This window comes from Streptomyces sp. NBC_00358 (assembly GCF_036099295.1).
Lineage (GTDB): Bacteria > Actinomycetota > Actinomycetes > Streptomycetales > Streptomycetaceae > Streptomyces.
On sequence record NZ_CP107976.1, the window covers coordinates 5,742,295 to 5,799,965 of the forward strand.

Here is a 57,671-nt window from a genome sequence, read left to right on the forward strand (position 1 = left end):
GGCAGCGGTTCATCGCGCACTTGGCACAGGGGCAGCAACTGCTGGGTGCCCTGCGGGAAGCCGGAACCGTCCATTGTTCGATCGGGGTGCATCGTGATGACCTCGATGAGGGGGCCGCGAGCGGTGGAGGGCCGCTCTTGTCGTTCCTCACCGTCTCCTGGCGCGCGACGGCGGTGGCACCGAGAGCCGTGACGGCTGCACGTGCGGTGAGCGGGGTCGACGCGGCGGGCGCCGAATACGTCGAACTGCCCGCCGGGCCGGTCACGTTCAGCGAATCCGTTCGCACCCCGAGAGCGGTTGACGGGCTCCCGCAGGTGCCCTTGGTCCAGTTCCGTGCCCACCTGCCGCATCCGGACTGCAAGCGACTCGCTGTGTTCACTCTGAGCACGACGGCTGTCGGACACCGTGACCAGTACCGCGCGATCCTCCACCGCATCGCGAGCCTGGCCACTTTCGAGAATCCGCTGGTCCCGACTTCTTCCGAGGCGCCCTGACCCGGGACGCCGGTGGTCCAACAGGGCGCGATCGACGCAAAGATGACGGCCGGTTCGGCGGAGCGCTCGGAGCCAGGGCTTTGCGGACGCCAACTCCGTGAACTGTCCCGCAGGCCAACTTCACCCAATCGAAGCTTATCGGGGACTAGTTGGCTGCGCTTTGGGCCCTTTGTCCACGCGCTGTTACTCGCTTGGCACCATTCGCGCTGGTGTCGTTACACGGGCCCCCGATAGCGTGTTGCTGCCCTTCTGCACCCCACGCCGCACAGGAGTCCGCCGTGAACCGCCGTCCCCGCCTGCTTGCCACAGCCACTGTCGGAGCGACAGCCGCGCTGCTTCTGACCGCGTGCGGCGGGGGTGGCGACGAGCCGAAGGGCCACGACAAGATCGCCGGTGCGGACACCGGGAGCGCGACATCGGCCGCACCCGGCCCGAGCGCGACGCAATCCACGGGGCGACCGAAGATCGAGCTGCCTTCGGATCTCACGTACACCTTTGAGTGGCCCAAAACGGGCGACAAGGACAAGGATGCGGTGCTGGCGGACAGCGAGCAGTTCATCAAGGCCGTGGATATGGCGATTGCTGAACAGGACCCGCTGCACAAGGCGTACCGCTTCTACTCCGAAGGTACGGCGGCAGCCGGGAGCCAGAAGTTCATCCAGGAGTTCGTGAACTATAAGGACCGCATCACCGGCGCGAAGCGCTACTACAAGTCCAACGTGAAGATCAATTCCGATGGAACCGCAGGATTTGTCTACTGTGAAGATCAGAACAAGGCCTACAACAAGAACTTGAAGACCGGAAAGACCGACGTTACTCCGAAGTCGAAGGACAACTACGTCCTCTATAGCAGCCTTCTTCGGGTCAACAAGCAGGGTATTTGGATCACGGAGAAGCTGACATCGCAGCGGGGGAGCACCGCATGCCAGTCCTGAGGTACAGAAAGACCGGAACGGTCGCCGTCGTGGCTTCCGCGGCCATCATGATGTGCTCGGCTCAGGCCTTTGCCGGGTACGGGCATGGTGGCAGCACAAATGGATCAAATACCCATGCATCCGGTAACTCGGACGGTAAGGGTAACGTGTCCGCGATCGCGGGCGCCGTCGTCTTCGACCGTTCGCAGAACGGTTCAGGTGGCTCTGTCGGCCCCGTGACAGCTGCGTCGGGTTCGTGGACTCCGCCTGCTTGTTATTACGCTCCGAAGTACACGCCGGCCAAGTTGCAGGAGTATTTGGAGCCGATCTGGAACGCCGAGTCGACCGGGCCCGAGTGGGACTTGGAGCAGCGGAACAAGTACGTGAACGGCGGCGAGTACAAGGATTTCAACAAGGCCAAGACCGGCAAGGGCTATTGGTGGGACTCGTATGTCACGGAGGGTCGTGAGGGTGACCCGGATGCGTTGAAGTGCGACAAGCCGATCTTCTGGGTGGACACGGGTGCTGCCCCGCCGGCGAATATTCCCGAGGCGATTACTCCGGAGATGCTGGCGCAGTTGGCGTATGCGGAGATTCGTGTGCCGTCGACGAAGGTGGAATTGGCTCCGGCGGGTACGACGAAGGTGAATCTGCCGACGTGGGCGTGGCTGGACACGGTGAAGTTCAAGCCGGTGTCGGTGACCGCGTCGGTGCCGTTGCTCGGTGTGCGGGCGACGACGACGGCGGAGCCGGTCTCGCTGAGGATCGAGCCCGGTACGGCGGACGCGGAGACGTATCCCGCCTCCGGGGTCTGCGAGATATCCGGCGATCACATCGGTGAGGCGTACGCGAAGGGCAAGGCGAAGGAGACGCCTCCCTGCGGGGTGAAGTACCTCCGCTCTTCCGGTGATGGTTCGTACACGTTGCGGGCGACGGTCACCTGGAAGATCCACTGGACGGGCACCGGTGTGGCCGACGCGCGCAACCTGCCGGACGGCACCTTCGGGGCCGGTCAGGACGTCGTCGTGCAGGAGATCCAGTCCATCAACCGCTGAGATCAGTCAACCGCTGAGTTCCGTGTGGACCGGGGGAGTGATCGACGGATGCGGCGGGTTGTTGGGCCCCGTCCTCGGATCGGTGGCCTGAAGGGCGATGGCGGCGTGGCGTCAGGTGCTTCGCCGCCCCGTCAGAGAACGGTCGAGCAGCCGTGAATCGGCTTGCTCCGCTGAGTGGTGGCGCCGGGGCGTGGGACATGCTGGGGCGGTTGCTGGTGTGAACGGGTTGGTTTCGTGGGGAGTTGGGGGCGGCGTGAGTAAACGGCAGATCCGTCAGATGTTCCGGTTGATGGCCGCGGGGGAGGCGGTGCAGCTCACGAGCCCCATGGCCTCGGTGAAGAAGCTCGCCCGACTCGCCTTCATCGCCCAGCAGTTCGGCTACGAGTACGCGGACGTTCGTCGGGGCGGCGGGCGCAACAACACCCTCACGATGCTCATCGTGCCGGACTCCGGCCCGCAGGCCCAGGCCCGTGCCGCGCAGAACTGGTCGCAGTATCCGCAGGCCGGCGACGGTGTTTCGTTGCCGCCCGTCGTCCCCGACGCGCTGGAACTCCTCAAGGCCCGCATCAACTTCGACCTCACCGGCAAGAACGCCGAGAAGCGGATGACGTACACGGCGCTCGGTCTCACCGGAGGGTGCGTCGTCCTCGGGGTACGGGCCGGCGGGGACTCTGCCGCCTTCACCGTGGCCGGAATCCTGTGGGCCGTACTGATGGCCGTCCTGGGAATCGGGCTCGTCGTCACGCGCAAGCGGAACGCCAAGTTCGCGGGGCTGTTGCGGGCGGCGGGATTCGCGCCTGTGACGGAGGAGGGCGGGCGGGTGCGGTATCTGCCGCCGACGGCGGGGTACGCCGGGCAGCCGGCCGGTCCCTACGGACCGTACGCTCCCTACACCCCGTACGGAGGTCAGACCCCGTACGCGCCCCCGGCCCCGCACCCCGGTCAGGATCCGCAAGCCCCGCACTCCGGCCGGCCCCCGTACGCCGGCCCGGTCCAAGCTCCTGGGCAGGCCTACGGCCGGCCGCAACCCCACTCCCCGGCCCCGGGTCCCTACGGCTCCGCACTTCCCGGCCCCTACAGTCAGCGGCCCCCGACGGCAGCCCCGGATGGCCCCGGCAATCCGTACGCCGCCCAGCCCGGTCCCGGAGAGCGACCCCCTTCCTTCGGCCCCGCCCCGAACGTGAGTGACCCCCAACTGCCGGAGCGGTGAGCCCCGGCTACGGTTCCCAGATCTCCGGCAGTCCGAATGCCGTGAAGACGGTGGGGAGTTGGAAGACGACCGTGTGGCTCACGGCGCCGCGGGCCGCCGTGAAGACCTGCAGGGTGTGGAGGCGGTGGACGTCGTCGCCGGGGGCGCGGACGTATGCCGCCAGCGCGGGTTGGCCGTTCGCCGAGGTGGGACGCATGCGCCAGTCCGTGCCGCGCATCGCGAAGACGCGGGCGATGAAGGCGACATAGGCGTCAGGGCCGACGTACCAGTTGAGGACAGGGGGCATCTCCAGGACGACGTCCTGGGTGAGCAGGGCGCGCAGGGCGTCGAGGTCGGCGTCCTCGAAGGCGCGCAGATAGCGGTCGATCACCGCGCGCTGGTCCTGGTCCGGCGGTTCCGTCACCTCGTCCTCCGTGAGGCCGGCCTCGACAAGCCGGGCGCGGGCCCGTTGGAGCGCGCTGTTCACCGAGGCGGTCGAGGTGCCGAGGGCCTCGGCCACCTCCGTCGCCGGCCAGGCCAGTACCTCGCGCAGGATCAGGACCGCCCGCTGACGCGGGGGCAGCAGCTGCATCGCGGCGATCAGGGCCAGGCGCAGGCTGCCCCGGGCGACGACCACGGCGGCGGGGTCCCGGGCCGCGGCCCCGGCGCCGGAGGAGAGCCCGGCCGTGCTCGGGTCCGGGAACGGTTCCAGCCACGGCACCTCCGCCCGCAGCGTCATCGGCGCGCCCGGATCCTCCAGCGCGCCCACCAGGCCCGACGGGAGGGGTCTGCGGGCGCGGCCCCGCAGCGCGGTCAGACACGCGTTGGTGGCGATGCGGTGGAGCCAGGTGCGCAGCGACGCGCGGTCGGCGTCGTAGCGGTCGTACGCGAGCCAGGCCCGGAGCATCGTCTCCTGCACCAGGTCCTCGGCCTCGTGCACCGAGCCGAGCATCCGGTAGCAGTGGGTCAGCAGCTCGCGGCGGTAGGGGGCCGCCCGCGCCTCGAAGCCCGCCCGCGCCTCGAAGCCCGCCTGCGCCTCGCCACTTGTGTGCGTATCGCCATCTGCGCGCGCCTCGACAACCGACCGCGCCTCGGAACCGGTTCGTTCCCCGGAACCGACCCCTTCCCCCGAGCGCTTCCGGGCGGTGCCCTCGTAGCCGTCACCGACGGTGTCGTCGAAACCGTCGTGGCCGTCGTCGTCCCGTGTGTCCATCGTCTGCTCCTCGGCTCCCCGCACGTCGGCGGCTCGGTTCCTCGCGGCCGCAGCCCCTCCGGCCCCTGTGGCACCTCCGGCCCCTGCCGCTCACCGGTATGTACCTCCGGGGCCGCCGAAACTCATCGTCCCGGCACCGATGACTTCCGGCGTCCGCGGAGGTACGTACCGGCGTCGAACCAATCCGAACGAATCCGAGGAGAAGGATCACCATGAACTCCACCGACGCCGGCCAGGGCATCCGTACCGTCCTCGACCGTCTCTACTCCGCCTGGGGGGACTACGACGCCGACGCCTTCGCCGCTCTCTACACCGAGGACGCGACCGTCGTGATGCCGGGCGTCTTCAACGACGGGCGGGAGGAGATCCGCGACTACATCGCGGCCGCGTTCGAGGGACCGCTGAAGGGTTCCCGGCCGCTCGACGAGCCCCGGCGGATCCGCTTCCCGCGTCCCGACACCGCCGTCGTCGTCAGCGAGGCCGGGATCCTGCTGGCCGGGGAGAGCGAGGTGCCCGCCGACCGGCACCACCGTGCGACCTGGGTGCTCGTCCGCGATCCCGCCGCCGGTACCTGGGCCATCACCTCGTACCACAACGCCGCCGTCTGACGGGCGAGGCGTCCGGCCCGGCCATCCGGGTGCTTGCGCCGTCCGACGGGTGAGGGGGCGTCCGGCCCCGGCCGGCCGCCCCTCACCCGGGCCCGCCCCGTCCTCACCGTCGGGTGCGGGACCGGGTGAGAGCAACGTTCCCTTCCGGTCACTCACAGCCACAGGGCCGGAAACGCGTCCTCCCTAGCTTCGGGAAACAGCAGCCCAGTAAGCCCGGAGAGCCAACGGAGGCGCGAGATGACTGCCCCAGCCACGAGTACGGCCCCTGCGCGGGGCGGTCGCTGGATCGAGGAGTGGGATCCGGAGGACGAGGCCTTCTGGGCGGAGAAGGGGGAGCGGGTCGCCCGGCGGAACCTGCTCTTCTCCGTGCTGTCCGAGCACATCGGGTTCTCCGTCTGGACCCTGTGGTCGGTGATGGTCCTGTTCATGGGACCGGAGTACGGGCTCACCCCGGCCGACAAGTTCCTGCTGACCTCGATGGTCACGTTGGTCGGCGCGGTCGTGCGGGTGCCCTACACCTTCGCGGTCGCGCTCTTCGGCGGCCGGAACTGGACCATCGTGTCCGCGAGTCTGCTGCTGGTGCCGACCGTCGCCGCGTTCGTGGTGATGGAGCCGGGGACCTCGTTCACGACCTTCCTCGTGGTGGGTCTGCTGGCCGGTATCGGCGGCGGCAACTTCGCCTCCAGCATGACCAACATCAACGCCTTCTTCCCGCTGCGGAAGAAGGGCTGGGCGCTCGGCCTCAACGCGGGCGGCGGCAACATCGGCGTCCCGGTCGTCCAGTTGGTGGCGCTCGCCGTCATCGGGGCGAGCGGCGGCCCGCGGGTGCTCCTAGGGATCTACATCCCTCTCATCGTGGTGGCCGCCGTCCTCGCCGCCCTCTTCATGGACAACATCGCCTCCGTGAAGAACGACACCGGCGCCGCCGTGGACGCCGCGAAGGACGCGCACACCTGGATCATGGCGTTCCTGTACGTCGGGACCTTCGGGTCGTTCATCGGCTACGCCTTCGCCTTCGGGCAGGTGCTGCAGGTCGAGTTCGGGCGTACGCCGCTCCAGGCCGCCTACCTCACCTTCATCGGCCCGCTGCTCGGTTCGCTGATCCGGCCCGTCGGAGGATGGCTCGCCGACCGCTACGGCGGCGCCAGGATCACGCTGTGGAACTTCGTCGCCATGGCCGCCGCGACCGGGATCCTCGTCGTCGTCGGCAGCAGCGAGAAGTCGCTGCCGCTGTTCGTCGGCGTCTTCGTGGTGCTCTTCGTGCTCAGCGGGCTCGGCAACGGGTCGACGTACAAGATGATCCCCGGCATCTTCCAGAAGAAGGCCCTGGACTCGGGGCTCGAAGGGGAAGCGGCCGCCCGCCACGGGCGCCGGCTCTCCGGTGCCGCCATGGGCCTCATCGGCGCGGTGGGCGCGCTCGGCGGGGTCGGCATCAACCTCGCCTTCCGGCAGTCGTTCCTCGACTCCGGTTCCGGGACAGGGGCGTTCGTCACCTTCCTGGTCTTCTACGCGGTCGCCTTCGGGGTCACCTGGGCCGTATACCTTCGCCGCCCGGCCGCCGCCGAGACCCGGGCCGGTGTCACCACCGAGGCGAAGCCCCAGCTCAACTACGCCGAGGTGTGACGTAACACGCTGGACATGGCGTTGATCCGAGCCTGTCACGGTCCGTTGACAGGCTCGGATCAGCCGCGGACGTACGACAGCAAAGACCCCGTACGACGACTCGACGAGCGCGAGACGAGAGCCATGTACGACGAACAGCAGCGACCCGACCACGGGCCTCTCTCCGGGTTCACCGTGGGGGTGACCGCCGCACGACGGGCCGACGAGCTCGGCGCGTTGCTCCAGCGGCGCGGGGCCACGGTCGTGCACGCGCCGGCCCTGCGGATCGTGCCGCTCGCCGACGACAGCGAACTGCTCACCGCCACCAAGGATCTGGTCGACGACGCTCCGGACGTCGTGGTGGCCACCACCGCCATCGGATTCCGCGGCTGGGTGGAGGCCGCCGACGGCTGGGGCCTCGGCGAGGAACTGCTCGCACGGCTGCGGGGCGTGGAGCTGCTCGCCCGCGGGCCCAAGGTGAAGGGTGCCATCCGGGCCCAGGGACTGACCGAGGAGTGGTCGCCGTCCTCCGAGTCGATGGCCGAGGTGCTCGACCGGCTGCTCGAAGAGGGCGTCGACGGCCGCCGTATCGCCGTACAACTGCACGGTGAACCGCTGCCGGGATTCGTGGAGTCGCTGCGGGCCGCCGGAGCCGAGGTCGTCCCGGTGCCCGTGTACCGGTGGATGCCGCCGGAGGACATCGGGCCGGTCGACCGGCTGCTCGACGCGGCCCTCACCCGCGGCCTGGACGCGCTCACCTTCACCAGCGCGCCCGCCGCCGCCTCCCTGCTCTCCCGGGCCGAGGACCGGGGCCTGCAGCCCGAACTCCTCGCCGCGCTGCACCACGACGTGCTGCCCGCCTGCGTCGGCCCGGTCACCGCGCTGCCGTTGCAGGCCCACGGCATCGACACGGTCCAGCCCGAACGCTTCCGGCTCGGCCCCCTCGTGCAGTTGCTCTGCAAGGAACTGCCGGGCCGGGCCAGGGCGTTGCCGATCGCCGGGCACCGGGTGGAGATCCGGGGGCACGCGGTGCTGGTGGACGGGTCGCTGCGGCCCGTGCCGCCGGCCGGGATGTCACTGCTGAGGGCCCTCGCCCGGCGGCCCGGCTGGGTGGTGGCGCGGGCAGAACTGCTGCGCGCGCTGCCGGGCTCCGGTCGCGACGAGCATGCGGTGGAGACCGCGATGGCCAGGCTGCGTACGGCACTTGGCGCGCCCAAGCTGATCCATACCGTGGTCAAGCGGGGATACCGGCTCGCGCTCGACCCGGCCGCGGACTCCAAGTACGCCGACGCCTGAGGCCGCCGGGACCGGCGCGGGACGGGCTGGGCGGGGCGCCGCTGCGAGCGTCGGCCGCACCGTCCCTGAATCCCCTTCCGAACTCCCGCCGGACGCGCCCGCGGTGCGTGTCCGGCGTACGTCCCGTAAGCGGCCGGTGCTGAGTCTTCCGGCGGGGCCCCGGGGCATGCACTGTAGGGGGTACGGCGGAAGGTGACCCCAAGGCGGTGACAGGCGCATGGCATCGGGCATGGCCACAGCCTCGTACGAGCTGCGGTTCGACTCCGGGCGGATCTGCCTGGACCTGACGGCGACCACCCATCCCGAGGAACGCCTCGACTCGGCAGCCCGGTTGAGTGCCTGGGTCCTCGCGTCCGGGCTGGTGCCCGCGGGCACCCCGCTGGCCGCCGTGGACACCTCCTGGCTGCTCGGCTTCCGGGAACTGCGCGGACATATCGCCCAGTTGGTGCGCGGCGAACTGGACGCGCGGCCCGCGGAAGGTGCTCTCGCCCGGGTGAACGCCGCAGCTCTCGCCGTGCCGCCCGCCCCCCGTGCCCTGCGCGCCGACGACGGCTCGTTGTGCCGTGGGCTGAGCAGCGCGCCATACTGTGCCGAACTGCTCTCCGTGGTGGCCCGGGACGTCCTCGACCTGCTCACCGACCCGGCGGCACGGGCGAGTCTGAGACAGTGTGAGGGTGACAACTGCCCGATCGTCTATCTCGACACCTCGCGCGGCCGGCGCCGACGTTGGTGCTCCAGCGAGGTGTGCGGCAATCGGGAGCGAGTGGCCCGGCACCGGCGGCGGGCGGCTCTGGCACGCGCCTGATCACACCCGTACGTGATCTTCCAGTGACCCGAGGTGATCGATACGCATTCTTTTCGCTGTCTACACATCTTCAACAGAAAAAACCCTGAACACTTTGAACACCCGCGTACCTACACACGTACCCGGTGATGAGCGACCGACTGGGGGATCCCCCGGACACCGGAGGTAGGCGTGCGCAAGGATTCAGCCGTGGCTGATGAACACAGGCCAAGGGCCCGACATCGCATGTCTCAGCAGTCCTCGTCGACCGAACCCGACGAGGAGCTGATGCGTGCGCTGTACCGGGAACACGCGGGGCCGTTGCTGGCCTACGTGCTGCGCCTGGTGGCCGGAGACCGGCAGCGCGCCGAGGACGTCGTACAGGAAACACTCATCCGTGCCTGGAAGAACGCCGGTCAGCTCAATCGAGCGACCGGTTCGGTACGCCCCTGGCTGGTGACGGTCGCCCGACGCATCGTCATCGACGGCCACCGCAGTCGGCAGGCCCGGCCGCAGGAGGTCGACCCGTCGCCGCTGGAGGTCATCCCCGCGGAGGACGAGATCGACAAGGCGTTGTGGCTGATGACACTGTCGGACGCGCTGGACGACCTGACCCCTGCTCACAGGGAAGTACTGGTCGAAACATACTTCAAAGGGCGTACCGTCAATGAGGCGGCCGAAACGCTCGGCATTCCCAGCGGCACAGTGCGCTCACGGGTTTTCTACGCCCTGCGGTCGATGAAGCTGGCGCTTGAGGAGCGGGGGGTGACGGCATGAACACGTACGGGGGTTACGGAACAGGTGGGCCGGGAGCCATGCAAGGTCCACGAGGACAGCAGGGGTCCGGGGACATCCACGAGACTGTCGGCGCCTACGCCCTCGGCATTCTCGACGACATCGAGGCGACCGCCTTCGAGGAGCATCTCGCGTCCTGCGAGTGGTGCGCCCAGCAGCTCGACGAGCTCGCCGGGATGGAACCGATGCTCGCCGCGCTCGCCGACCTGCCCGCCTCGCAGGGCAGCCCGGCCATCGCGGAGTCCCTCTCGGCGCGCCCGAGCCCACGGCTCGCGGAGCGGCTGGTCGACGAGGTCTCGGCGCGCCGCGTCCAGAAGCGCCGGCGCGGCATGTACCTGGTGGCGGCCGCGGCCGCGCTGATCATCGGTGGCCCGCTGACCGTCATGGCCGTCAACGGCGGCAGCGACACCGGCACGAACACGCCGCAGGCGATGGCCACCAGCCCGGCCAAGGCCGCCTTCCAGGTCATGACGGACAAGTCGGAGGCGACGGACCCGAAGACCAAGGTCAACGCCGTCGTCGCCATCGAGCCGAAGGACTGGGGCACCCACGCCGTCCTCCAGCTCAAGAACGTCAAGGGACCGCTCCGGTGCTCCCTGATCGCCGTCGGCAAGAACGGCGAACGTGAGACGGTGACCTCCTGGGCGGTTCCGAAGTGGGGTTACGGCGTCCCCAACGCCACCACCGAGGAGGCGAAGCAGCCCCTCTACGTGCACGGCGGCGCGGCCTTCACCCCGAACCAGATCGACCACTTCGAGGTCATGACCTTCGAGGGGAAGCGCCTGGTCGAGGTGAACGCGTGAGCGGACTCCGGGCGCGCACGTAGCCTCACGGGCCTCCCTTCGCGTACGGTTGACGGCTGCCCAGCACGTCAGAAGGGGGCCCGGTGGCCGCTCAGGCTCAGCAGGAAACCGCGCTCGGCTCGGTCCACTCATCCGTACCGGACGAATCCACCCAGGACGACTCCGTACGGGACCGTGAGATCAGCGTCGAACAGGAACATCTGGACCGGGTCTACCGGCGCCTCGAGGAGAAGATCCACGAGGCCGAGTTCCTCATGCACGACGCCGCCCAGCGCGGTCATGTCGGGACACCAGGGGCGCTCGCCGAGCGGGACGCCCAGGTGTTCCGCGCAGGAATCCACCTCAACCGTCTCAACAACGAGTTCGAGGACTTTCTCTTCGGCCGCATCGACCTGCTCCGCGGGAAGGACGGCACGAAGGGCGCCGACGGCGCCTACACGGCGGTGGAACCCGCCGAGGGCGTCGTACGCGAGGACAACACCGCCGACATCGCGGAGACGCTCCACATCGGCCGTATCGGCGTCCTGGACGCCGACTACGCGCCGCTGGTGATCGACTGGCGGGCGCCCGCCGCGGCCCCGTTCTACCGCTCCACCCCGGTCGACCCCGGCCGGGTCGTACGCCGCCGGGTCATCCGCTCCAAGGGCCGCAGGGTCCTCGGTGTGGAGGACGACCTGATGCGCCCGGAGGTGAAGGCCTCCCTCGACGGCCGGGAACTCCCCGTCATCGGTGACGGCGCGCTCATGGCCGCGCTCGGGCAGGCCCGCAGCCACACCATGCGCGACATCGTGGCCTCCATCCAGGCCGAGCAGGACATGGTGATCCGCGCGCCCGCCGCGTCCGTGACGTACGTCGAGGGCGGCCCGGGCACCGGCAAGACGGCGGTGGCCCTGCACCGGGCCGCCTACCTGCTCTACCAGGACCGCCGCCGGTACGCGGGCGGCATCCTGATCGTCTCCCCGACCCCGCTGCTCGTCGCCTACACCGAGGGCGTGCTGCCCTCGCTCGGCGAGGAGGGACAGGTCGCGATCCGCGCGATCGGCTCGCTCGTCGACGGTGTGGGCGCCACGCTGTACGACTCCCCGGCCGTGGCCCGTGCCAAGGGCTCGTACCGGATGCTGAAGGTGCTCCGGAAGGCGGCGCGCGGGGCGCTGGAGTCGCCCGGCCGGGCCGCCGGGGGTGCTTCCGGGCAGCTCGCCCTCGGGGAGCCGGAGACGGCCCCCGCCGGTCCTCCCACCCGGCTGCGGGTCGTCGCCTTCGGGCGCCGGCTGGAGCTGGAGTCCGCCGAACTGGACCGCATCAAGAACAACGCGCTCAGCGGGACCGCGCCGGTCAACCTGCTGAGGCCGCGCGCCCGCAAGCTGCTCCTCGACGCGCTGTGGTCGAAGTCGGGCGCCGGGACCCGGCACGCGGACCCGGAGCTGGCCGCCGAGCTGCGGTCGTCGTTCGACGAGGACGTCACCTCAGAGGACAGCTTCCTGGCCTTCCTGGAGGCCTGGTGGCCGGAGCTGACCCCGCGCGGGGTGCTGGCCGCCATGGCGGACGAGCGGCGGCTCGGGCGCTGGGCACGCCGCATCCTGAACCCCGGCGAGGTCCGCCGGGTGGCGCGCTCGCTGAAGCGGGACGGGTTCTCCGTGCACGACGTGGCGATGCTCGACGAGCTGGAGGCGATCGTGGGGGCGCCGGCCCGGCCCAGGAAGCGGCGCGAGCCGGACCCGCTGAGCCACCTGACCGGTCTTGAGGAGCTCATGCCCCACCGCGAGGAGACGCAGCGCGAACGCGCCGAGCGCCTCGCCCAGGAGCGGACCGAGTACGCGCACGTCATCGTCGACGAGGCGCAGGACCTCACGCCGATGCAGTGGCGGATGGTCGGCCGGCGCGGCCGGCACGCCACCTGGACGGTGGTGGGCGACCCGGCCCAGTCCTCCTGGTCCGACCCGGACGAGGCGGCGGAGGCCCGTGACGAGGCGCTCGGCACCCGGCCGCGGCGCCGCTTCACCCTCACCGTCAACTACCGCAACCCGGCCGAGATCGCGGAGCTGGCCGCCAAGGTCCTCGCCCTCGCCATGCCGGGCTCCGAGTCGCCGTCCGCCGTACGGTCCACGGGCGTCGAGCCCCGGTTCGCGGTCGTACGGGACTCCCTCGCGCAGACCGTGCGCGCCGAGGCCGCCCATCTCCTGGACCGGGTCGACGGCACCGTGGGCGTGGTCGTCGCCATGAACCGGCGCGAGGAGGCCGCCCGCTGGCTCGCCGGGCTCGGGGACCGCGTGGTGGCCCTCGGAAGCCTGGAGGCCAAGGGGCTGGAGTACGACGCCACGGTGGTCGTGTCGCCCGCGGAGATCGCGGACGAGTCGCCCGCCGGACTGCGGGTGCTGTACGTCGCGCTGACCCGGGCCACGCAGCAGCTCACCGTCGTCTCCAGCGACCGCGACGAGCCCGACCCGAACGGAGTGCCCGACCTCCTGAGGGACTGACGCCGTTCCCGCCCCCCCGTCCGGTCCAGAGGGGGGCGCCGGGGGTCCGGACTGCGGACCGCCGTCCCCGGCCCGCCCGCCGCCCCGTCCCGGCCGAAAAGAACTCCCGGGACGGGAATTGCCTTCCGGGAATCCTTTGTTACCTTTGACGTGACACCGGCCCGATCCAAGCCCCCGGGCCCAACCTTCGTCGCTACGAGCGACCACTTGCCGCGAGGCGAGCATGGCGGGTCGGTGTCACTTGAACGCAGTCCTTCACCGAGGACCCGAAGAGGCCCACGTCATCCGTGACGTGGGCCTCTTTCGTGATCCGCATCTCTCTCGTATGGTGGAATCCATCTTCCGAAAGCACCTGCCCCGGTGAACAAAACGTTCGCAATCCGGGGCGACTACCCCGTACCCAGGGGTAGGTGCGACGATCGGACGGCACAAAGCAGTGACACGGTGAAAGCAGAGGAAGTCGGCCATGGCAACGGCGCCCAGCGTCTCCTACTCGATGACGGTCCGGCTGGAGGTGCCCGCGAGCGGAACCGCGGTCTCCCAGCTCACCGGGGCCGTCGAGTCCAACGGAGGCTCGGTGACCGGCCTCGACGTGACCGCCTCCGGCCACGAGAAGCTTCGGATCGACGTCACCATCGCGGCGACCTCCACGGCGCACGCCGACGAGATCGTCGAGCAGCTCCGCGGCATCGAGGGCGTCACCCTCGGCAAGGTCTCGGACCGTACGTTCCTCATGCACCTCGGCGGCAAGATCGAGATGCAGTCCAAGCACCCGATCCGCAACCGTGACGACCTGTCCATGATCTACACCCCGGGTGTGGCCCGGGTGTGCATGGCGATCGCCGAGAACCCCGAGGACGCCCGCCGCCTCACGATCAAGCGCAACTCCGTTGCGGTCGTGACGGACGGCTCCGCCGTGCTGGGCCTCGGCAACATCGGCCCGATGGCCGCGCTGCCCGTCATGGAGGGCAAGGCGGCCCTCTTCAAGCGCTTCGCCGGCATCGACGCCTGGCCGCTGTGCCTGGACACCCAGGACACCGACGCGATCGTCGAGATCGTGAAGGCGATCGCCCCCGGCTTCGCGGGCATCAACCTGGAGGACATCTCCGCACCGCGCTGCTTCGAGATCGAGGCCCGGCTGCGCGAGGCCCTCGACATCCCCGTCTTCCACGACGACCAGCACGGCACGGCCATCGTCGTCCTCGCCGCCCTGACCAACGCGCTGCGCGTCGCCGGCAAGGCGATCGGCGACATCAGGGTCGTCATGTCGGGCGCCGGGGCGGCCGGTACGGCCATCCTCAAGCTGCTCATCGCCGCGGGTGTGAAGAACGCCGTCGTCGCCGACATCCACGGCGTCGTGCACGCGGACCGCGATGATCTCGTCGACGCCGCCACGGACTCGCCGCTGCGCTGGATCGCCGACAACACCAACCCCGAAGGCCTCACGGGCACGTTGAAGGAGGCGGTGCGCGACGCCGACGTGTTCATCGGTGTCTCCGCCCCGAACGTGATCGACGGCGACGACGTGGCCGCGATGGCCGAGAACGCCATCGTGTTCGCGCTCGCGAACCCGGACCCCGAGGTGGACCCCGCAATCGCCCGCCAGACCGCGGCAGTTGTGGCCACCGGCCGCTCGGACTTCCCCAACCAGATCAACAACGTCCTGGTGTTCCCGGGCGTCTTCCGTGGCCTGCTGGACGCCCAGTCGCGTACCGTCAACACGGAGATGATGCTGGCCGCCGCGACCGCGCTCGCGAGCGTGGTGACCGAGGACGAGCTCAACCCGAACTACATCATCCCCAGCGTCTTCAACGACAAGGTCGCGGGCGCGGTCGCCGGAGCCGTGCGTGACGCGGCGAAGGCGGCGGGGGCGACGGACGCGGCCAACGCGACGGCGTAGCACGGGCCGAGCGAGGCCTCGTGACCGCGTCGCGGCGGCCTTCGTCCCGTCTGTGACGGGCGCCACGACCGCCCGGAACCCGGCGCGTCGCGGAACGCGGGGCCAGTGGCCGCCTCTAGGGTGGCGGCCAGGCTCAGGCTTCGCAGGCCTCTTCGTGTGACCCCCAAGGGTGTTCGTGTGACTCCCAGGGGTGCCGGATTGGCTTTCCCGCCGCAGGTGGGGGCAGGATGCGTCTTCGGGCGCGACGGTCTGGCTACGGACCCGGGTCCGGGGGCCGACCGAGGACCCTGGCAGCATCGGCTTCACTGTGCCGGATATTGCGGCTCCGCCGCGTGGCACGCCTCAACAGCAAGAAGAACACGGGAGTAACGACATGAACCGCAGTGAGCTGGTGGCCGCGCTGGCCGACCGTGCCGAGGTGACCCGCAAGGACGCCGACGCCGTTCTGGCCGCTTTCGCCGAGACCGTCGGCGAGATCGTCGCCAAGGGCGACGAGAAGGTCACCATCCCCGGCTTCCTGACCTTCGAGCGCACCCACCGTGCCGCTCGCACCGCGCGCAACCCGCAGACCGGCGACCCGATCCAGATCCCCGCCGGCTACAGCGTGAAGGTCTCCGCGGGCTCGAAGCTCAAGGAAGCCGCCAAGGGCAAGTAAGGCCCGCCGGTACGTTCCCGCCGACGCGGGAGGCGTACAAGGCGCAGCAACGCCAATGGGGCGGCCCCTTTCAGGGGGGCCGCCCCATCGTCGTACGCACAGTTGTCGAGCTGTCGAGCTGTCTAGCCCAGTGCCTTGCCCGGCAGTTCGACCTTCGCGCCCAGCTCCACGAGCTTCTCCATGAAGTTCTCGTAGCCGCGGTTGATGAGTTCGATGCCGTGGACGCGGGACGTGCCCTGCGCCGCCAGCGCCGCGATCAGGTACGAGAAGCCGCCGCGCAGGTCGGGGATGACCAGGTCGGCCCCCTGGAGCTTCGTCGGGCCCGAAACGACCGCGGAGTGCAGGAAGTTGCGCTGCCCGAAGCGGCAGTTGGAGCCGCCGAGGCACTCACGGTAGAGCTGGATGTGCGCGCCCATCTGGTTCAGCGCGGACGTGAAGCCCAGACGGGACTCGTACACCGTCTCGTGGATGATCGACAGGCCGGTGGCCTGCGTCAGGGCCACGACCAGCGGCTGCTGCCAGTCCGTCTGGAAGCCGGGGTGGACGTCCGTCTCCAGGGCGATGGACTTGAGCTGCGAGCCCGGGTGCCAGAAGCGGATGCCCTCGTCGTCGATCTCGAAGGCACCGCCCACCTTGCGGTAGGTGTTCAGGAACGTCATCATCGAGCGCTGCTGGGCGCCGCGGACGTAGATGTTTCCCTCGGTCGCCAGCGCCGCGGAAGCCCACGAGGCGGCCTCCAGGCGGTCCGGGAGGGCCGCGTGGGTGTAACCGCCGAGCGAGTCCACACCGGTGATGCGGATCGTCCGGTCGGTGTCCATCGCGATGATGGCACCCATCTTCTGCAGGACGCAGATCAGGTCCTCGATCTCCGGCTCCACGGCCGCGTTCGAGAGCTCCGTGACACCCTCCGCGAGCACCGCGGTCAGCAGCACCTGCTCGGTCGCGCCCACGGACGGGTACGGAAGCTGGATCTTGGTGCCGCGCAGCCGCTGCGGGGCCTCGAGGTACTGGCCGTCCTCGCGCTTCTCGATCTTCGCGCCGAACTGCCGCAGCACCTCGAAGTGGAAGTCGATGGGCCGGCCGCCGATGTCGCAGCCGCCGAGGCCCGGGATGAAGGCGTGGCCGAGGCGGTGCAGCAGCGGGCCGCAGAAGAGGATCGGGATGCGCGACGAGCCCGCGTGGGCATCGATGTCGGCGACGTTCGCGCTCTCGACGTGCGAGGGATCGAGGATCAGCTCGCCGGGCTCCTCACCCGGACGGACGGTCACACCGTGCAACTGCAGCAGTCCGCGTACGACACGCACGTCGCGGATGTCGGGGACGTTGCGCAGCCGGCTCGGCCCGCTGCCCAGCAGGGCGGCGACCATGGCTTTCGGTACGAGGTTCTTCGCACCGCGGACACGGATCTCGCCCTCAAGCGGGGTTCCGCCATGGACAAGCAGGACATCGTCGTTGACGGTCATGTATCTCGCGTTCCGATGAGTTGGGCAGGTGTGGGTCGTCGGCCGGCCGGTCGTACGGGTGCCGAACAGCAAGGGTAATGGCCGCCCACCCCGGCGCAGTAAGCCCAATGAGGACTCAGCTCAGTCATAGCTTGGCCACAACACGAACCGTTCCGAATCGGGCACACGGGGTCACCGGTCCCGCCGTGCGCGGGCAACGCTTCGTTGCGCCCTGAGCTGCATTCACTCCCGTACACGTATTGGCTCCCCACATGGAGGGAATGTGCGGGATCATGTCTGGCATGACCGAGGTGTCCTCGCTCACAGGGCGACTGCTCGTGGCCACGCCCGCCCTGGCGGACCCGAACTTCGACCGCGCGGTGGTGCTGCTCCTCGACCACGACGAGGAGGGCTCCCTCGGCGTCGTCCTCAACCGGCCGACCCCGGTGGGCGTCGGCGACATCCTGGAGAACTGGGCCGGCCTGGCCGGGGAGCCGGGTGTCGTCTTCCAGGGAGGCCCCGTCTCGCTGGACTCGGCGCTGGGGGTGGCTGTCATCCCCGGAGGCACGGCCGGGGAGAGCGCGCCGCTCGGCTGGCGGCGGGTGCACGGCGCGATCGGTCTGGTGGACCTGGAGGCCCCGCCCGAGCTCCTCGCCTCGGCCCTCGGCTCCCTGCGCATCTTCGCCGGATACGCGGGCTGGGGACCGGGCCAGCTGGAGAACGAACTCGTCGAGGGCGCCTGGTACGTGGTCGAGTCCGAACCCGGAGACGTCTCCTCCCCGGCACCGGAACGCCTGTGGCGGGAGGTCCTGCGCCGCCAGCGCAGCGAGCTCGCGATGGTGGCGACGTACCCCGACGACCCCTCCCTCAACTGACCGGCGCACCGGCCCGCGCCACTTCCGCCACCGGCGCACGACCCTTCCCTCAACTGACGGGCATGAGCCCCAGTACCCTTGGGTTCATGAGCACTCTTGAGCCTGAGACCCAGCCCCAGCGAGGCACGGGGACGGGGACCCTCGTAGAGCCGACGCCGCAGGTGTCGCACGGCGACGGGGACCACGAGCGCTTCGCCCATTACGTCCAGAAGGACAAGATCATGGCGAGCGCGCTGGACGGCACGCCCGTCGTGGCGCTGTGCGGCAAGGTGTGGGTGCCGGGCCGCGACCCGAAGAAGTACCCCGTGTGTCCCATGTGCAAGGAGATCTTCGAGTCCATGGGCGCCGGTGGCGACCAGGGCAAGGGCGGCGACAAGAAGTAACGCCGACGCTCTCCCCGGCGCAGTACGCCGCGTGGACCGGACACGGCCGCGACGCCCCGGGCGAGGGGCGCCGCGGCCGTGTCGTGCGCGGGACGGGCTGTGTCGTACGGCGAGGGGCGGGGCGTGGAGCAGTTGCTGCGGGCACGGGAACTGGCCGAGGCCCGGAAGTTCCGTGAGAGCCGGGAGCTGATCGACCGGGCCGAGCCGAGCGGCGCGGAGGAACTGAGCCTCGCGGCGTCGGTGCTCGTGCGCCTGCGGGACCCGGAGGCCGCGTTGCGGCTGGCCGAGCGGGCGGTGCGGCTCGCGCCGGAGGACTGGCGGGGCTGGGTCACGATCTCCGACGCCGAGCTGATGCGCGGGCGGTACGACTCCGCGGTGGCCGCCGGTCGGACCGCCGTCCGGCTGGCACCGGACGAGCCGCAGCCGCACCGGGCGCTGGGCGGGGCCCTCGTCAAGATCTTCGGGCGCGGCCCCGAGGCCCGCGGGGAACTGAGGCGGGCACGGGAACTCGGCGGCCGCAAGGCGCTGCGCAAGCCGGCGCCACCGGCCCCGTGGGTGTTCGTGGCCTTCGCGGTCTTCCTCGTCTCCAGTGCCGTGACCCTGGTGGGGGACTGGCCGCCGGAGGTCGAGCACACCTGCGTGATCCTGCGCCCGCTCTCGATGGCCGCCCTCTTCCTGGCCCTCCGGGGGCCCTCGCGTGCCGGTCTCGACTGGCGGAGGCGTGCCGCCGAGATGCGCGCCGCGCACGAGGAGCTGTACGGGTCCGGGGGCCCCGAGGCCATTCGGCGGGCGGAGACGGTCCTCACGCCGTGGGGAGCCGCGACCGGCGTCTGCGGCATGCTGCTCGCGGCGCCCGGCTTCTCCGGTCACCCCTTGCCGCAGTGGGCCGCCGTGCTCGCCGCGCCGGTGCTCGGCTGTCTCCTTCTCCTCGGCGCCGGGCGCTGGGTGCACTGGTGGTACGGGGAGAGGTTCCTGCGGGAGGTGCTCCTGCCGAACCCCCTGGTGAAGGTGGACTGCGCGGCGGCGGGCGCCCTTCTCGGAGGCGCCGTCCTGCTGGCCCTCGGAGACGCGGCCGAGCCGCAGTGGAGGGTCCTGTTCGCCGGTGCCCTCGCGTGGTTCGTCCTGGCGCTGCTGGTGATTCCCCTCGTGGCGACGGTCCGGGCCGACGCGCGGACCCGTCGCGAGAAGGCCGTGCGGAAGACCGCTGATCCGGCGCGCGCGAAAGCCGCCCCGAGGCCCGGTGGCGATGCGGGTGGAGGAGCCGGTGGCGCTGGGGGTGGAGGAGCCGGCGGGGAGGCCGTCGACGGCTGAGCGTTGCACGCGGTGCGTCAACTGGTCACAGAGTGGTGTAGACCTCTTGTGGGCGGATCGAGTACTCCTTAGCCTCCGAGTGTTGTGCAGCACGAAACCGTCATTGCGGATGCTGCAACACGCCACCGCGCTGGAGGACGCTCGATGAAGCTCGCCGCCCCCGGATCCGGCACGGCCCGGACGGTGGCCGGCCCTCCGCCGGAGGCCGCCCGGCCCATCCCTACCGGCCGGGGGATTCGGGTTCACCCGGCTTCCGCCCCGAACGCTTTCGCCCTCCCCGGATTCCTTCCCGAACGTTTTCGGGCGGCGGGAATTCGGCCCCCACTTCCTCGACGGCCTTCTCGGGAAGGGTTCCTCCGCGGGCTCCTCGGCGGTCGTCCCGGAGCTCGTCGCGTTTCCCGCGGCGCGCGTGGCGGGGTGATTCCGCTTCCGATTCCGGACCGTCGCGCCGATCGCGTTCCCATGGGCCCGGACGGCGTTCGCCCGGACCCGGCCGATACCCGTCGAGGTGCCGGCGATCCCCCTTGTCCTCGTTCCGCGGAACTTCGGCGGCCCGGACCTGCCGGGCTCGCCGATCCCCCCTCAGGCGGCCTTCTCCGCGCGGTGGATGCTTTCCCGCTCGCCTTCCCCGGGACCGTGGCCGTCGGCGGGTATTCCTTCGTTCCGGCCCCGGAACGACTTCCCGTTCCCCGAGTCCGACCGGACGGTATGCGGCCGCCTCCATGGTGATGACGATTCAGGCGCCGGTCTTCCTCGTACTCGTGCACCAGCGACTCGTCTCCGGCCCCGGCGGCGGTAAAGGACTGAAGGACGGATGGACATGATGGATACGAGCCTGATTCCGGCGCCCCTGGTCGTCGAGGGCACCACGCACGGCCGGTTCGCGCTGGACGCGGACACCGTCCTGTGTGCCGGGCCCGGCACGGACACCGCCGAACGCTGGCTGCGCTCGACACTCGGCGCCGCACTCGGACTACCCCTGCGACCTGGGCCGCAGGACACTCCGGGCGCCGTACGGCTGCTCCTCGACGACACCCTGGAGCCGGAGGCGTACCGGCTCGGCGTCGGGGACGGCGGCGTCGAGATCCGCGGCGGCGACGCGGCCGGCGTCTTCTGGGGCGCCCAGACGCTGCGTCAACTGCTCGGCCCGGACGCTTTTCGCCGCGCCCCGATCCGCCCGGAGGCGGCGTACGAAATCGAGCACCGCACCATCGAGGACGCCCCCCGATTCCGCTGGCGCGGACTGATGCTCGATGTCTCCCGGCACTTCATGCCCAAGGAAGGCGTCCTGCGCTACCTCGACCTGCTGGCCGCGCACAAACTCAACGTCTTCCACTTCCACCTCACCGACGATCAGGGGTGGCGTGTTCAGATCAAGCGCTACCCGAGGCTGACGGAGGTCGGTTCCTGGCGGGCGCGCACCAAATTCGGCCACCGGGCCTCGCCGTTGTGGGAGGAGAAGCCGCACGGGGGCTTCTACACGCAGGACGACATCCGCGAGATCGTCGCGTACGCGGCCGAGCGGCATATCGCCGTCGTTCCCGAAATCGACATCCCCGGCCACTCGCAGGCCGCCATCGCCGCGTATCCGGAACTGGGCAACACCGACGTCATCGACACGACCTCCCTGACCGTCTGGGACAACTGGGGCGTCTCCAAAAACGTACTCGCCCCCACCGACAACACCCTGCGCTTCTACGAAGGGGTCTTCGAGGAACTCCTCGACCTGTTCCCGGCGGACCCCGCGCGCTTCCCGGAGTTCTCGGGCTTCTTCCACATCGGGGGCGACGAGTGCGCCAAGGACCAGTGGAAGGAGTCGGCCACGGCACAGGCGCGCATCAGGGAACTCGGGCTCGCCGACGAGGACGCGCTGCAGTCCTGGTTCATCCGGCACTTCGACAACTGGCTCTCCGCGCGCGGGCGTCGGCTGATCGGCTGGGACGAGATCCTGGAGGGCGGGCTCGCACCGGGCGCCGCGGTGTCCTCCTGGCGCGGCTACCAGGGCGGTGTCACGGCCGCGCGGGCGGGCCACGACGTCGTCATGTGTCCCGAGCAGCACGTCTACTTGGACTATCGCCAGGCCGCCGGCGAGGACGAACCGGTGCCGATCGCCTATGTGCGCACCCTGGAGGACGTCTACCGCTTCGAGCCGGTTCCGCCGCAGCTCACCGAGGCGGAGGCGCGCCATGTGCTGGGCACACAGGCCAACGTGTGGACCGAGGTGATGGAGGACCACACGCGAGTGGACTACCAGGCGTTCCCGAGGCTCGCCGCCTTCGCCGAGGTCGCCTGGAGCAGCCTGCCGAGCCCCGCGGAACGGGACTTCGCCGGTTTCGAGCGGCGGATGGGCGCCCACTACGAGCGGCTCGACGCCCTCGGTGTGGCCTACCGGGCTCCCGCGGGGCCGCGGCCGTGGCAGCGGCGCCCCGGTGTCCTCGGACGCCCGATCGAGGGGGCGCCCCCGAACGTGTGAGACGGCTCACGGCCCGTGTGCCCCGGGGCCGATGCCCTGGAACCGTGGCCCCGCAAGGAAAAAAGGCCCCCAAGGGTCACCGGAGGGTGACAATTCGCGCCGACCGGCGATGCCGTGCGAAAACCGGCCATCTCCCTGGTGAGAGGGGCGAATGCCTCCTAGCGGACCCCCGCGTCGAGGGCCGGGGAAGATGTGCCAGAGTTGCCACGTCCGCCCTGTCAGCACGTACCGTACGGCAGCACAGGTGGGACCAGGTGGGGCAGCGGGAAGGGGCAACCGGTTTGACCACGCACGCACTGCAGACGGCGCAGGCCGTGACGCTGCCCGTCTCGCTGGACGAGGCGGTGGCGGCGCTGTCCGCCATGCCCACGGCCGTTCCGGTGGCAGGCGGCACCGATCTCATGGCCGCGGTCAACTCCGGACAGCTGAGACCGGCCGCGCTCGTCGGCCTCGGCCGGATCAGCGAGATCCGCGGCTGGCAGTACCAGGACGGCCACGCGCTGCTCGGCGCCGGCCTCACGCACGCCCGCATGGGCCGCCCCGACTTCGCCGCCCTCATCCCGGCGCTCGCCGCCGCCGCGCGGGCCGCCGGACCGCCGCAGATCCGCAACGCGGGCACCCTCGGCGGCAACATCGCCTCGGCCGCCCCCACCGGGGACGCGCTGCCCGTACTGGCCGCCCTGGAAGCCACGCTGATCATCGCGGGGCCCGGCGGAACCCGCCGCGAGATCCCGGTGTCGCACCTGCTCGCGGGCGTCGACATGCTCCGCGGCGGAGAACTCATCGGCTACGTGCGCGTGCCGCTGCTGCACGCCCCGCAGGTCTTCCTGAAGGCCACCGGGCGCACCGGCCCGGGGCGCGCCATCGCCTCCGTCGCGGTCGTCCTCGACCCGGCCCGGCGCGGCGTCCGCTGCGCCGTCGGCGCCATAGCGCCGATGCCGCTGCGGCCCCTGGACGCCGAGGCGTGGGTGGCCCAGCTGATCGACTGGGACAACAGCCGCGCGATCGTCCCGGAGGCGCTGACCGCGTTCGGCGAGTACGTCGCCGCGGCCTGCATCCCGGACCCCGTCCCCGCCGAGGACGGATCCCTGACCCCGCTTCCGCCCGCCGTACTGCACCTGCGGCGCACCGTCGCCGCGCTGGCCCGACGAGCACTTGGGAGGGCACTGTCGTGACCGACGACCAGCACGAAGAGGGCGCTCCGCGCAGCGGCGGCCGCTGGGATCCGCTGCCCCAGGGCGACTACGACGACGGCGCCACCGCGTTCGTGAAGCTTCCCGAGGGCGGCATCGAGGCGCTCCTCGCCGCCCGGGAGCCGCTCGCCGCGCCCGGACACGGCTATGTGCCCCCGCAGATCGCCGTGACGCCCGCCCCGCCCGAGACGGCGGACCCGGCGTCCGGCGGAACATGGGCCGGCCAGGGCGGCACCGCCCCGTGGCCGGATCAGAACGCGGCGCGGCAGGGACAGGGCGCCCACGACGACCGCTTCTCGTACCACCCCGGGTCCACCGGGCAGTGGGAGTTCGACGATCCGACCCGTCACGGCGCCGCCGGGCAGGGCCAGGGGCACGACGCCGGGCACGACGTCACCGGGCAGTGGTCGATCCCGGTAGCCGTAGGCGATCTTCCGGACGAATCGGGTGAGTTCACCACCTCGGCGCTCGTCGAGCAGTGGGGCAGCACCCCGCCGGCCACGCTCCCGGGCGGCGCGTCCGCGCCCTGGGCCGAGATCGGGCAGCCGTGGACCGCCGACACCCACGAAACGACCGCTGAGGCCCTCGCGGAGCACGCCGGGCAGCCGCAGGCCGAATCGCCCGCACAGGCCGCCCAGCGGCCCGTACAGCCCGCCCATGAGGCACCTGAGCCCGCCGCCGGCCCCGGATCGGTGACCGGGGGGTCACCCGAGGTGCCCGAGCCGGACCCGGCGCACGAGGCTCCCGGGACGGATGACGGGACGCGGGACGCGGACCACCTGGCCCCGGCCGCCAACGACGAACACCCCCTCGCCTCGTACGTCCTGCGCGTCAACGGCGCCGACCGGCCGGTCACCGACGCCTGGATCGGCGAGTCGCTGCTCTACGTACTGCGCGAACGGCTCGGCCTCGCGGGCGCCAAGGACGGCTGCTCGCAGGGCGAGTGCGGCGCCTGCAACGTCCAGGTGGACGGCCGGCTCGTGGCGTCCTGTCTGGTCCCCGGCGTCACCGCCGCCGGCAGCGAGGTGCGCACCGTCGAGGGCCTGGCCGCCGACGGCCAGCCCTCCGACGTCCAGCGCGCGCTGGCCAAGTGCGGCGCCGTGCAGTGCGGATTCTGCGTCCCCGGCATGGCGATGACGCTGCACGACCTGCTGGAGGGCAACCCCGCGCCCAGCGAACTGGAGACCCGCCAGGCCCTGTGCGGCAACCTGTGCCGCTGCTCCGGCTACCGCGGCGTCCTGGACGCCGTGCGCGAGGTCGTCGCCGAACGCGAGGCGCACTCCGCCGCCGCGGCCGAGAGCGTCCCCGAGGCGGAAGAGGCCCGCATCCCGCACCAGGCGGGCCCCGGCGCCGGCGGTGTCCACCCGTCCGCGTACGAGGACAATGCCGCGTACGGCTCCCGGGCGCAGCACGACCCGTACGGCCAGGACGGAGGCCAGGCGTGACCAACCAAGCCGCGACCGCGACACCGGCGGCGCACGAGACGGGCCCCGAGCCCCTGCCGCACGGGCTCGGCGTCTCGCTGCCCGCCGCCGAGGACCGGGCCAAGACCGAGGGAACCTTCCCCTACGCCGCCGACCTGTGGGCCGAGGGCCTGCTGTGGGCCGCCGTGCTCCGCTCGCCGCACCCGCACGCGCGCATCGTGTCCATCGACACCAGCCACGCGCGCGAGATGCCCGGCGTACGCGCCGTCATCACCCACGAGGACGTGCCCGGCACCCCCCTGCACGGCCGCGGCAGGGCCGACCGACCGGTGTTCGCCTCCGAGGTCGTACGCCATCACGGAGAGCCCATCGCGGCCGTCGCCGCCGACCACCCGGACACCGCGCGGATGGCCGCCGCCGCCGTCATCGTCGAGTACGAGGTGCTCGAACCGGTCACGGACCCGGAGCACGCCTTCGAGGCCGAGCCGCTGCACCCCGACGGCAACCTGATCCGGCACATCCCGCTGCGTCACGGCGACCCGGACGCGGTCGGCGAGATCGTCGTCGAGGGCCTGTACCGCATCGGCCGCCAGGACCCCGCCCCCATCGGCGCCGAGGCCGGACTCGCCGTGCCCCGCCCCGACGGCGGCGTCGAGCTCTACATCGCCTCCACCGACCCGCACAGCGACCGGGACGCCGCCGCCGCCTGCTACGGCCTCGAACCCGCGCGCGTGAAGGTCGTCGTCACCGGCGTCCCCGGAGCCACCGCCGACCGCGAGGACCAGGGCTTCCAGGTCGCGATCGGCCTGCTCGCCCTGAAGACCGGCTGCCCGGTCAAACTCACCGCCACGCGCGAGGAGTCCTTCCTCGGCCACGCCCACCGGCACCCGACCCTGCTGCGCTACCGGCACCACGCCGACGCCGACGGCATGCTGGTCAAGGTCGAGGCACAGATCCTGCTCGACGCGGGCGCCTACGCCGACACCTCCGGGGAGTCCCTCGCCGCCGCGGTCTCCTTCGCCTGCGGCCCGTACGTCGTCCCGAACGCCTTCATCGAGGGCTGGGCCGTGCGCACCAACAACCCGCCTTCCGGGCATGTACGCGGCGAGGGCGCCCTCCAGGTCTGCGCCGCCTACGAGGCCCAGATGGACAAGCTGGCCAAGAAACTCGGGACGGACCCCGCGGAACTGCGCCTGCGCAACGCCATGGCCACCGGAGACGTCCTGCCGACCGGCCAGACGGTGACCTGCCCGGCGCCCGTCGCCGAGCTGCTCCAGGCCGTACGCGACTACCCACTGCCCGCCCTCCCCAAGGACACGCCCGAGGACGAGTGGCTGCTGCCCGGCGGCCCCGAGGGCGCGGGCGAGCCCGGTGCCGTACGCCGCGGTGTCGGCTACGCGCTCGGCATGGTGCACATGCTCGGCGCCGAGGGTGCCGACGAGGTCTCGACGGCCACCGTGAAGGTCCACGACGGCGTCGCCACGGTGCTCTGCGCGGCCGTGGAGACCGGCCAGGGCTTCACCACGCTGGCCCGGCAGATCGTCCAGGAGACGCTCGGCATCGACGAGGTGCACGTGGCCCCGGTCGACACCGACCAGCCCCCGGCGGGCCCGAGCTGCCGGGGCCGGCACACCTGGGTGTCCGGCGGAGCGGTGGAGCGCGCGGCCAAGATGGTCCGCACCCAGCTACTGCAGCCGCTGGCGCACAAGTTCGGCATGTCCACCGAACTGCTCCAGATCACCGACGGCAAGATCACCTCGTACGACGGTGTCCTGTCGACCACGGTCACCGAGGCGATGGACGGCAAGGAGCTGTGGGCGACCGCCCAGTGCCGCCCGCACCCGACCGAACCGCTGGACGAGGCCGGCCAGGGCGACGCCTTCGTGGGCCTCGCCTTCTGCGCCATCCGCGCGGTGGTGGACGTCGACATCGAACTGGGTTCGGTACGGGTCGTGGAGCTGGCTCTCGCCCAGGACGTCGGCCGGATCCTCAACCCGGCCCAGCTCACGGCCCGCATCGAGGCGGGCGTCACCCAGGGCGTCGGCGCCGCGCTGACCGAGAACCTCCGGACGGCCCGCGGCCTGGTCCGGCACCCCGACCTCACCGGCTACGCCCTGCCGACCGCCCTGGACGCGCCCGACATCCGCATCGTCAAGCTGGTCGAGGAGCGCGACGTCGTCGCCCCCTTCGGCGCCAAGGCGGCCAGCGCGGTGCCGGTCGTGACCTCGCCGGCGGCCATCGCGTCCGCCGTACGGGCGGCCACCGGCCGGCCCGTCAACCGACTCCCGATCCGCCCCCAGGCGGCCGTGGTGACGTCCTCGTGAGCGCCCCGGAGCCGGCGGCCGGCGAACCCGCGCGGGACGGCCTCGACCCAGCCGTCCCCGGCGCCGAGGCCGGGCAGCCGCGCTACGAACCCCCGCCCAGCGTGGGCAAGCTGCTGATCTGGGTGCTGCTGTTCGTACTGGCGGCCGTGGTCGTCGTCCTGGGCGGCGTCTACTTCACCTGACGAGGGCCGCGTCCACCTGACGAGGACCCGTCCGCCTGACGAGGGCTGCGTCCACCTGACGCGGGCCGCGCCCCTTCCCTGCCGTGCGCGACCCGCGCCCCGACGGTTCCTCCTTCGCGCGTGGCTTGTTCCCGCGCCTCTTCGGCGTTGTCAGTGGGGCGGCGTATCGTTCTGGAGCGATGGGGAACTGCCGTGGAACGACCGGCCGTTCCCCGCGGGGGAAGCACGGAGCGTTCACATGCGCGGGGGAGCCATGAGTACGACTGACACCGATGTCAAAGGCGCGATCACACTGACCGGCGACGAACTGGATCCGTTCGTCACGCACGCGGGCACCCGGGACCGGCTCACCGGCCCCGGACTGCCCCGGGACGGCGCGCTGCTCGGCTTCGACGCCCTGCGGGAGCACGGCCTGCGCACGGTCGCGGACCTGGCGGGCGGTGCCGACAAGCTCGCCGAGGAACTGCGCGACCAGCTCGTCATAGGGGCGCTGCGCAGCCTCGACCGGGACCTGGAGTCGATCCTGCTGGACGGGACGACGGGCGAGGTCTCGTCGGCCCGCGTCCCGCCGGACCCCGCCCGGCTGGACCTCGCGCCCCTGGCTCCCTCCCTGGACGCCCTGCTGAGTTTCGCGGCGGCCACCGAGGAGCTGACCGTGTCCCGGGGCGGGCCGGGCTCGTTCGGCCCGAAGGCGGTCGCCGAGGTGTCGGACCGGCTGAGTGCCGTCTTCGCCGACGGCGCGGGCGCGGACGTGCCCCCGTACTGGCGGATGGCCGCGCTGATCCGTCCGCTCGCCCGGATCGCCGGACCGGGCGACGGGCTGGTGCTCGGCCTGCCGGCGCGGCTGCTGGACGAGGAGTTCGGCGCGGGCGGGATCATGCGCTTCGAGGACGTCGACTTCCCGCCCGCGCTGACGCACGAGCCGACCCGCCGCTTCCTCCGGGAGTCAGGCCTGCCGGAGGACGGCTACCTCTTCCAGCTCGACACGGAGGTGCCGCTGCCGGCGCTCACCGAGTACTACGCGGACGAGCGCCCCGACGAGTTCGCCGCCGGCCTGCTCCCGGCCGCCGCCGACCGCCTGATACGCCTCGGCCAGCTCCTGGAGGACACGAGCCTGGTCGTGGACGGCACCACGGGCGCGGTGCTCGCCTGGAGCGAGCCGGACCTCACCCTGCGCCCCCTGAACGCGGACATCTCCACGCTGGCGTTCACCCTCTGGCTCGTCCACCGCGAGAAGACCGTGGACGCGGCCCACGGCCTCAGCGGCTCCTACGGCCAGCTCGCGGCCACCCTGACCGAGACCCTCGCCACCGTCGACCCCACCGCCTGCGACCGGACCCCGACCCTCCCGGGCGACGACGGCCGCCGCTACTGGCCGGAGATATTCGAGGACCGGTCGGGCGGCCTGCTGTACGTGTAGCGGGCCCGCGGACGGACACCCGGGGACCGACACCCGCGTCCGGACCGGCCGCACGCCAGGTCGAGATCGATGTCGACCACTGACGCACCCAGGTGCCGGGAGGGAATCCCGTCCCCCTGCCCGGATCGGTCCAGCTCTCCTGGCTTCAAATGCCTTCAAATGGCTTCAAGGGGCGGGAGTGCTCAATGAGTCGGGCGAGTTCGGTCAATTGCAGAATCACGACACAGGGCCACTCCGCGAGGAGTAAATCTAGTGGTGGCTGGAAACCGCGCGGCCCGCATGTCGAATTGGGGTTCTCATGTCATTCCCGTCTCAGCCCCCGTCTCAGCCACCGCCTCCGTCTCAGCCCGCGTCCTCGCCCCCGTCCTGGCCGCCCCCGAGTGCGCCTCGCGCCAAGAGGCGGCCCGAGCACTGGACGGCGATGGCCGCGCTCATCACCGCGGTCACGGGTGTGCTCACCTTCCTGGTGGGCTTCATCGCCCTGCCGGCGGCTGGGGTTCGTTCGCCCCTCGGCGCCGCGGCCACGGTGACCGCCACGACAACAGCCGCGGTCACCGCTACGGCAACGGTCACGGCTCCAGCGCCGCTCTCCTCCGCCGGGGAAAACGGGGGGACACCTTCACCCGGCAGTCCCACCGATTCCTACGCGGAGCACTGGTCGGGGCGCGTGAAGTTCAACGGCTGGTTCAATCTTGATTCGGTGCCCCCTTCGAGCGACGGGGGCGGTGACCTGAGAATGGACGGCATCACGGATACCGGGGCCGCGACATTCATCGATTTCAACATGGTGGAGATGCCGAAAGGCGAGACCCCGACCCCCGATTCGTGCGTACTGCTCGTGAAAACCCAGCCCGACCAAAATATCGATCTGCCCGTCGGGCGCACCATCTGTTTCGTCACCGACGAGGGACGGCCGGCCATGGCCACCGTGGTGTCACTCGACAAGGTCGACGTCAAGGCGACCCTCGACGTCACGGTGTGGGAGGTACCCGCGTAGACGCGGACCGGGACGGCCAACCGGAAGGGCGGCACCCCGGTGGGGTGCCGCCCTTCCGTTTCGCCTGGTCAGGCAGGCAGAGGCCGTGGCGGGAATTGAACCCGCGTAACTCGCTTTGCAGGCGAGTCCCTGAACCACTCGGGCACACGGCCAGTCTCAGGTGCGGCACGGCTCACTCGTTCCGAACCTGATGGGTCGACCGTAGGCGGGGTGCGGGAGCGGGCTCAAGGGTTCCGGGGCGGCCGCAACGCGACTGCCACACGCCGTTCACGAACCGCGGGGCGGCTGGTTCGGGGGAGTGGTCCTAGGGCCAAAGGACCGGTTGATCACCGCCTTCGGACAGGAGTCACGGCGGGCCGCGCACCTTACGCTGGCGGCCATGACAGCACTGGAAGCACGCGCGGCCGCGACGACGGTTCCGTCCGAGGAGACGGGCGGGGTACTGAGCCGGCCGTACCGGGCGCTCAGCATCGGCATCGTGTCCGTGGTGCTGGTGATCGCCTTCGAGGCGACCGCCGTGGGGACGGCGATGCCCGTCGCCGCGCGGGAGCTCGGCGGGGTCGCCCTGTACGCCTTCGCGTTCTCCGGGTACTTCACGACGAGCCTGTTCGGGATGGTGCTCGCCGGGCAGTGGTCCGACCGCGACGGGCCGCTCGGCTCGCTGGCCTCGGGCATCGGCGCGTTCGCCGCGGGGCTGCTGCTGTCCGGGACGGCCGGCGGCATGTGGGTGTTCATCCTCGGACGGGCCGTCCAGGGCCTCGGCGGCGGGCTCGTGATCGTCGCGCTGTACGTCGTCGTCGGGCGGGCCTATCCGCAGCGGCTGCGCCCCGCGATCATGGCGGCGTTCGCGGCGGCGTGGGTCGTACCGTCCGTCGTCGGCCCGCTCGCCGCGGGCGCGATCACCGAGCACCTCGGCTGGCGCTGGGTGTTCATCGGGATTCCGGCGCTGGTCGGCGTTCCGCTCGCGCTCGCCCTGCCGCAGATACGGCGGCGGGCCTCGGGACAGGCGGGGGCGGGCGGCCGTGCGCCGCTGGACCGGCGCCGCATCCGGCTGGCCTTCGCGATAGCGCTGGGCGCGGGGCTGTTCCAGTACGCCGCCCAGGACCCGCGCCCGCTGTCCCTCGTGCCCGCCGCGGCCGGTGCCGCGCTCCTCGTATCCGCCGTGCGCGGGCTGCTGCCCCGCGGCACCTGGCGGGCGGCGCGCGGGCTGCCGTCCGTGGTGCTGCTGCGCGGGGTCGCCGCCGGCGCCTTCGTCTCCGCCGAGTCCTTCGTGCCGCTGATGCTGGTCACTCAGCGGGGGCTGTCGCCGACGCTCGCCGGGCTCTCGCTCGCGGCCGGTGGCGGGACCTGGGCGCTGGGGTCCTGGGTGCAGGCACGGCCGCGCGTGGAGCCGTACCGCGACCGCCTCATGTTTCTCGGCATGCTGCTGGTCGCTGCGGCCGTCGCCGCGGCCCCGAGCGTGCTGATCCCCGCCGTTCCGGTGTGGACCGTCGCCGTCGCCTGGGCCTTCGGCTGCTTCGGGATGGGCCTGGTGATCGCCTCGACCAGTGTGCTGCTGCTCCAGCTCTCGGCCCCCGAGGAGGCCGGCAGCAACTCGGCCGCCCTGCAGATCTCCGACGCCCTGTCCAACGTGCTGCTGCTCGCCGTCGGCGGGGCCGCCTTCGCGGCCCTGGGCGGCGGCGCGGTCGCCCGCACGGCCACCGCCACGGCGTCCGCCGCCCACAGTTCCCACCCGGCCGCCTTCGCCGTGGTGTTCCTGCCGATGGCGGGGGTGGCACTGCTGGGAGCGTGGGTGACGACCCGGCTCCGGGAACGATGACGGCAACGACAAGTGGCACTGCTTCGACCCCGCTCACCTTGCCGCGTACCGGCTCGTCGTCGAGGCGGCGGCCGGCCATCCGGCGGATGTGGCCCTCATCGCATCGCGCTTGAGGGCGCCGCACGGGGCGATGTGACCTCAGTCCCATCCACCGGTGCCCGGGCCTCGTCCGCACGCCGTCGTGAGCCGGGCGCCGGTAGGGTGGCCCGGTTGTCATACGTAGCCGAGCCGCCCGCCCGCCTCCCGTCACGCCACATCTGACGCGCCGCGCGCGGACCCGGACGCTCCCAATCGACACCCAGACCGGAGACCGTGACTACCACCGCCGCCAGCGCCTCCCCGCACTCGCATCACCTCTCGCCCGCCTTCCCCGGCCGTGCCCCCTGGGGCACCGCCAACAAGCTGCGCGCCTGGCAGCAGGGGGCGATGGAGAGGTACATCCAGGAGCAGCCGCGCGACTTCCTCGCCGTAGCCACCCCCGGCGCCGGCAAGACGACGTTCGCGCTGACCCTCGCGTCCTGGCTGCTGCACCACCATGTCGTGCAGCAGGTGACCGTGGTCGCGCCGACCGAGCACCTGAAGAAGCAGTGGGCCGAGGCGGCCGCGCGGATAGGGATCAAGCTCGATCCCGAGTACAGCGCCGGGCCGCTCAGCAAGGAGTACCACGGCGTCGCCGTCACCTATGCCGGTGTCGGCGTCCGGCCGATGCTCCACCGCAACCGCTCCGAGCAGCGCAAGACCCTCGTCATCCTCGACGAGATCCACCACGCCGGTGACAGCAAGTCGTGGGGCGAGGCCTGCCTGGAGGCGTTCGAGCCCGCCACCCGCCGGCTCGCGCTCACCGGTACGCCGTTCCGCTCCGACACCAACCCCATCCCCTTCGTCACCTACGAGGAGGGGAGGGACGGCATCCGGCGGTCCTCCGCCGACTACACGTACGGGTACGGGAACGCGCTGGCCGACCACGTCGTGCGGCCCGTCATCTTCCTCTCCTACAGCGGCAACATGCGCTGGCGCACCAAGGCGGGCGACGAGATCGCCGCCCGGCTCGGCGAGCCCATGACCAAGGACGCGATCAGCCAGGCCTGGCGCACCGCGCTCGACCCGCGCGGCGAGTGGATGCCGAGCGTGCTGCGCGCCGCCGACCAGCGGCTCACCGAGGTGCGCAAGGGCATCCCGGACGCCGGGGCGCTCGTCATCGCCACCGACCAGGACTCGGCGCGCGCCTACGCCAAGCTGATCCGCGAGATCACCGGCACCAAGGCGACCCTCGTGCTGTCCGACGACACCGGCGCCTCGAAGCGCATCGACGACTTCGCCGCGAGCGAGGACCGGTGGATGGTCGCCGTCCGCATGGTGTCCGAGGGCGTCGACGTGCCGCGCCTGGCCGTCGGCGTGTACGCGACCACCATCTCGACCCCCCTCTTCTTCGCCCAGGCCGTCGGCCGCTTCGTACGGTCCCGCAGGCGCGGCGAGACCGCGTCCGTGTTCCTGCCGACCGTCCCCGACCTCCTCACCTTCGCCAACGAGATGGAGGTCGAGCGCGACCACGCCCTCGACAAGCCCAAGAAGGAGGGCGAGGAGGACCCGTACGCCGAGTCCGAGCAGGAGATGGACGAGGCGAACAAGGAGCAGGACGAGGACACCGGCGAGCAGGAGCAGTTCTCCTTCGAGGCGCTGGAGTCCGAGGCCGTCTTCGACCGGGTTCTCTACGACGGTGCCGAGTTCGGCATGCAGGCCCACCCGGGAAGCGCGGAGGAGCAGGACTACCTCGGCATCCCCGGGCTCCTCGAACCCGACCAGGTGCAGTTGCTGCTCCAGAAGCGGCAGGCCCGGCAGATCGCGCACAGCCGCAGGAAGCCGGACGAGGAGGCGGATCTCCTCGAACTGCCCGCCGAGCGCCGCCCCGTCGTCTCCCACAAGGAGATGCTGGAACTGCGCAAGCAGCTCAACACCATGGTCGGCGCGTACGTCCACCAGAGCGGCAAGCCGCACGGCGTGATCCACACCGAGCTGCGCCGCGTCTGCGGCGGCCCGCCGAGCGCGGAGGCGACGGCGGGGCAGCTCCGCCAGCGGATCACCAAGGTCCAGGAGTGGGCCACCCGGATGCGGTGACGCCCGGACGTGACGACATCCGGATCCCGATCCCGGGAACGTCGGCGACGGCTTCCGGAACCGGGGCGTGTGCCGTGGCGTCCCATGGTCGGGGTGGCAGGACGACATGGGGAACCGGTCGTATCCGCGAACGGTCGTCCCCGCGAACGGTCGTATCCGGAACCGGCGGACGGGGTGCCGAACTCGTACCGAGGGAGGGGCGCGTTCTGTCCAGGGAGGCGTGCGGCTCGGCCCGTGCGCTGCGTATGCAGGCGGTGTACGCCGCGTTGCGCACGCCCCACGTTCTGGGACAAACGGAATCAGTCCGTACCAGCCGATGCCCGGATTCTGGACGGAGACTTCCGCTGAGCGGACCGGCTCGCTACTGTCCCGCTACGCACACGCCCCGTGGCAGCGCCGCCGCGGAGCGCAGCCGTGAAGCGACTGCACCCGGGAAGAGCCCGGGTTGCCGGCCGACCGGCGGCCTCTGAAGCGCGTCGCCGACGGGACTCGGTGACGCATCCGCCGTGCGGGGGCCGTCGACCTCACCACTAAGGAGTGGGCGTCGTGACCGCGGAGACCTCTCAGACGCTCGACCGGGGACTGCGTGTCCTCAAGCTGCTCGCCGATACGGATCACGGGCTGACCGTCACCGAGCTGTCGAGCAAACTGGGCGTCAACCGGACCGTGGTGTACCGGTTGCTCGCCACACTGGAGCAGCACGCTCTCGTACGACGTGACCTGGGCGGCCGTGCCCGTGTCGGGCTCGGCGTGCTGCGCCTGGGCAGCCAGGTGCATCCGCTGGTACGGGAGGCCGCGCTGCCCGCACTGCGGGCGCTCGCCGAGGACATCGGGGCCACGGCTCATCTGACGCTGGTCGACGGGACGGAAGCGCTCGCCGTCGCCGTCGTCGAACCGACGTGGACGGACTACCACGTGGCCTATCGCGCCGGTTTCCGGCACGCGCTGGACCGGGGGGCCGCGGGCCGCGCGATCCTCTCCGCCCGGCAGGCCCCGGTGGGGGAGCCCGGATACACGCTCACCCATGGGGAGTTGGAGGCGGGCGCGAGCGGGGCCGCGGCCCCGCTGATAGGGGTGACGGGGGTCGAGGGCAGCGTGGGGGTCGTCATGCTGGCGGACGCCGTGCCCGAGCGGGTGGGACCGCGCGTGGTCGACGCGGCCCGAGAGGTGGCCGACGCCTTGCGCTGACCCCGCCTCCCGTCAACCGGCCCGCAGGCGTCCGTCCCTCTGTCGCCCGTGCCCTCGGTCGCGGGGCCCGGCCCTCGCTCCGGACCGCGGACCCTCGCAGCCCGGCCCTCGCGGCCTCACCCTCGCTCCGCACCGCGGAGACCCGGACTGTCACACCCGGCCCCTGCGCGCGGGCCGTCCGTGGGACCTGTACGGAGGTGTCGTCGGGTGGTGACGTTAGATTGACCCCGTGCTCTCTCGCCTCACGCGCCCCAAGGCCGTCGCCATCTGCGCCCTCCCCGTCGTGGCTCTGCTCGCCACGGCGGTGTTCGCGCCGCTGCCGTTCTCCCTGGCGCAGCCCGGCCTGACGGCGAACGTCCTCGGCGAGAACAAGGGCGAACCCGTGATCACGATCACCGGAGCGCCCACCCGGAAGACCAGCGGTCAGTTGCGGATGACGACGATCGAGGCCACCGGCCCGGACGCGAGCGTCTCCCTCGGTGACGTGCTCAGCAGTTGGTTCGCCACGGACAAGGCCGTGATGCCCCGTGACTCGGTCTACCCGGGCGGGGGCAGCGTCAAGGAGATCGAGCAGCACAACGCGAACGAGATGAAGCAGTCCCAGGACAGTGCCACCGAGGCGGCGCTGGGGTATCTGCACGAGAAGGGCGACGTGAAGGTCACGCTCAAGCTCGCCGACGTCGGCGGACCGAGCGCGGGACTGCTCTTCTCGCTCGGCATCATCGACAAGCTGGACGGCGACGGCAGCGGCGGCGACCTCACGGGCGGCCGTGTCGTCGCGGGTACGGGGACGATCGACGCCGACGGGAAGGTGGGCGCGGTCGGTGGCGTGTCCCTCAAGACCCAGGCGGCCCGCCGCGACGGCGCGACCGTGTTCCTGGTTCCGAAGGCGGAGTGCTCGGACGCGAAGGCGGAGCTGCCGAAGGGGCTCCGGCTGGTCCCGGTGACCACCCTTCAGGGTGCCGTGAACTCCCTGGTGGCCCTGGAGAAGGACAAGGGCTCGGTTCCGAGCTGCTAGCCAACTGGCTATCTAACTAACCAACTAGCAGGCCGCGGCCGGCCGCGGCGCGGTGGCCAGCCGGAGGCCGACCCCCACGAGGGTCCAGCCGACCCGGGCGCGCAGCGGCCGACGGGGGCTCCTGGTCTCGGCCGTGAGCCGGTAGGCGTCCGCCTGCGCACGCAGGGTGGCGGTGCGCGCGTGCTGCAACTGGAGACTGGTGTCCGGGTGCATCGAATTGACCTCTCTTCGGTGTGAACGAGTCGATGTGGTCGTGCGAGTCACGTGCGGGTGCTGCGGGTTGTCCGACCTGAGCGGCCGGGTGGCCGGACGGTCGGACGGGCCGAGCGGCAGGGCGCGGCCCGTGACCGGGCGGATCGGGCGGATCAGTCGGAGGCCTGCGGGAACACGTGGGTGTGGAAGCGCACCCGCTCCGCCTCGGGGTCGTCCTCGGGGCGTTCGACGGCGCAGTAGCTGTCGAGCAGGTCGTGCATCTTCTTGATGAGCTCCTGCGACTGCGCGGGCGTCAGCCGCATCGTGAAGTCGCTCATGTCGTGGGAACGGGCCCACTTCTCGGACCAGTCGTCCCGGGTGCCGAGCCAGGTCGACAGTTCACGCGCGTGCGTGGTGGCGACCTCGTGCAGGAACGTGTCGACCGCCCCGCGCACCGCCGGGTCCGGGTCGACGAAGAGGTCCTCGCCGAAGTCCAGACCCTGGTGGACCGCCTGCCACCAGCGTTCGCGCCCCTTGCCCCGCTCCGGGGCGTCCTCCACGAAGCCGTGCGCGGCGAGCTGCCGCAGGTGGTAGCTGGTCGCCCCGCTGGACTCGCCCAGCCGCTCGGCGAGCATCGACGCGGTGGCCGGCCCCTTCCGGCGCAGGCTGCTCAGCAGTTCCATGCGCAGGGGATGGGCGAGACCGCGCAGCGAGCGGGCGTCGAGGCGGCGGTGCTGCCCGGGCTCGGGCGGCAGGGGTGGCTGAGGTGCTTCCGGGGGAAGCGGGGGCTGCTCCGTCATGTGTACAAAGATAGCGCTGCAAAGAATCCCTTGCAACGGTTTCTTTGCAACTACTTCTTTGGACCTCGCCCGCCGACCCGGTCCCGCCCCACCCCGCGAAGTCGCAAGCCCCGTAGCCCGGTTCAGTCCTGCTTGACGAAGCCCTCCTGTGTCATCCAGTCCAGGGCCACCTCGTGCGGGTCCTGGCCCTGGACGTCCACCTTGGCGTTCAGGTCCTGCGCGACCGTGTTGTTCAGCCTCTTCGTCACCGGCTCGATGACCTCGGCGATCTGCGGATACTTCTTCAGGGCCTTGGAGTTGATCACGGGCGCGGCGTTGTAGTTCGGGAAGAACTTCTTGTTGTCCTGCATCACCTCCAGGTTCATCGACTTGATGCGCCCGTCGGTGGTGAACACCTCCCCGTACGTACAACTCCCCTTCTTCACCTGGGTGTAGATGATCCCGGTGTCCATCTGCGTGATGTTCTTCGCGGGGATGTCCATCCCGTACGCCTTCTCCATGCCCGGCAGTCCGTCGGCCCGGTTGGCGAACTCGCTCTCCACGCACAGGGTGACCGCGCTCGGGTCGGACTTCGACAGCGCGGCCACGTCCGACAGCGTCCTCGTGCCGTACTTCTTGAAGTTGGCCTGGTTCATGGCGAGCGCGTAGGTGTTGTTGAGGGCGGACGGCGGCAGCCAGGTGACCCCGTTCTTCGGGTCGGCGTCGTGCACGGCCTGCCACTGTTTCTGCGGGTCGGGGATCGGCTCGCTGTTGCCCAGGTACGTGATCCACGCGGTGCCCGTGTACTCGTACATGGCGTCCGCGTCGCCGTTCTTGATCGCCTCGCGCGCGCCGATCGACCCCTGGATGCCGGTGCGGTCGACCACCTTCGCGCCGGCCGCCTGGAAGGCGATGCCCATGATCGCGCCCAGGATCAACTGCTCGGTGAACTCCTTCGACGCCACCGTGAGGTCGGCGCCCTTGAGCGGCTCGCCCTGCCCGATGGTGCCCGGCTTGACGTTGTCGGTCATCGGGGAACCGCTGGTCAGCCCGCACGCGGACGCCAGGACGAGGGCGGCGGCCAGCGCCGCGTGGGCGCGCGCCCTCCTCATGTCCCCGCCTCCAGCCCGCGCGGCCGCAGCAGCAGTTCCGCCAGCGAGGCCAGCCAGTCCACAAGGAGCGCGAGGGCGACGGTGAGGATGGCGCCCAGGACCAGGACCGGCATGCGCTGGGTGGTGATGCCGGTGGTGATGAGCACGCCGAGACCGCCGCCTCCGCCGAACGTGGCGAGGGTCGCCGTGCCCACGTTCAGCACCAGCGCCGTCCGGACGCCCGCGAGGATCAGCGGTACGGCCAGCGGGAGTTCGACCTGGCCGAGCACGCCCAGCGGCGACATGCCGATGCCGCGCGCGGCCTCCAGCAGGGTCGGGTCGTTGGCCTTCAGACCGGCGATCGTATTGGAGAGGACCGGCAGGATCGCGTAGATCGTGATGCCGATCAGCGCCGACTTCTCGCCCGTGCCGAGCCAGATCACGAGGAGGGCCAGCAGGCCGATCGCCGGGGTCGCCTGCCCCATGTTGGCGATCGTCATCGCGATCGGGGTCAGCTTCCGGAACGCCTTGCGGGTCAGCAGGATGCCCGAGGGGATCGCGATGATCAGCACGAAGAACGTGGAGATCAGCGTCAACTGGATGTGCTGCCAAAGGGCCTTGGACACCTGGCCGTTCGACAGGGCGTTCTTGGAGATCGCGTCGAGGTCCGCCTGCTGGAACCAGATCCAGGTGGCCAGCAGCAGAGCGATCAGTACGGCGGGCAGGAAGGTCAGCTTCTGCCAGCTGATCCGGCGTCTCGGGGGCGCGTGCGGCGGCGGCGCCTCCCGCTCGCCCTCGCCGTCACCCTCGCCGTCGTCGCGGAAGGCGACCCCCTTGACCTCGTGCTCGCCCTCGGGGCGCCGGGCCGTGGGCGGCGTGCTCACGCCTTCGCCTCCCCGTCGTCGACGCCTTCCTGCTCGAACTGGGTCTGGTGGGCGCGGGCCTCCTCCAACTCGTGCTGGTGCTCCATGGCCTCCAGCCGGTCGGCCTCCAGGAGCTCGTGCACCGAGTTCATCAGCGTCTCCATGTCGACCACGCCGGTGTACTCGCCGCGCCGCCCGGTGACCGGAACCCGGCCCGAGTTGTCCGTGAGCACCGCCTCCAGGGCGTCCCGCAGCGTGGCGTCCCTGGTCACCGTGTCGTGCACCAGCGTGCCCGCCCGCGCGAGCGAGCCCTTGGCCCGCATCAGATCCCCGCGCCGCAGCCACTTGTAGGGGCGGCCCCGCTTGTCGAGCAGCAGGATCTCGTTCGTACCGCTGGAGCGGAGCTTGCCGAAGATCTCCTGGAGCGGATCGTCGACGGTGACCGTCGGACAGCCGGTGATCTCCACATCCCGTACGCGGCTGAGGTTGAGCCGCTTCAGGGCCGCGCCCGCGCCCACGAACCCCGACACGAAGTCGTCGGCCGGGTTGGTGAGGATCGCCTCCGGGGTGTCGAACTGCGCGATGTGCGAGTGCTCGCGCAGTACCGCGATCCGGTCGCCCAGCTTGATGGCCTCGTCGAAGTCGTGGGTGACGAAGACGATCGTCTTGTGCAGCTCGTGCTGGAGCCGGATCAGCTCGTCCTGGAGATGGTCGCGGGTGATCGGGTCCACCGCTCCGAACGGCTCGTCCATGAGCAGCACGGGCGGGTCCGCGGCCAGCGCCCGCGCCACGCCCACGCGCTGCTGCTGACCACCGGAGAGCTGGCGCGGATAGCGGCCCTGGAACTCGCCCGGGTCGAGCCCGACCAGGTCCAGCATCTCCTCCACCCGCGCCTTGATCCGTGCCTTCGGCCAGCCGGTCATCCTCGGCACGAGCGCGATGTTCTGGGCGACCGTCATGTGCGGGAAGAGCCCGGACGACTGGATCGCGTAGCCGACCTTGCGGCGCAGCTTCACCGGGTCCATGTCGGTGACGTCCTCGCCGCCGATCCGGATGCGTCCGCCGCTCGGCTCGATCAGCCGGTTGATCATCTTCAGGGTGGTCGACTTGCCGCAGCCGGACGGGCCGACGAAGACGACGAGCTCGCCCGCCTTGATCTCCATGTTGACGCTGTCCACGGCGGCGTCGCGGCTGCCGGGGTAGCGCTTGGTGAGGTTCTCCAGCTCGATGGTGGCGCCCGTGGTGGCCGTCGCGCCCCCGCCGGCCGCGGTGCCCGCGCTGTCCGCGGCGCCTCCGGTGCCCTCGGCACCCGCGGGGTCCTCGGTGGTCTCGGCGGTCTCAGGCACGGATTCCCCTCGGGATGGTCAGCCGGCCGAGCAGGACGTACGCGGCGTCGAAGAGCAGCGCGAGGATGATGATCCCGACCGTGCCCGCGAGCACCTGGTTGAGCGCGTTCTTGCTGCCCAGCGAGCTGATGCCGCGGAAGATCTCGTTGCCCAGGCCGGGCCCGGAGGCGTAGGCCGCGATGGCCGCGATGCCCATCAGCATCTGGGTGGAGATCCGGATGCCGGTCAGGATCGGAGGCCAGGCCAGCGGCAGTTCGACGCGCATCAGCCGGGCCGTGCGGGACATCCCGATCCCGGTGGCCGCGTCGACCAGCGCGGGATCGACCCCGCGCAGCCCGACGATCGAGTTGCGCACGATCGGCAGCAGCCCGTACAGCGTCAGGGCGATCACCGTCGGCGGGACGCCCAGCCCGACGATCGGGATCAGCAGACCGATCATGGCGAGCGAGGGAATGGTCAGAATGGCCGAGGTCGTCGTGGTGGCCAGGTTGCCCGCCCAGTCGCTGCGGTAGGTGACGACACCGATCACCACGCCGATCAGGGTCGCCACGACCATGCACTGGAAGACCGCGCTGGCATGCTGATAGGCGTCCGTGAGCAGTTGCTCGTGGCGGCTGCTCAGGTACTGCCAGAAGTTCACGCCACGTCACCCCGCTCATCGGTTCAGTGCTCGGTCGCCGCCTGTTCCACGAGCGGGATGATCCGCAGCGGAACCGGGTTCTCCATGACGATCGCCGTGGACGCCCGGACGATGCCATCAAATCCGACAACCCGGTCGATCACACGCTGGAGATCGGCGTTCGAGCGGGCCACCAGCCGGCACAGCATGTCCCCGCCGCCGGTGGTCGTGTGCAGCTCCAGCACCTCGGGCACCGTCGTCAAGTGGGCGCGTACGTCCGCCCCTTGCCCCTGCCTGATCTGGAGCGTGGCGAACGCCGTGACCGGATAGCCGAGGGCCGCCGGGTCGACCTGCGGACCGAAGCCCCGGATGACTCCGTTCGACTGAAGCCGGTCCAGCCGCGCCTGCACCGTGCCCCGCGCGACCCCGAGCCGCCGGGACATCTCCAGGACCCCGATACGCGGCTCCCGCGCCAGCAGCAGGAGCAGCCGCCCGTCCAGATGATCGATCGCCACGGGGCCTCCGAGATGGTCATCATGTACAGAAAGCCCCCCGGTCCGGGTCCTTCACTGCACACATTGTTCAGTCGACAAGCGAACTATTGCGCACCTTGCGGATCGGAGGGAGTCTGCGGCCATGACGCAGACCACACACCACACTCCCGACACCGCCCGGCAGGCCGACCCCTTCCCGGTCAAGGGAATGGACGCGGTCGTCTTCGCCGTCGGCAACGCCAAGCAGGCCGCGCACTACTACTCCACGGCCTTCGGCATGCGGCTCGTCGCGTACTCCGGACCGGAGAACGGCAGCCGCGAGACGGCCTCGTACGTCCTGGAGAACGGCTCGGCGCGCTTCGTGTTCACCTCGGTGGTCAAGCCCGCCACCACCTGGGGCCACTTCCTGGCCGAGCACGTGGCGGAGCACGGCGACGGCGTCGTCGACCTGGCCATCGAGGTCCCCGACGCGCGCGCCGCCCACGCGTACGCCGTCGAGCACGGCGCCCGCTCGCTCGCCGAGCCGTACGAGATGAAGGACGAGAACGGCACGGTCGTCCTCGCGGTCATCGCCACGTACGGCAAGACCCGCCACACGCTCATCGAGCGGACCGGCTACGACGGCCCCTACCTGCCTGGGTACGTGGCCGCCGCGCCGATCGTCGAGCCGCCCGCCAAGCGCACCTTCCAGGCCATCGACCACTGCGTCGGCAACGTCGAACTCGGCCGGATGAACGAGTGGGTCGCCTTCTACAACAAGGTCATGGGCTTCACGAACATGAAGGAGTTCGTGGGCGACGACATCGCGACCGAGTACAGCGCGCTGATGTCGAAGGTCGTCGCCGACGGCACGCTCAAGGTCAAGTTCCCGATCAACGAGCCCGCCATCGCCAAGAAGAAGTCCCAGATCGACGAGTACCTGGAGTTCTACGGCGGCGCGGGCGTCCAGCACATCGCGCTGAACACGAACGACATCGTCGCGACCGTACGCACCATGCGCGCGGCCGGTGTCCAGTTCCTCGACACCCCCGACTCCTACTACGACACGCTCGGCGAGTGGGCCGGCGACACCCGCGTCCCCGTCGACACCCTGCGCGAGCTGAAGATCCTCGTCGACCGCGACGAGGACGGCTATCTGCTCCAGATCTTCACCAAGCCGGTCCAGGACCGTCCGACCGTCTTCTTCGAGATGATCGAGCGGCACGGCTCGATGGGCTTCGGCAAGGGCAACTTCAAGGCCCTCTTCGAGGCGATCGAGCGCGAGCAGGAGAAGCGCGGCAACCTCTGAGCCCTGGGGCGGGCCCCCTGAGGGCCGGCCGAGTCCTACGTGCCCGGTGCGCGCCGAGCGGCGTGCACCGGACACGTGCGTTCCCTGGCACGTCCGTCGTCCGTTCCCTGGTACGTCCGTTCCCGCGTTCAGCGCGCGGAGGGCCGCGCCGGCTCGGTCGGCGGGACCGCCGCGCCGAGGGAGCCGGCGCCGGGCGACGCCGGCGAACCCGCCACCCCCGAGGACCCGGCCGCGCCCGCCGTTCCCGCCGCGTCGTCGGACCCCTCCGACTGCCGGGACGGATCGGACGGATCGGACTGCCCGGACGGACCGGACGGACCGGGCTGACCGGATCCGTCCGGTTCCCCGGACTCCGCCGCGTCGTCCGGCGGACCCCCGGCCGGCGGTTCACCCAGCGCGGCCAGCGCCTCCTGAGCCGCGGGCGCCAGCAGCGGCGAGAAGTACGGGTTGATCCGCAGGGCCTCGGCGAGATGCCGGCGGGCCGGACCGGACAGCCCCAGATCCCGCTCGATCCGCCCCCGGTGATACGCGTACGGCGCGCTGCGCACACCGCCCCCGTGCTCAGCGTCCGTGGCCCGCACGGCGAAGCCGAGCGCCTCCTCGTCCTCCCCGGCGCGGTGCAGCGCCCAGCCCAGCGCGTCCGCCACCGCGATGCCGGGCTGGCGCTGCCACTCGGCGCGCAGCGCCCGCACCGCCGCCCGCGGATCGCCGTGGTCCGCCTCGAACAGCCCGAGGACCAGTTCGTCGTCGACGCCGTCCGCGGTCTCCCGCCGCACCAGCTCCCGGAGCAGGTCGTACTGCACGCGCGCGGCACCGCCGAGTCCCAGCTTCTCGTACAGCTCGCCCAGTTCCAGCGCGTAACGCGGCGTGGGCCGCCTGGCGAGCGCCGTCCTGTACGCGCGCAGCGCCTCCGACGTGCGCCCGAGCGCCGCCAGCGCGCGCCCCTGCCCGGCCAGCGCGTCGTAGCCGTCGGCGTCGGTGTTCATCGCGGCCCGGTAGTGGTCCAGGGACTCCTGGAGGTCACCGCGTTCCCACGCGAGGTCACCGCCCTGCCGGAGGAAGGCCGCCTGCTCGGAGGGGGTCGCCGCGCCCGCCGCCGCGTCCGAGATCGCCGCCGCGGCGTCCTCGCGGCTGCCGCGGTCGCGGTACACCCGCGAGGCCACAGCCCGTGCCGACGGCCCGGAACGCAGGTCGAGCAGCTTGCCGAGAGCCTTGCCCGTCGCCTTGTAGTCACCGAGCCCGGTGCAGGCGTCGACGAGCGTCGCGTACGTCGTCCACCGCTTCGGCGACAGTTTCAGGGCCGCCTCGCCCCACTGCTTCGCGGCCCGGAAGTCCCTCCGCGCGTCGGCGAGGGAGGCGAGGCCGTCCAGCGCCGCCACGTTGTCCTTCGGGCGAAGGCCGAGTGAGGTGCGCAGGGCCTTCTCGGCCTTCGGGTAGTACGCGGCCGCCGCCGTCCGACGCGCACGCTCCGTGTACGCGACGCCGAGGACCGCCCACGACACGTCGTCGCGCGGACGGGCCCGCACCCGGGCCTCGCGGTCGTCGATGAGTGCCGCGAGATCGGGCAGCGCCGCCGGCACCCCGGCTCCCATGGCGGTCACCGCCCGCGCCGGCGGACCCGGGGCGGGCCGCGGCGCCCCGCCCCGCCCCACCGAGGGCAGCAGCACCAGCACACCGCCGAGCACGGCACAGCCGACGGCCGTGCCGATCAGCGCGCGCCGGGCGAGCGGCGGACGGCGCGGACCGGACGGCTCCGGGGACCGCTCGCCGACGGGCTCCTCGGGCCGGGCGCCGGAGGGCTCCGCGCGTCCGGACCCGGCGGGCACCGGCTGTCGCTCTTCGATCTCCATGCCGCTCACTGTGCGTCAATACGAAGACCGGACCCCGGCACGCGAAGCCCCGCGCGGATGGGGTTCACACCGATGGCCCCGGGTGCGACCCTGTGATCATGAGCCGTATCGAAGCCCCGCGCGATGAGGACACGGCAGCGGCCGGCAGCCTCGTCGACCGTCTGCTGAGCGGTCTGCCGGCCGAGGCCGTCCTCACCGACCCGGACGTCACGGCCTCCTACGCCAACGACATGGCGAGCTTCTGCGAGGCGGGGACACCCGCCGTGGTCGTCCTGCCGCGCACCGTCGAGCAGGTCCAGCACGTCATGCGCGTCGCGACCGGACTGCGCGTCCCGGTCGTCCCGCAGGGCGCCCGCACCGGCCTGTCCGGAGCGGCCAACGCCACCGACGGCTGCGTGGTGCTGTCCCTGGTGAAGATGGACCGCATCCTGGAGATCAACCCGGTCGACCGCATCGCCGTCGTCGAACCCGGTGTCGTCAACGCCGCGCTCTCCCGCGCCGTGGGCGAACACGGCCTGTACTACCCGCCGGACCCCTCCAGTTGGGAGACGTGCACCATCGGCGGCAACATCGGCACGGCCTCCGGCGGCCTGTGCTGCGTGAAGTACGGGGTGACGGCCGAGTACGTCCTCGGCCTGGAGGTCGTCCTCGCCGACGGACGGCTGATGTCCACCGGCCGCAGAACCGCCAAGGGTGTCGCCGGATACGACCTCACCCGCCTCTTCGTGGGCTCCGAGGGCTCGCTCGGCATCGTCGTACGGGCGATCCTGGCGCTGAAGCCGCAGCCTCCCCAACAGCTCGTCCTGGCCGCCGAGTTCGGGTCGGCTCGGGCCGCCTGCGACGCCGTCTGCCGGATCATGGAGGGCGGCCATGTGCCGTCCCTGCTCGAACTGATGGACCGTACGACCGTCAAGGCCGTCAACGACCTCGCGCACATGGGCCTCCCGGAGACCACCGAGGCATTGCTGCTCGCCGCCTTCGACACCCACGACCCGGCGGCCGACCTCGCGCTGGTGGGCGCTCTCTGCGAGGCCGCGGGGGCGACCCAGGTGGTCCCCGCCGAGGACGCCGCCGAGTCCGAACTCCTGCTCCAGGCAAGGAGGTTGGCACTCACGGCGCTCGAAGCGGTCAAGGGCACCACGATGATCGACGACGTGTGCGTGCCGCGCTCCCGGCTCGGCGACATGCTCGACGGCATCGAGCGCGTCGCCGAGAAGTACGCCCTGACCATCGGCGTCTGCGCGCACGCGGGCGACGGCAACACCCACCCCACGGTCTGCTTCGACGCCACCGACCCGGACGAGTCCCGGCGCGCCCGCGAGTCCTTCGACGAGATCATGGCCCTCGGCCTGGAACTCGGCGGCACGATCACCGGCGAGCACGGCGTGGGCGTGCTCAAGAAGGAGTGGCTGGCCCGCGAGATCGGCCCGGTGGGCGTGGAGATGCAGCGGGCGATCAAGACGGCCTTCGACCCGCTGGGCCTCCTGAACCCGGGCAAGCTGTTCTGAGACTCCAGGGCTCCTCACCGCCCTCGGACCCGCCGGGCCTCTCCACCGTCCCCGTCCGAGTCACCGTCGCCGTCACCGTCCGTTGACCCGTCAGGGCTGCTCACCCTCGACGGACTCGTCCGAAGGCCACGGGTCGCGCAGCCACAGCTCGTCGGGCGACGGGGCCCCGCCCTGGTCGAGCGAGGCCGAGAGCCTCCGGGACGGCGCGAGCAGCTCGGCCAGACCCGCGTCGATGCCGAGCGCCTCGGCCTCGGAACCCGGGGGGACAGCCCTGAGGGTGCGCTCCAGCCAGGCCGAGATCTGCGCGGCGGGCGCTTCGAGCAGCGCGTCGCCGTCGGGGGAACTGAGCGCCATCAGCACGACCCCCCGGCCGCCGACCTTCGTCGGCCACACCCGTACATCGCCGTGGCCGCACGGCCGGAACACCCCCTCGACGAGCAGTTCACGGGCGAACGTCCAGTGGACGGGATGGTCGGAGCCGATGTGGAAGGTGATGCGGACCGCGTACGGGTCGTCGGCGCGGTAACTGAGGCGGGCCGGTACGGGGATGCTGTGCTCGGGCGACAGGACGAGATGAAGCTCCAGCTCGCGTTCCACCACGGTGTGCATGTCGATGCGCTTCCTTTCGTCGTACGGGTCCTGTGGGCGGGCCCGTACGAGTGGAGAGCGCCTCGCGCCGGAATCATTACGCGGGTTCGGAGAAATCTTTCGGGCCCGCTTCGACCGTTCTTCGGGCACACGGCGCACAGCCTCGGAAGCCCGCTCGCAAGACGCGACGGAACCTTGCCCGAAAGGAGTGGGTACGGCGGGACCGGCCGTCACGCGCGCGCCGGTCTGGTAGATGTGGACCCCCAACACGACCCCCGAGCAGATACGGGACGACGGACATGAGCGCCCCAACCCCGGCCCCTGGTGACGACAGACCCCGCGAAGGGTATTACCCGGACCCCTCCATCCCTGGATATGTCCGGTACTGGAACGGCACCGCCTGGGTGCCGGGCACGAGCCGACCGGCACCGTCGGGCGGTGAGGCGCTCGCCCCGCCGGCGGGCGCGCGTGCCGCGCACGTGCCCTCCCCGGCACCCGCCCCGGCACCCTCCCCCGAGTTCCCGGCCTCGCTCGGCCAGGGCGGCACCACGTCCGCCGTGGAGGAGACGGGTCCGCACTTCTTCGACGAGGACCCGGAACCGCGCCGCGCCACCCGCGCGGAGTCCCAGCACGGCAGCCGGCCCGAGCCCGCCGCCGCGTGGGGCGCCGACCGCTCCCAGCAGTCCGGGTTCGGCGGCGACCAGGACCGCAAGGTGTCCTGGGGGACGGCGCCGGCCTCCGACCCGCGCGTCCCGCGCGCGGGAGGGGCCCCCGACGCGGTGATCCAGCCCGACGGGGCGGCGGCGCGCGCGGACGGTACGACGACGATTCCGCCCGCCGACTCCGGCGGCGCCCTCCGGCCCCCGGCGTCCGGTGGCTCCGTGGTCTTCCGCCGTCCCACGGGACCGGTGGCGTCCGCGGGGGAGCGGGACACGGCGGACATCGGCGGTACGGGCCGTACAGGTGACGTGGGTTCGGGCGGAGCCGACGGCGGGGGCGGGCCCGGGACCGGGAGCGCCGCGGGCACCGGGCGGTCCGGAGCCGGACACTCCACCGCCACTTCCGGCGCCCAGGGCCCCGTTCCCTCCGAGACCGACGGAACCTTCCGTGCGCCCTCCCCGCGTACGGAGCAGCAGAGCGGGGCGCGCGGCGGGAGCACGGCTCCGGCAGCGGCCGCGCGGAGCGCGTCCACCGCATCCGCAGCCGTGTCCGGTGCGTCCACCGTCCACCCCGCGCCTCCCGTGTCCGCCGCAGGCGGCGCCGGAGCCGGACAGGCGGCCCGGAACACCGCCGCTCCGGCTGCGGCCGCACCGTCCGCCGCCCAGGCGGCTCCCGCCCCCGCCGTGCCTCAACAGCCCGGCGGTTCCGTCCCCATGGCCCCCGGGGCGGGTGGCGGCCAGCCCTCCTGGGCCCAGCAGGTGCACCGGCTCGCGGGTGACCCGGCCGAGGAGGGGCAGCGGGTCGCGCCGTGGAAGCCGCCGGTCGACGACGTGTTCCAGGCGGCCGCGCGCCGGCACTCGGAGGCCCGTCCGGCGGGCCTCGGCAGACGGCTGGCCGCCCGGCTGGTGGACACCGTCGTCATCGCCGGCGTCACCGCGGCGGCCGCCGTGCCGCTCGGCACCAGGGCGGTCGACCACATCAACGAGAAGATCGACGCGGCCCGGCTGTCGGGCGAGAAGGTCACCGTCTGGCTCGTCGACGGCACGACCGCCTCCTGCCTCGGTGCCGTCCTCGCCGTACTGCTCCTCTTCGGCCTGCTCTACGACGTACTGCCGACCGCCAAGTGGGGCCGTACAGCGGGCAAGAAGCTGTGCGGTGTCGAGGTGCTCGACATCGAGGGGCACGAACCGCCGGCCTTCGGGCGGGCCCTGGTCCGCTGGCTCGTCCTCAGCGTGCCGTGCCTGCTGCTCTTCGGGTTCGTCGGTGTCCTGTGGTGCCTGTTCGACAAGCCCTGGAGCCAGTGCTGGCACGACAAGGCGGCGCACACCTTCGTGGCGGGGCCGGCCCGGTAATCCCGTCCCCCGGACGGCCCTTCGCCGGATGCGGAGCCGGGGGGTTCGCGGTCGACTCGGGCCATGAGCAGCGAACCGCCGCCCCCGGACCCCGGCCGTCCACCGGACGACGACCCGTTCAGGAAGCAGCCCCCGCCCGCCGAGGGCACGGGTTCCCCGTACGACCCGCCGCCTCCGTCCGGCGGCCAGACCCCGCCCTACGGCAGCCGGCCGCCTCCGTTCGGAAGCGAGCCGCCTCCTTCCGGCGGTCCCTACGGCGAGGGCGGCGGTCCCTACGGTGAGGGCCCGCACGGCGGGGGCGGTGACCCCTATGGCGGCGGCGGTCCCTACGGCGGGGATCCGCTCGCCGGGATGCCGCCCCTCGCGGACAGCGGGAAGCGGGTGCTGGCCAGGATCCTGGACATGATCCTGGTGGGCATCGTGGCGTGGCTGCTGTCCTGGGCGTTCGGGGTCACCGAGTACAACATGGACTCGAACAAGATCGAGTACAGCAAGTCGCTCGGACAGTCCCTGGTGGTCGCCGTGCTCTTCGTCGCCTACGACACCGTGATGATCAGCAAGACGGGCCAGACCCTGGGCAAGCGGCTGTTCAACCACCGGGTCGCCAACCTCGACAACGGCTCGACGCCCTCCGTGCAGACCTCGCTGGTCCGCGCCCTGGTCCTGTGGATTCCGTTCGCCTTCTGCTGTGCCTGCATCTGGACGGCCATCGCGGGCGGTTGGAGCTTCTTCGACAAGCCCTACAAGCAGGGACTGCACGACAAGGCGGCCAAGACGGTGGTGGTCGACGCCGGGTGACGGCACGGGTGCCCACTCACCCGTGGTCCAGGTGCACCCGGGCGGCGCACGCGCGAACGGCGGGTCCGTGGTTCACGGGCCCGCCGTCGGCGCGTACGGATCGTGGTGTTCGGGGCGCCGCCTGCTTCAGGGCCCCGCGGGTTCGCGCACCGGTTCGGGCGCGGAGGACACGGAGGCGGAGACGGACGCGGTCTCGCGTCGCACCGGCACCCGCTCGCGGATGACGGCCGCGGCCGCGGACGGCGCGGGCTTCGGCAGCGGGACCGTCATGGCCACCAGCAGTCCGAGGGCGAGCGCCGAGAGGGTGATCAACACGATCCCCAGACTCGAACTCGTCTGTGACAGCAGCAGCATGGCGAGGGTGGAGAAGATCACGGTGCAGGAACCGTAGGCGAGCTGTGCGGCGGTCGGACGAGGCATGGCAATCGTGTCCTCGGATGGGGGTTCTCCCCCCGGGTGCCTCTCGCGATGGGGGAGGGTGCGGATAGGGATCGAGGGTGAGACAACGGTGTCGACGTGGCTTTCCGCCGGCTTCCGACGCTCCGCCAATCGACTCTATTCGCCTGCATGCCCGAGTGGAACGTCCGGTAAGCGTGACCTTACCCACGGTGCCGGAGCACAGGGGGCGCACGGAGTCATCGCGTCCATCAAGTGGACGTGTGGGCGCGCCGGTTGGGGGGTTTCGGGGGTGTCCGGATACCGAACGTAGGCTTCGCATAATGCACTTGCCAGGTTCAAGTCAAGATCTGTTTTTTCTTTGGTAACTCCGGTCAAATGTCGTCACTTGAATCGCGTTGCGCGCGCGGACCTCCATGACCCGGAACCCCCTCCGCGTGAACGCACGCGGGGGAGGACACTCAAGTGACCAACAGACCATGGACGTTCAGAGCGGCCGCGGTGGGCGTTGCCCTCGCGGCGGCCACCGCCACGTTCTCGACGTACGCGGTGGCGCAGGCCGACTCGGCCGCCGCCTCACCGGTCGTGCACCGTCACGACCCGCAGCCGGTCCGGAACACGGTCGACCACGACCTCGACGGCCCGCTGAGCAAGACCCAGAACGCGCAGCACCAAGAGGCGCTGAACCAGGTGATATCCGGCGACGCCAAGGTGCAGAACCGCAACGGTTCGCAGGTCGTCCAGCTGAAGAGCAAGAAGGGCAGCAGCAAGTACGTCGAGCTGGGCCGCGAGAAGACCGACAAGATCTTCACGATCCTCGTCCAGTTCGGCGACAAGACGGACCCCAAGTTCGGTGGCACCGCCGGCCCGCTGCACAACCAGATAGCCAAGCCGGACCGCAAGAAGGACAACAGCACGGCCTGGCAGGCGGATTACAACCAGAAGCACTTCCAGGACCTCTACTTCGGCACCGGCAAGAACGTCGAGTCGATGAAGAAGTTCTACGAGACGCAGTCCTCGGGCCGCTACTCGGTGGACGGCCAGGTCGCCGACTGGGTCAAGGTCCCCTACAACGAGGCCCGTTACGGCAACGACGCCTGCGGCTCCACCAACTGCCCGAGCGTGTGGAACGTCGTCAGTGACGGCGTCACCGCCTGGGTCGCGCAGCAGAAGGCGGCCGGCAAGTCGGACGCCGCCATCAAGACGGACCTGGCCCAGTTCGACCAGTGGGACCGCTACGACTACGACGGCGACGGCAACTTCAACGAGCCGGACGGCTACATCGACCACTTCCAGATCGTGCACGCCGGTGAGGACGAGTCCGCGGGCGGCGGCGTCCAGGGCACCGACGCGATCTGGGCCCACCGCTGGTACGCGTTCGGCACCGACGCGGGCGCCACGGGCCCGGCCGACAACAAGCTCGGCGGCGCCCAGATCGGCGACACCGGCATCTGGGTCGGCGACTACACCATCCAGCCGGAGAACGGCGGACTCGGCGTCTTCGCCCACGAGTACGGTCACGACCTCGGTCTGCCGGACCACTACGACACCGCCGGCGGCGACAACTCCACCGGCTTCTGGACCCTGATGTCCTCGGGTTCCTGGCTCGGCACCGGCAAGGACTCCATCGGCGACCTCCCCGGCGACTTCAACGCCTGGGACAAGCTCCAGCTCGGCTGGCTGAACTACGACACCGCCAAGGCCGGAAAGCAGTCCACGCACAAACTGGGCGTCGCCGAGTACAACACCTGGAACAAGCAGGCACTCGTCGTCAGCCTGCCGGACAAGGCGGTCACGACCACGGTCGTCAACCCGGCGCAGGGCTCGGCCCAGTGGTGGAGCGGCAGCGGTGACAACCTGAAGAACACGCTGACCCGGTCCGTGGATCTCACGGGCAAGTCGTCGGCGACGCTGACCCTCGACGGCTGGTACGACATCGAGGCGGGCTACGACTACCTCTACACCGAGGTCTCGACCGACGGCGGCGCCAACTGGACCGCCCTGGACGGCACGGTGGACGGCGCCGCCATCCCGCGCGACGGCAGCGACAAGCCCGCCCTCACCGGCACGGTCGACGCGTACAAGAAGCTGGCGTACCCGCTCGACGCCTACGCGGGCAAGAAGATCGACATCCGCTTCCGCTACCAGAGCGACGGCGGTGTGGCGCTGAAGGGCTTCGCGGCCGACGAGATCGGTGTCACCGCGGACGGTGCCGCGCTCTTCTCGGACAACGCCGAGACGGCCGACGCCGCTTGGACCGCGAGCGGCTTCTCCCGCATCGGCGCCTCGTTCACCAAGGACTACGCGCAGTACTACCTCGCGGAGAACCGCCAGTACGTCTCGTACGACAAGACCCTCAAGGTCGGCCCGTACAACTTCGGCTTCTCGACGACCCGTCCGGACTGGGTGGAGCACTACGCCTACCAGAACGGCCTGTTGATCTGGAAGTGGGACACCTCGCAGGCGGACAACAACACCAGCCAGCACCCGGGTGTCGGCCTCGCGCTTCCGGTCGACTCGCACCCGAAGGCCCTGTGGTGGGACAACGGCACGCTGATGCGCAACCGCATCCAGGCCTACGACTCCCCGTTCAGCCTGTACCGCACGGACGGTCTGACGCTGCACAGCGCGGACGTCGCCACGAAGATCCCGTCGTCGAAGGGGGTGTCGGTCTTCAACGACCACACCAGCGACTACTACGACAACCGGAACCCGACCGGCGGCGTCAAGATCACTGACACCAACACCAAGATCCAGATCGTCAAGGAGGCCAAGGACGGCTCGACGATCTCGCTCAAGGTCGGTCCCGCAGTGAAGTAGTCAGCATTTCCGCAGGTCAAAGGCGTATCGGCGGCAACCCTCTGGCGGGTTGCCGCCGATCGTGTTTAGGTGCGTCCTGTGCCCGGCTTATTGACACCGAATCGCACGGGGGTGTGACCGCATGGCCGCAGGAGGTTTCTGCAGATTGCCGAACGGCAGCGTCGTAGTGGCGCTGAACCTGCCCAGTCCGGCAGGTTCCGGCTACGGCTGCCTGCGGTTCCTGGTCGTCGCCCAGAACCGGGCCCGCGCCCTGACCAGGCTGCGGAACCTGGGCCTGCGCGCCGTCTATCTCCGGGGCAACGCGTCCCCGCCCACCCCCGACGAGATCACCGCGGTCCTGCACCATCCCGACGGGCTCATATGGCGCACGGCGCCCGACGCCGGCGTCCCCGGCAGCCGCGTCATCGGCAGCGGTGTCCCCGAGCTCCCCCAGGAGCTGTGGCACCCGGTCAGGACGCTGCGCAGACCTCCGGCACCGCAGCCGTGACTACACCACGGGCTTGCCCGTGAGCTCGACGCCGGCGGCGCGCAGCTCCTCCAGCGCGCGTTCCGTCGTCTCCTCCGCCACCTTGGCCGTCAGGTCGAGCAGGACGGTCGTGCGAAAGCCCTGCCGGGCGGCGTCCAGGGCGGTCGCCCGGACGCAGTGGTCGGTCGCGATGCCGACCACGTCCACCTCGCCGATCCCGCGGGCCCGCAGCCAGTCGCCCAGCGGCACACCGTTCTCGTCGGCGCCCTCGAAGCCGCTGTAGGCCGCCGCGTAGGCGCCCTTGTCGAAGACGGCGTCGATGGCGCCGGAGGCGACGGCCGGCGCGAAGTTCGGGTGGAAGCCCACCCCCTCCGTGCCGGCCACGCAGTGCGCGGGCCAGGAGTGCACGTAGTCGGGGTTGTCGGCGAAGTGACCCCCGGGAGCGATGTGCAGGTCCCGGGTGGCGACGACGTGCCGGTAGCCGGCGGGGGCCTGGCCGATCAGCTCCGTGACGGCGGCGGCCACGTCGGCGCCCCCGGCCACCGCGAGGCTGCCTCCCTCGCAGAAGTCGTTCTGCACGTCTACGACGATCAAGGCGCGGCGCATGGGCGGTGTCCTTCGGCTATGGGTGCGGCAGACAAGGGTGCGGGCCCGGCCGTTGAACTTCCGAGCCTAGAGACTTCGAGGGCTGTGCGGGAGGGGGTATTCGGCTTCCGCGGCCCGCGCGGGCACGCTGCCGTTGCATTCCCGCTCACCGGAGGTTCATGCACGGCGTCACTCCCGCACCGGCCGCCCCTCCCGCCCTGTGCGCCTCAGAGGTATTCGGTGGGGATCACCGGCTCGCCGCGCGACAACTGCGTCGCCGACAGCGGCAGCCGGGCGCGGGCCGCCGCGTGCCGGTCGCGTACGACGTCGAGCGGCTCACGGGACAGGACCTGTCCGCCCTTGACCAGCTGGACCAGAAGCTGCTGGTCGGCCAGCTCGCCGGGCACCGGTCCGACACCGATCACCTCGGCCTCGGCGACCCCTTGCCCGTCCAGGCGCCGGGCGGCCCACTTGCGGCCGCCGATGGACGTCTTGCCGCCCGTGGACTTCTTCGCCACCGGCTCCAGCGGCGCCTTCGGGTCGGCCGACTCGGCGCGGGCGACCAGTTTGTAGACCATCGAGCAGGTCGGGTGGCCGGAACCCGTCACGAGCTGGGTGCCGACGCCGTACGCGTCCACGGGCGCCGCCGCCAGCGAGGCGATGGCGTACTCGTCGAGGTCGGAGGTCACGACGATCTTCGTTGCGGTCGCACCCAGCTCGTCGAGCTGCTGGCGCACCCGGTGGGCGACGAGCAGCAGGTCTCCGGAGTCGATGCGCACCGCGCCGAGCCCGGTCCCGGCGACCTCGACCGCCGTGCGGACCGCCTCGGCGACGTCATAGGTGTCCACCAGCAGCGTGGTGCCGCGGCCCAGCGAGTCCACCTGGGCGCGGAAGGCGTCCCGCTCGTTGTCGTGCAGCAGCGTGAAGGCGTGCGCGGAGGTGCCCACGGTCGGGATGCCGTAGCGGAAACCGGCGGCCAGGTCGGAGGTGGTGGTGAACCCGCCGACGTACGCGGCCCGCGAGGCGGCCACCGCGGCCAGCTCGTGGGTGCGCCGGGCGCCCATCTCGATCAGCGGCCTCTCGCCCGCGGCGGAGGCCATCCGGGAGGCCGCCGCCGCGATGGCGGAGTCGTGGTTGAGGATCGAGAGGATCACCGTCTCCAGGAGCACGCACTCCGCGAAGCTGCCCTCGACCCGCAGGAGCGGGGAGCCCGGGAAGTACACCTCGCCCTCGGGATAGCCCCAGATGTCCCCGTCGAAGCGGTAGGAGGCGAGCCACTCCAGGGTCGGCTCGTCCACGATCCCGCGCTCGCGCAGGAAGGCGAGGACGTCCGCGTCGAACCGGAAGTTCTCGACGGCGTCGAGCACGCGGCCGGTGCCCGCCACGACTCCGTAGCGCCGTCCTTCGGGCAGCCGCCGGGTGAAGACCTCGAAGACCGAGCGCCGCTCGGCGGTCCCGGCCGCCAGGGCGGCCTGCAACATCGTCAGCTCGTACTGGTCGGTGAAGAGCGCCGTGGACGGAACGCCCACCCGTCTCCCGCCGCCACCGTTCCGGGGAAGCGCGTCGCGCCCCTCTTCCTCCGGCAGCCCAAGGTCCGCTGTGTTCATGGCAGGGATCGTACCCCCATCTCGTCACTTTGACGATTTCCGGGAGGCCCCGCGATTCCCGAGGTGTCGGCCCCCGTTCCGGCCCCCGTCTCAGGGGAGCGTTTATGCGGGAGACCCCCTCTGGTGGCAGCATGGGCGTGTGACGGCTCCCGCACCTCTAGAGATCGAGAAGACCGAGTCGGCGGAGGAGGTCTTCGCCGTACCCGAGCCGGACGTCCCCTGGGTCACGATCGTCCACAACGACCCGGTCAACCTCATGAGCTATGTGACGTATGTCTTCCAGACGTACTTCGGCTACCCCAAGGACAAGGCCACCAAGCTGATGATGGACGTCCACCACAAGGGCCGGGCCGTCGTCTCCAGCGGCACGCGCGAGGAGATGGAGCGCGACGTGCAGGCCATGCACGGCTACGGTCTGTGGGCCACCCTTCAGCAGGACCGGAAGTAGCCGGCCCCTGTCAACCGACCGCCTGCAGGACCGGAAGTAGCGAACTCACTCCATGCCTGGACACTTCGAACCGCTCCCCGGCGGCGGCGCGGCCGTCGCGCTCGACGAGGTCGAGATCTCCATCATCCGCTCCCTCGCCGTCCAGCTCCTGGAGCTCATCGGTCCCGGCCCCGCGGAGAACGCCTCGGCCGACCCGCTCGCCGAACTGTTCGCCGAGGGCCCCAGCGAGCCGCCGAGCGACCCGGTGCTCAAGCGCCTCTTCCCGGACGCCTACAGCGGCCCCGGCGTCGAGGCCACCTCGCCCGAACAGGCCGAGGAACAGCACGCCCACTCCGCCGAGTTCCGCCGCTTCACCGAGAACGACCTGCGCGCCGGCAAGCGCGAGAACGCCCTCACGGTGATCCGCTCACTGGACGGACTGACGCCCGGCGGCGACGGCGGGGCGGTCCTCAAGCTGACCACCGCGCAGTCCGAGCAGTGGCTGCGCGCCCTGAACGACCTGCGGCTCGCCATCGGGTCGCGGCTCGACGTCGTCGACGAGGAGGACACCGACCTCCTCTACCGGCTCCCGGACGAGGACCCGCGCAAGCCGATGGTGATGGCGTACCTCTGGCTGGGCGGACTTCAGGAGACCCTGGTCGAAACCCTCATGCCCTGACCTGTCAGGACATGACCCCTCTCGCGTTCGCTCAGCGGACGCTCAAATCCGGATAACGATCACGTCACCGCAACCGCGTCCTTTGGGGCGCGGTTCAACATTTTGTCCGGTTTTTCCTGTGGTTCGCGCAACACGACCTCCAACCGATCAACGCCGCCGCCGTGATAGATCTTCACGACCGCCCGGCAGGACACCACCCATGTCCCCGCCGGGTGCGCCACCGAGCCGGCGGACCGCCGGCCAGGCACAGCTCCACCTATCCGGGGGGATCGGAAACCGATCCGAAGCCAGGCGACTGGCTCGGACCGGCATGGAGAAAGGCGCACCAGACATGACCTCATCGCAGGTCGGCAAGCAGGACGACGGCAGTGAGGCCGTGGGCGGCGACGCCCCCGAAGAGGGGTACGAGCGCGGGCTCGGCAGCCGTCAGGTCCAGATGATCGCGATCGGCGGCGCCATCGGCGTCGGCCTCTTCCTGGGAGCCGGGGCGAACATCGCCAAGGCCGGTCCCAGCCTCATCGTGATGTACGCCCTCGCGGGCGTGATCATCTTCTTCATCATGCGGGCGCTCGGCGAGCTCCTGCTCTACCGCCCGGTCTCGGGCTCCTTCGCCGAGTACTCCCGCGAGTTCCTCGGCCCGTTCTTCGGCTACTTCACCGGCTGGACGTACTGGCTGATGTGGGTGGTCACCGGCATGGCCGAGCTCACGGCCGCCGCGATCTACGTCCACTACTGGTTCCCCGCGATCCACCAATGGGTGACGGCACTCGTGTTCCTCGTCATCCTGTTCGTGGCGAACCTGATCTCGGTGAGGCTCTTCGGCGAGATCGAGTTCTGGTTCTCGATGGTCAAGGTCACCGCGCTGATCGGCATGATCGTCATCGGCATCGGCGTCCTCACCTTCGGCTTCAGCTCCGCCGGTGACACCGCCTCCGTCAGCAACCTCTGGCAGTTCGACGGCTTCTTCCCCAACGGCATCGGCTCGTCCCTGATGACCCTCCAGGGCGTCATGTTCGCCTACCTCGCCGTCGAGCTCGTCGGCGTCACGGCGGGCGAGTCCGAGAACCCCGAGAAGACGCTCCCGAAGGCCATCAACACCCTCCCGTGGCGCATCGCCCTCTTCTACGTCGGTGCCCTCACGGTCATCCTCTGCGTCGTGAAGTGGACGGAGTTCGCGCCAGGAGTGAGCCCCTTCGTCGAGGCCTTCGCCAAGATCGGCATCCCGGCCGGCGCGGGCATCGTCAACTTCGTGGTCCTCACCGCCGCCCTGTCCTCCTGCAACTCGGGCATGTACTCCACCGGCCGCATGCTGCGGAA

Annotated in this window: 50 protein-coding genes and 1 tRNA gene (2 of these 51 only partly in view); 36 read left to right on the forward strand and 15 right to left on the reverse strand. The window is 71.1% G+C overall.

From position 1 onward, the window contains the following. From OHT01_RS24435 to OHT01_RS24450, 4 genes are all read left to right on the forward strand, one after another. Positions 1-494, forward strand: the 3' portion of a protein-coding gene (locus OHT01_RS24435) for a hypothetical protein (RefSeq protein ID WP_328555254.1). It extends 193 nt beyond the left edge of the window; only the last 494 of its 687 coding nucleotides appear in the window; the start codon falls outside the window, past its left edge; the stop codon is at positions 492-494. Positions 495-772: 278 nt separating this feature from the next. Further along, positions 773-1,429, forward strand: a complete 657-nt coding sequence (locus OHT01_RS24440) for a hypothetical protein (protein WP_328555255.1) — start codon at positions 773-775, stop codon at positions 1,427-1,429. Further along, entirely contained in the window at positions 1,417-2,463 is a 1,047-nt protein-coding gene (locus OHT01_RS24445; RefSeq protein ID WP_328555256.1) for a hypothetical protein, read from the forward strand. Before OHT01_RS24440 ends, OHT01_RS24445 begins: the two co-directional genes overlap by 13 nt. Positions 2,464-2,716: 253 nt before the next feature. Beyond that, the gene (locus tag OHT01_RS24450; protein WP_328555257.1) at positions 2,717-3,673 is read left to right on the forward strand and encodes a hypothetical protein; all 957 of its coding nucleotides are present in this window, start codon (positions 2,717-2,719) and stop codon (positions 3,671-3,673) included. Positions 3,674-3,680: 7 nt separating this feature from the next. Here the strand turns inward: OHT01_RS24450 and OHT01_RS24455 are convergent, their stop codons facing one another. Continuing rightward, positions 3,681-4,865 (reverse strand): sigma-70 family RNA polymerase sigma factor, encoded by a 1,185-nt coding sequence (locus OHT01_RS24455; protein WP_328555258.1) that lies wholly within the window; start codon positions 4,863-4,865, stop codon positions 3,681-3,683. A gap of 212 nt (positions 4,866-5,077) precedes the next feature. On the opposite strand from OHT01_RS24455, the gene OHT01_RS24460 reads away from it, so the two are divergent. From OHT01_RS24460 to OHT01_RS24500, 9 genes are all read left to right on the forward strand, one after another. Then, positions 5,078-5,473 carry an SgcJ/EcaC family oxidoreductase gene (locus OHT01_RS24460; RefSeq protein ID WP_328555259.1) on the forward strand — a complete coding sequence of 132 codons (396 nt, stop codon included), beginning with the start codon at positions 5,078-5,080 and terminating at the stop codon, positions 5,471-5,473. A 237-nt stretch (positions 5,474-5,710) separates the two neighbouring features. After that, the gene (locus OHT01_RS24465; RefSeq protein WP_328555260.1) at positions 5,711-7,096 is read left to right on the forward strand and encodes a nitrate/nitrite transporter; all 1,386 of its coding nucleotides are present in this window, start codon (positions 5,711-5,713) and stop codon (positions 7,094-7,096) included. A 123-nt stretch (positions 7,097-7,219) separates the two neighbouring features. Continuing rightward, positions 7,220-8,371 (forward strand): uroporphyrinogen-III synthase, encoded by a 1,152-nt coding sequence (locus OHT01_RS24470; RefSeq protein WP_328558246.1) that lies wholly within the window; start codon positions 7,220-7,222, stop codon positions 8,369-8,371. Positions 8,372-8,588: 217 nt separating this feature from the next. Then, a complete protein-coding gene (locus OHT01_RS24475; RefSeq protein ID WP_328555261.1) occupies positions 8,589-9,176 on the forward strand; it encodes a CGNR zinc finger domain-containing protein in 588 nt (195 codons plus the stop codon). A 171-nt stretch (positions 9,177-9,347) separates the two neighbouring features. Further along, positions 9,348-9,932 carry a sigma-70 family RNA polymerase sigma factor gene (locus OHT01_RS24480; protein ID WP_328555262.1) on the forward strand — a complete coding sequence of 195 codons (585 nt, stop codon included), beginning with the start codon at positions 9,348-9,350 and terminating at the stop codon, positions 9,930-9,932. A gap of 38 nt (positions 9,933-9,970) precedes the next feature. After that, positions 9,971-10,753 (forward strand): anti-sigma factor family protein, encoded by a 783-nt coding sequence (locus OHT01_RS24485; protein ID WP_328555263.1) that lies wholly within the window; start codon positions 9,971-9,973, stop codon positions 10,751-10,753. An 83-nt stretch (positions 10,754-10,836) separates the two neighbouring features. Beyond that, positions 10,837-13,227 carry a HelD family protein gene (locus OHT01_RS24490; RefSeq protein ID WP_328555264.1) on the forward strand — a complete coding sequence of 797 codons (2,391 nt, stop codon included), beginning with the start codon at positions 10,837-10,839 and terminating at the stop codon, positions 13,225-13,227. A gap of 466 nt (positions 13,228-13,693) precedes the next feature. Further along, positions 13,694-15,127 (forward strand): NAD-dependent malic enzyme, encoded by a 1,434-nt coding sequence (locus OHT01_RS24495; protein ID WP_328555265.1) that lies wholly within the window; start codon positions 13,694-13,696, stop codon positions 15,125-15,127. Between the two features lie 373 nt (positions 15,128-15,500). After that, on the forward strand, positions 15,501-15,782 hold the full coding sequence (locus tag OHT01_RS24500; RefSeq protein WP_007382399.1) for an HU family DNA-binding protein: 282 nt from the start codon (positions 15,501-15,503) through the stop codon (positions 15,780-15,782). 122 nt (positions 15,783-15,904) lie between these two features. Here the strand turns inward: OHT01_RS24500 and murA are convergent, their stop codons facing one another. Next, positions 15,905-17,245, reverse strand: coding sequence for a UDP-N-acetylglucosamine 1-carboxyvinyltransferase (murA, locus tag OHT01_RS24505; RefSeq protein ID WP_328555266.1), 1,341 nt, complete (start codon positions 17,243-17,245; stop codon positions 15,905-15,907). 281 nt (positions 17,246-17,526) lie between these two features. On the opposite strand from murA, the gene OHT01_RS24510 reads away from it, so the two are divergent. The 10 genes from OHT01_RS24510 (at position 17,527) to OHT01_RS24555 (ending at position 29,806) form a co-directional block, all read left to right on the forward strand. Then, positions 17,527-18,099 (forward strand): YqgE/AlgH family protein, encoded by a 573-nt coding sequence (locus OHT01_RS24510; RefSeq protein WP_328555267.1) that lies wholly within the window; start codon positions 17,527-17,529, stop codon positions 18,097-18,099. 86 nt (positions 18,100-18,185) lie between these two features. Continuing rightward, positions 18,186-18,482: a DUF3039 domain-containing protein gene (locus OHT01_RS24515; protein ID WP_103554931.1), complete on the forward strand. Its 297-nt coding sequence runs from the start codon at positions 18,186-18,188 to the stop codon at positions 18,480-18,482. A 99-nt stretch (positions 18,483-18,581) separates the two neighbouring features. Then, complete coding sequence (locus OHT01_RS24520; protein ID WP_328555268.1) at positions 18,582-19,793, forward strand: tetratricopeptide repeat protein; 1,212 nt, start codon at positions 18,582-18,584, stop codon at positions 19,791-19,793. Positions 19,794-20,607: 814 nt separating this feature from the next. Then, positions 20,608-22,266 (forward strand): beta-N-acetylhexosaminidase, encoded by a 1,659-nt coding sequence (locus OHT01_RS24525; RefSeq protein WP_405916976.1) that lies wholly within the window; start codon positions 20,608-20,610, stop codon positions 22,264-22,266. A 281-nt stretch (positions 22,267-22,547) separates the two neighbouring features. Beyond that, positions 22,548-23,441 carry an FAD binding domain-containing protein gene (locus OHT01_RS24530; RefSeq protein ID WP_328555270.1) on the forward strand — a complete coding sequence of 298 codons (894 nt, stop codon included), beginning with the start codon at positions 22,548-22,550 and terminating at the stop codon, positions 23,439-23,441. Beyond that, positions 23,438-24,904, forward strand: coding sequence for a 2Fe-2S iron-sulfur cluster-binding protein (locus OHT01_RS24535; RefSeq protein ID WP_328555271.1), 1,467 nt, complete (start codon positions 23,438-23,440; stop codon positions 24,902-24,904). Before OHT01_RS24530 ends, OHT01_RS24535 begins: the two co-directional genes overlap by 4 nt. Then, the gene (locus tag OHT01_RS24540; protein WP_328555272.1) at positions 24,901-27,207 is read left to right on the forward strand and encodes a xanthine dehydrogenase family protein molybdopterin-binding subunit; all 2,307 of its coding nucleotides are present in this window, start codon (positions 24,901-24,903) and stop codon (positions 27,205-27,207) included. Before OHT01_RS24535 ends, OHT01_RS24540 begins: the two co-directional genes overlap by 4 nt. Beyond that, entirely contained in the window at positions 27,204-27,389 is a 186-nt protein-coding gene (locus tag OHT01_RS24545) for a hypothetical protein (RefSeq protein WP_328555273.1), read from the forward strand. Before OHT01_RS24540 ends, OHT01_RS24545 begins: the two co-directional genes overlap by 4 nt. A 253-nt stretch (positions 27,390-27,642) precedes the next feature. Continuing rightward, positions 27,643-28,809 (forward strand): SUKH-4 family immunity protein, encoded by a 1,167-nt coding sequence (locus OHT01_RS24550; protein ID WP_328555274.1) that lies wholly within the window; start codon positions 27,643-27,645, stop codon positions 28,807-28,809. Between the two features lie 421 nt (positions 28,810-29,230). After that, positions 29,231-29,806 (forward strand): hypothetical protein, encoded by a 576-nt coding sequence (locus OHT01_RS24555; RefSeq protein WP_328555275.1) that lies wholly within the window; start codon positions 29,231-29,233, stop codon positions 29,804-29,806. Positions 29,807-29,886: 80 nt separating this feature from the next. On the opposite strand, the gene OHT01_RS24560 is transcribed toward OHT01_RS24555, so the two are convergent. Continuing rightward, positions 29,887-29,958, reverse strand: a tRNA-Cys gene (locus OHT01_RS24560). 227 nt (positions 29,959-30,185) lie between these two features. On the opposite strand from OHT01_RS24560, the gene OHT01_RS24565 reads away from it, so the two are divergent. The 4 genes from OHT01_RS24565 (at position 30,186) to OHT01_RS24580 (ending at position 35,946) form a co-directional block, all read left to right on the forward strand. Further along, on the forward strand, positions 30,186-31,625 hold the full coding sequence (locus OHT01_RS24565; protein WP_328555276.1) for an MFS transporter: 1,440 nt from the start codon (positions 30,186-30,188) through the stop codon (positions 31,623-31,625). A 312-nt stretch (positions 31,626-31,937) separates the two neighbouring features. Then, entirely contained in the window at positions 31,938-33,740 is a 1,803-nt protein-coding gene (locus OHT01_RS24570; protein WP_328555277.1) for a DEAD/DEAH box helicase, read from the forward strand. Between the two features lie 546 nt (positions 33,741-34,286). Continuing rightward, entirely contained in the window at positions 34,287-34,928 is a 642-nt protein-coding gene (locus tag OHT01_RS24575; RefSeq protein WP_328555278.1) for an IclR family transcriptional regulator, read from the forward strand. 229 nt (positions 34,929-35,157) lie between these two features. Then, the gene (locus tag OHT01_RS24580) at positions 35,158-35,946 is read left to right on the forward strand and encodes a YlbL family protein (RefSeq protein ID WP_328555279.1); all 789 of its coding nucleotides are present in this window, start codon (positions 35,158-35,160) and stop codon (positions 35,944-35,946) included. A 24-nt stretch (positions 35,947-35,970) separates the two neighbouring features. Here the strand turns inward: OHT01_RS24580 and OHT01_RS24585 are convergent, their stop codons facing one another. From OHT01_RS24585 to OHT01_RS24615, 7 genes are all read right to left on the reverse strand, one after another. Beyond that, positions 35,971-36,159, reverse strand: a complete 189-nt coding sequence (locus OHT01_RS24585) for a hypothetical protein (RefSeq protein WP_328555280.1) — start codon at positions 36,157-36,159, stop codon at positions 35,971-35,973. A gap of 152 nt (positions 36,160-36,311) precedes the next feature. After that, positions 36,312-36,938 (reverse strand): ArsR/SmtB family transcription factor, encoded by a 627-nt coding sequence (locus OHT01_RS24590; RefSeq protein WP_328555281.1) that lies wholly within the window; start codon positions 36,936-36,938, stop codon positions 36,312-36,314. Positions 36,939-37,060: 122 nt separating this feature from the next. Next, entirely contained in the window at positions 37,061-38,029 is a 969-nt protein-coding gene (locus tag OHT01_RS24595) for a glycine betaine ABC transporter substrate-binding protein (RefSeq protein WP_328555282.1), read from the reverse strand. Continuing rightward, entirely contained in the window at positions 38,026-38,892 is an 867-nt protein-coding gene (locus tag OHT01_RS24600) for an ABC transporter permease (RefSeq protein WP_328555283.1), read from the reverse strand. Before OHT01_RS24600 ends, OHT01_RS24595 begins: the two co-directional genes overlap by 4 nt. Next, positions 38,889-40,100 carry a betaine/proline/choline family ABC transporter ATP-binding protein gene (locus tag OHT01_RS24605; protein WP_328558247.1) on the reverse strand — a complete coding sequence of 404 codons (1,212 nt, stop codon included), beginning with the start codon at positions 40,098-40,100 and terminating at the stop codon, positions 38,889-38,891. Before OHT01_RS24605 ends, OHT01_RS24600 begins: the two co-directional genes overlap by 4 nt. Before the next feature lie 109 nt (positions 40,101-40,209). Next, positions 40,210-40,857 carry an ABC transporter permease gene (locus OHT01_RS24610; protein ID WP_328555284.1) on the reverse strand — a complete coding sequence of 216 codons (648 nt, stop codon included), beginning with the start codon at positions 40,855-40,857 and terminating at the stop codon, positions 40,210-40,212. A gap of 23 nt (positions 40,858-40,880) precedes the next feature. Further along, entirely contained in the window at positions 40,881-41,351 is a 471-nt protein-coding gene (locus OHT01_RS24615) for an Lrp/AsnC family transcriptional regulator (protein ID WP_328555285.1), read from the reverse strand. A gap of 121 nt (positions 41,352-41,472) precedes the next feature. Between OHT01_RS24615 and hppD the strand changes: the two genes are divergently transcribed. After that, positions 41,473-42,618: a 4-hydroxyphenylpyruvate dioxygenase gene (hppD, locus tag OHT01_RS24620; RefSeq protein WP_328555286.1), complete on the forward strand. Its 1,146-nt coding sequence runs from the start codon at positions 41,473-41,475 to the stop codon at positions 42,616-42,618. 128 nt (positions 42,619-42,746) lie between these two features. Here hppD and OHT01_RS24625 read toward each other — a convergent pair whose 3' ends face one another. Beyond that, entirely contained in the window at positions 42,747-44,468 is a 1,722-nt protein-coding gene (locus OHT01_RS24625) for a tetratricopeptide repeat protein (protein ID WP_328555287.1), read from the reverse strand. Between the two features lie 92 nt (positions 44,469-44,560). On the opposite strand from OHT01_RS24625, the gene OHT01_RS24630 reads away from it, so the two are divergent. Continuing rightward, a complete protein-coding gene (locus tag OHT01_RS24630) occupies positions 44,561-45,976 on the forward strand; it encodes an FAD-binding oxidoreductase (protein WP_328555288.1) in 1,416 nt (471 codons plus the stop codon). 90 nt (positions 45,977-46,066) lie between these two features. Here the strand turns inward: OHT01_RS24630 and OHT01_RS24635 are convergent, their stop codons facing one another. Beyond that, on the reverse strand, positions 46,067-46,585 hold the full coding sequence (locus OHT01_RS24635) for an SsgA family sporulation/cell division regulator (RefSeq protein WP_328555289.1): 519 nt from the start codon (positions 46,583-46,585) through the stop codon (positions 46,067-46,069). 278 nt (positions 46,586-46,863) lie between these two features. On the opposite strand from OHT01_RS24635, the gene OHT01_RS24640 reads away from it, so the two are divergent. Beyond that, positions 46,864-48,576 carry an RDD family protein gene (locus tag OHT01_RS24640; RefSeq protein ID WP_328555290.1) on the forward strand — a complete coding sequence of 571 codons (1,713 nt, stop codon included), beginning with the start codon at positions 46,864-46,866 and terminating at the stop codon, positions 48,574-48,576. A gap of 63 nt (positions 48,577-48,639) precedes the next feature. Further along, positions 48,640-49,374, forward strand: a complete 735-nt coding sequence (locus OHT01_RS24645; protein ID WP_328555291.1) for an RDD family protein — start codon at positions 48,640-48,642, stop codon at positions 49,372-49,374. 126 nt (positions 49,375-49,500) lie between these two features. Here OHT01_RS24645 and OHT01_RS24650 read toward each other — a convergent pair whose 3' ends face one another. Next, positions 49,501-49,794, reverse strand: coding sequence for a hypothetical protein (locus OHT01_RS24650; protein ID WP_328555292.1), 294 nt, complete (start codon positions 49,792-49,794; stop codon positions 49,501-49,503). Between the two features lie 441 nt (positions 49,795-50,235). Here OHT01_RS24650 and OHT01_RS24655 point away from each other — a divergent pair, with 441 nt between their 5' ends. After that, positions 50,236-52,590, forward strand: coding sequence for an immune inhibitor A domain-containing protein (locus OHT01_RS24655; RefSeq protein ID WP_328555293.1), 2,355 nt, complete (start codon positions 50,236-50,238; stop codon positions 52,588-52,590). A gap of 121 nt (positions 52,591-52,711) precedes the next feature. Continuing rightward, positions 52,712-53,077 carry a hypothetical protein gene (locus OHT01_RS24660; RefSeq protein ID WP_328555294.1) on the forward strand — a complete coding sequence of 122 codons (366 nt, stop codon included), beginning with the start codon at positions 52,712-52,714 and terminating at the stop codon, positions 53,075-53,077. Here the strand turns inward: OHT01_RS24660 and OHT01_RS24665 are convergent, their stop codons facing one another. Together OHT01_RS24665 and OHT01_RS24670 are read right to left on the reverse strand one after the other, a co-directional pair. Then, complete coding sequence (locus tag OHT01_RS24665) at positions 53,078-53,662, reverse strand: isochorismatase family protein (RefSeq protein ID WP_328555295.1); 585 nt, start codon at positions 53,660-53,662, stop codon at positions 53,078-53,080. It abuts the gene before it with no gap. Positions 53,663-53,868: 206 nt separating this feature from the next. After that, complete coding sequence (locus OHT01_RS24670; RefSeq protein WP_405916989.1) at positions 53,869-55,248, reverse strand: nicotinate phosphoribosyltransferase; 1,380 nt, start codon at positions 55,246-55,248, stop codon at positions 53,869-53,871. Positions 55,249-55,387: 139 nt separating this feature from the next. On the opposite strand from OHT01_RS24670, the gene clpS reads away from it, so the two are divergent. The 3 genes from clpS to OHT01_RS24685 all read left to right on the forward strand — a co-directional run. Then, positions 55,388-55,696 carry an ATP-dependent Clp protease adapter ClpS gene (gene clpS, locus OHT01_RS24675; RefSeq protein WP_328555296.1) on the forward strand — a complete coding sequence of 103 codons (309 nt, stop codon included), beginning with the start codon at positions 55,388-55,390 and terminating at the stop codon, positions 55,694-55,696. 52 nt (positions 55,697-55,748) lie between these two features. Beyond that, a complete protein-coding gene (locus OHT01_RS24680) occupies positions 55,749-56,354 on the forward strand; it encodes a DUF2017 domain-containing protein (RefSeq protein ID WP_328555297.1) in 606 nt (201 codons plus the stop codon). 331 nt (positions 56,355-56,685) lie between these two features. Then, positions 56,686-57,671, forward strand: the 5' portion of a protein-coding gene (locus tag OHT01_RS24685) for an amino acid permease (RefSeq protein WP_328555298.1). 466 nt of this gene lie beyond the right edge of the window; 986 of the gene's 1,452 nt are visible here — the first part of the coding sequence; it begins with the start codon at positions 56,686-56,688; its stop codon lies off the right edge, out of view.

Bases quoted from the DNA above. Each gene is read 5' to 3' on its own strand.
- OHT01_RS24445 (WP_328555256.1), top strand. From the start codon at position 1,417: ATGCCAGTCCTGAGGTACAGAAAGACCGGAACGGTCGCCGTCGTGGCT.
- OHT01_RS24455 (WP_328555258.1), bottom strand. From the start codon at position 4,865: ATGGACACACGGGACGACGACGGCCACGACGGTTTCGACGACACCGTC.
- OHT01_RS24460 (WP_328555259.1), top strand. From the start codon at position 5,078: ATGAACTCCACCGACGCCGGCCAGGGCATCCGTACCGTCCTCGACCGT.
- OHT01_RS24465 (WP_328555260.1), top strand. From the start codon at position 5,711: ATGACTGCCCCAGCCACGAGTACGGCCCCTGCGCGGGGCGGTCGCTGG.
- OHT01_RS24470 (WP_328558246.1), top strand. From the start codon at position 7,220: ATGTACGACGAACAGCAGCGACCCGACCACGGGCCTCTCTCCGGGTTC.
- OHT01_RS24475 (WP_328555261.1), top strand. From the start codon at position 8,589: ATGGCATCGGGCATGGCCACAGCCTCGTACGAGCTGCGGTTCGACTCC.
- OHT01_RS24485 (WP_328555263.1), top strand. From the start codon at position 9,971: ATGCAAGGTCCACGAGGACAGCAGGGGTCCGGGGACATCCACGAGACT.
- OHT01_RS24495 (WP_328555265.1), top strand. From the start codon at position 13,694: ATGGCAACGGCGCCCAGCGTCTCCTACTCGATGACGGTCCGGCTGGAG.
- OHT01_RS24500 (WP_007382399.1), top strand. From the start codon at position 15,501: ATGAACCGCAGTGAGCTGGTGGCCGCGCTGGCCGACCGTGCCGAGGTG.
- murA (WP_328555266.1), bottom strand. From the start codon at position 17,245: ATGACCGTCAACGACGATGTCCTGCTTGTCCATGGCGGAACCCCGCTT.
- OHT01_RS24510 (WP_328555267.1), top strand. From the start codon at position 17,527: ATGACCGAGGTGTCCTCGCTCACAGGGCGACTGCTCGTGGCCACGCCC.
- OHT01_RS24515 (WP_103554931.1), top strand. From the start codon at position 18,186: ATGAGCACTCTTGAGCCTGAGACCCAGCCCCAGCGAGGCACGGGGACG.
- OHT01_RS24525 (WP_405916976.1), top strand. From the start codon at position 20,608: ATGGACATGATGGATACGAGCCTGATTCCGGCGCCCCTGGTCGTCGAG.
- OHT01_RS24550 (WP_328555274.1), top strand. From the start codon at position 27,643: ATGAGTACGACTGACACCGATGTCAAAGGCGCGATCACACTGACCGGC.
- OHT01_RS24555 (WP_328555275.1), top strand. From the start codon at position 29,231: ATGGCCGCGCTCATCACCGCGGTCACGGGTGTGCTCACCTTCCTGGTG.
- OHT01_RS24565 (WP_328555276.1), top strand. From the start codon at position 30,186: ATGACAGCACTGGAAGCACGCGCGGCCGCGACGACGGTTCCGTCCGAG.
- OHT01_RS24585 (WP_328555280.1), bottom strand. From the start codon at position 36,159: ATGCACCCGGACACCAGTCTCCAGTTGCAGCACGCGCGCACCGCCACC.
- OHT01_RS24590 (WP_328555281.1), bottom strand. From the start codon at position 36,938: ATGACGGAGCAGCCCCCGCTTCCCCCGGAAGCACCTCAGCCACCCCTG.
- OHT01_RS24595 (WP_328555282.1), bottom strand. From the start codon at position 38,029: ATGAGGAGGGCGCGCGCCCACGCGGCGCTGGCCGCCGCCCTCGTCCTG.
- hppD (WP_328555286.1), top strand. From the start codon at position 41,473: ATGACGCAGACCACACACCACACTCCCGACACCGCCCGGCAGGCCGAC.
- OHT01_RS24625 (WP_328555287.1), bottom strand. From the start codon at position 44,468: ATGGAGATCGAAGAGCGACAGCCGGTGCCCGCCGGGTCCGGACGCGCG.
- OHT01_RS24635 (WP_328555289.1), bottom strand. From the start codon at position 46,585: ATGCACACCGTGGTGGAACGCGAGCTGGAGCTTCATCTCGTCCTGTCG.
- OHT01_RS24640 (WP_328555290.1), top strand. From the start codon at position 46,864: ATGAGCGCCCCAACCCCGGCCCCTGGTGACGACAGACCCCGCGAAGGG.
- OHT01_RS24645 (WP_328555291.1), top strand. From the start codon at position 48,640: ATGAGCAGCGAACCGCCGCCCCCGGACCCCGGCCGTCCACCGGACGAC.
- OHT01_RS24650 (WP_328555292.1), bottom strand. From the start codon at position 49,794: ATGCCTCGTCCGACCGCCGCACAGCTCGCCTACGGTTCCTGCACCGTG.
- OHT01_RS24660 (WP_328555294.1), top strand. From the start codon at position 52,712: ATGGCCGCAGGAGGTTTCTGCAGATTGCCGAACGGCAGCGTCGTAGTG.
- OHT01_RS24665 (WP_328555295.1), bottom strand. From the start codon at position 53,662: ATGCGCCGCGCCTTGATCGTCGTAGACGTGCAGAACGACTTCTGCGAG.
- OHT01_RS24670 (WP_405916989.1), bottom strand. From the start codon at position 55,248: ATGAACACAGCGGACCTTGGGCTGCCGGAGGAAGAGGGGCGCGACGCG.
- OHT01_RS24680 (WP_328555297.1), top strand. From the start codon at position 55,749: ATGCCTGGACACTTCGAACCGCTCCCCGGCGGCGGCGCGGCCGTCGCG.